Here is a 57,671-nt window from a genome sequence, read left to right as displayed (position 1 = left end):
CTCCGGGAAACACCGCCCGGGGCGACAACGGTGACGTCGCGACCGATCACTACCACCGGTTCCGCGAAGATGTCGCACTGATTCGCGGCCTCGGAGTGGGCTCCTACCGATTCTCGGTGGCATGGCCGAGGATTCAACCGGAAGGACACGGGCCGGCGAACCTCCGGGGGCTGGACTTCTACCAGCGCCTGGTCGACGAGCTCCTCGGCGCGGGAGTGGAACCCTGGCTGACGCTCTACCACTGGGACCTCCCCCAGGCTCTGGAGGAGCGCGGCGGATGGCGCAGCCGGGACACCGCCGAGCGCTTCGCCGACTACGCCGCGCTGGTGCACGACGCACTGAGTGACCGTGTCACCTGGTGGACGACCCTCAACGAGCCCTACTGCAGCGCGTTTCTCGGGCTGGCCACGGGCGAACACGCGCCTGGCGCCCGGGAGGGACACGGCGCGCTGGCGGCCGCACACCATCTGATGGTCGGACACGGTCTCGCCGTGCAGGCGATGCGGGCACAGCGACGGGGCGAGGAGAAGTTCGGCATCACCCTCAACCTCAGCGACGTCAGGCCGGCCTCGGCGGACCCGGCCGACCGGTCCGCCGCCGAGCGGCTCGACCTTCTCCAGAATCGCGCGTTCACCGACCCGATCCTGGGCGGAACCTGGCCGTCTCTGGAACGCCAGGTGTGGTCGGAGATCAGCGATTTCGGCTTTCGTGCTCCGGATGACCTCGCCCTCATCCGGCAACCCCTCGATTTTCTCGGTGTGAACTTCTACTGCCCCTCCTACACCAAGTTCGCGCCCACGGCGGAGCCGGACCCGGAATTCCGGTCGGCGGCCGACATCGACGCGCAGAACGTGCCGCCGGCAGAGCTGCCGCGCACCGCGATGGGCTGGCCGGTCGAGCCGTCCGCGTTGACCCGGTTGTTGTGCCGGCTCAAGGATGAGTATCGAGAACTCCCGCCGATCTACATCACCGAGAACGGCGCGGCATTTCGCGACGTGATCGATTCGACGGGCGCCGTACTCGACCCCGAACGCATCGAGTTCATCGATGCCCATGTGGGAGAGACGCAGGACGCCATGGCAAAGGGGGTGGATGTCCGCGGCTACTTCTGCTGGTCCCTGCTGGACAACTTCGAATGGTCCTACGGATACGCGAAGCGCTTCGGCCTCGTCTACGTCGACTACGACGATCTGCGGCGGATTCCGAAAGCCAGCTACTACTGGTACCGGGACATGATGCGGGCTCACCGACCAGACGCACCATGACTCACACCAGTTCGAGTTGCGGTTCCGGTCGCTGCGCCGGCACGGCCTTCGGATCCCACAGCTTGGTGGTCCGCACATAGCCGTAGACCACTGAGGCCGGCGCCAGAAGGAGAAGTGGTCCGAACACCCATGGATGTTCGGCCATCTCCATCGCCAGATAGCGATACGACACCAGGAGCGCGGCGAAGACCGTCGCACCGTAGGTGACCAGTTGGATTCCTGACCGCTCCCAGCCGCGGTCGAAGGAGCGCAGCGCCGCCTCGATCGTGATCGTGAACACCATGCCGGCGACGAGATCCACGCCGTAGTGGTAGCCGAACCCCAGCGTTGCGGCGAGCGTGGCGATCAGCCAGAACGTGCCGGCGTAGCGCAGAAGCCGTGGGCCCCTGCGGGAATGAATGAAGATGGTGGTGGCCCATGCCGTGTGCAGGCTGGGCATGCAGTTGCGTGGGGTGATCTCGTCGAACGACATCGGGTGCGGGGTGGTGAGCGGCGGCGGCGTGTGGGGCCACAGGTCGGCCAGCGCCCACTCCAGGCCGCCGGTGCCGGAGTCGCCGGGGCCGTAGGCGAAGACCGGTCCCACCACCGGGAAGAGCATGTAGATGCCCGGCCCGAGGAGGCCGATGACCAGAAAGGTGCGCACGAGATGGTGGCCCGGGAAGCGGCGCTCGGCCGCCACGTTGCGCAGCTGGTACAGCGCGACGACGACCGCGGCCACCGGAAGCAGTGTGTAGACGTAGTCGAGAACATGGACGATGATCGGGCCGGAGGCCGTGACGATCCGGCCCACCAGCCAGGACGGGTCGCCCAGCGCGTGATCGGCGGTTGCCACGTACTGGTCGAGCACCAGCGGGCGGGTCTTCGACGTGATGAGCAGCCAGGCATCGCCCGTCTTGCGGCCGGCCACCAGCAGCAGGCCCAGCCCGACGCCCTTCAGCAGCAGGACACGCTCCTGGCCGGTGCGGCGCGTGACGGCGATGACCGCATAGCCCAGAATCACCCACAACGCGCCGTTGCCGAAGGGGTGGCCGTCGGTCTTCTCGGCATCGACCGCCCACCGCACCAGCAAGAAGACGACGTCGATGCCGATCGCGACACCAGCCGCGATGACCCGCTGCCGCCAGGTCAGCACCACCATCATCAACGCCATACTGGCGTACAGCAGGAAACCCGATTTCGGGGGGAATATCGCCTCTTGCACCTGGGCGGTGATCGGCCCTGGCGCACCGTAGCCACGCGCGGCGATCTCCAGCGCTATGAGGAATCCGAGGGTCACCACGCCTGCCGTGGCCCACAACACCGCCCGTGGCTGACACCACGCGGCGACCTTGAGTCTGCTGCTGATGCGCGAAAAGACCCGCGATGCGATAGATATCAATTGTTTGACCGATTTGGTAGATGCCGGTTAAATAGGTCACTCTTTGTACCGGATAGCGTGATTTTCCGGTGAAGGGCTGGTGATGAGGGCACTCGTCGTGAGCCCGAACATGCTATCGGAGCGGTCCCGCGTCTCGGCGGTGGCCATGAAACTCCCGACGCCCGGCGGGCATCGGGGGCTGTCACGGGTCACCGGTTTCAGACGCTGTGGCGTTCGACGAGCCTCTTCATGGTGTCGAAGGCGGGCTTGGGAGCGTAGTCATCGGTGGTGAGCCCGAATTGGTGGAACAGTCCTGGCTCCGCGCTGTCGGCGTCACGCAGCGCGAAGTGCGTGTAGCCGCTCAGGTTGAGTCGCTTCGCCTGGGCGGCGACGACCCGTACGACGGTCTCGACGACGTCAGCCTGCCGGTGCGGGGGCCGGTCGGGTCCGGTGGGCCAGCCGTGCTCGGTGATGTGCAGCGGCAGGAGTCCCAGCCCGGCGGGGGTCAGCACCGCGTCACGGTGATGGCGGAGCAGTCCCTCCACCGCGTTTTCGAGGTCGGATACGGCAACGGGCCGGAAGACGTCGGGGAAGAAGTCCAGGCCCACGTAGTCGAGATCGGCGATGAAGCCTTCCCCACCGCGGTCGGTCAGGTCGGTGACGAAGGAGGCCGCCGGTCCGAAGAGGGGGGTGGTGTTGAATCCCACCCGCAGGTGACTGTGCCCGAGTTCGCGTGCTCGCGCTTTGACGGCGGACACCCCGCGGACGATCGCCTCCCGCACCGCCGGGTAGTAGCCGTCCAGCACGGGGTTCGACGTGTCGTTGGGCTCTTCCGTGACTTGTAAGGTGCTCGTGACCGGGCCGTACTGCTCGACCAGTTCGCGCAGGAAGTCGCAGTAGCCGTCGACGTCCCCGGCGGCGGACTGGTATTGCGCCACCAGATCCAGGCGGCGCCCCCGGACGGCGTACTGGGCTGCGGCGATCGGCGTCGCGGTCGCGTGTGGCTCGCCGAGCCTCGTGGTGTCGTCGAAGCCTGTGTAGGCGCGTACCAGAAACGGGCGATCCGGCCGGCCCTGGAGGCGGTCGAGTGCGCTCGACACGAGAGCCGGGTCATCGGGCAGGCCGCGGGCCAGTCCCCCGGCGTCATCACCGGTGACTCCGCCCGGGTAGATCCCGAAGAGCATGCCGTCCTGTGCTGTCGGCGTCATCCGCTCATTTCCTCTCTGTTCAGTGGTGCTGGGTTGCGGGATTTGTCGTGGCGGCGACCGGCCAGATCAGGGAGCCGGTGCGGATGTCATCGATGGCCGAAGCGATCCATGTCATCTCGGCGCGAGCGAGGCACAACGCGTATTCGGCCTCGATGACGTGCAGGCGAGGGACACCGGCCGCCAGGGCGTCCGAGAGGCGCTCCTCATCGGCGGACGTCCGCTGTCGCAGGCATCGGGCGCGCTCGGTCAGGGCTTCCACCGCGCCGCTCGGCCCGAGGGCACCGAGGTAGGTGACCGCGCCGAGGAACTGCGAGAACTCCCGCTCCGGGTTGCGGATCTGGGAATCCAGGCGTCGTACGAGTTCGGCGTGGCCGGCCTGCGTGAGGGCGTAGACCGTCCTCTCCGGTCGATTTCCCGAGCGCTGCCGGCCCTCCGAAACGACCCATCCCGCTTCGGCCAGGGCGGCCACCGTGTTGTAGAGCGTGCCTCGCGTGATCAAGGCCGCGTGATTGTCACTGCGCTTGCGCAGTTCGGCGAGCATCTGATGCGGGTGCGAGGACTGTTCCAGCAGGAGGCCCAGCACCGCCAGGACGATCGGGTTGTCGAGAGCGCGACGTGGCATAGTCGAACTCTATCAGTCCAAATAGACTATTGAGCAAGGGTGCCGGCCCAGGACGCCACGCCCTGTGTGTCTCAAGAACCGTCAACTGTGGTGTGCCGGGTACGAGTTGGCTGCGCGCCTCCTGGCGTTAATTGCGTTTCGCGCCGGGCCGCCGAGGGCTAGTGTCCGGGGGGAGCGAGACACCCACGAGGAGCGAAGACATGCCCGGTCGTCCGAGCGCGCGTTGACGTCGTAGGCCGTGATCGGCCTGTCATCGCGTGCTGCCCTTGTTGTTGCGGCACAGCGAGCCTTCCCGTCCGAACCGTAGGTGCGCCTTTCGGGCGCCGGGTGGCGGGGCCTCGTTTTTCGGCAACCCAAGGGATCCCCCGTGCCGTTCGCTTCCCGCGCTGAATCCGATTCCAGCCGTCCTGCTCCGCCGAGCCTGTGGCGGGACGACGACTTCCGCAGATTCTGGGTGGGGCAGACGGCCTCCCAACTCGGCGAACACGCAAGCCTGGTGATCCTTCCGCTCTTCGCCGTCCTGACCCTCGACGCCGGCGCCGGCCAGCTGGGCATCCTGCGCGCGGTGGGGCAGGCGCCGATCCTGTTGCTCTCGCTCTTCGTCGGCGCGTGGGTGGACAGGTGGCGGGCCCGCACCGTGATGGTGCTGACGGACATCGCCCGGACCCTGGCCCTCGGCGCGACCGCCGTGGCCGGCGTCCTCGGTTGGCTGGGTCTGCCCGGGCTGTTCGTGGTCGCCGTCGCCGTCGGGGCCCTGTCCTTGTTCTTCGACGTGGCGTACCAGACGTCTCTCGTACGGCTGGTGAGACGCGATCAGTTGGTGCGGGGCAACAGCGCGCTGGAGGGCAGCCGGTCCGCGGCCCAGATCGCCGGTCCCGCCCTCGGCGGCGCGTTGGTGTCCCTGCTGTCGGCGCCGGTCGCTGCCGCCTCCAGCGCACTGTTCTTCGCGCTGTCGTTCCTGTCGATCCGACGGATCCGCCGGGTCGAACCGCTCCCGAGACATGCGGAACGTCCCCCTCGGGTCTGGCGGCAGATCCATGAGGGTCTCCGCTTCGTCCTCGGTGACACCTCGCTGCGGACCGTGTGCCTCGCCTCGGCCGCCTTCCAGTTCTCGTTCGCGGCCACGATGACCGTCTATCTGCTCTTCCTGCCGCGCGAACTGCACCTGTCGGGCACCGCCGTCGGGCTGGCGCTCGCGGCGACGGGACCCGGCGCGCTTCTGGGCTCCATGCTGGCCGCCCGCCTACCGAAACGGTTCGGGTACGGTCCCGTACTCGTGTCCGCGGCGGCACTCGGCGACGGCGTGATGCTGTGCGTGCCCGCGCTGCACGGCTCCCCCGCGGTGACGATTCCCGTACTCCTCGCGGTCAACTTCGTGTTCGGGACCGGCGGTCAGACGGTGAACGTCACGATCATGACTGTCCGGCAGACACTCACTCCGGACGGGATGCAAGGCCGCGCGGCCGCGACGATCACGTTCGCCGGCATGGGGATGACCCCGCTCGGGTCCCTGCTCGGCGGATTCCTCGCGCAGGAGTGGGGGTTGCGCACCAGCCTCCTGGCAGCGGCCGCGGGCATGGTGCTGTCCCCGGTGCTGATGGCCTTGTCTCCCCTCGCCCGCCTGGGGACCAGGCTTCCGGCCCCGCAGGACGCGCCGCCGCCAGTGGGTCGAGTGCCCGAGGACTGAGGGGCGGCGCCCCCTCAGGGCGGGCCCCCAGGGCGGGCCCCCTCATGGCGGGCTCCAGAAGCCGCCGGGCGCGCCCAACCCCCTACGATCTACGGTCGTCCGTGACCTGCCTGATCGCTGCCATGATCCGGGTCCGTCCGCGGCCGGGTTCTCGCCGGGCTGGCAAGACCCAGACGGGTGAGGAACTGCTGCAGGGTGAAGGCCGCCATGCCCAGGGCCACCGCGTTGCCCGGGACGTGGGACGGCTCGACGGTGAGGCCCGGCAGCGAACCGGGCAGGACATGGTGCGGAAGTTCGTCGCGTACGGCGGGCACGAGCCATTCGGCCAGAGCCTTCGAGGTCCAGCCGGTGAGGGTGATCCTTGGGATGTTGAGCAGGTTGACCAGGTCGCCGAGCGCCGCGGCGAGGTAGCGCGAGGTACGCAGGGCCAGGCCGATCAGCGCCGGATCGCCCGCGGCGAGACCGTCGGCGACCGCCTCGACGAAGTCGCGCTGCCGTCGTTGCCGGAGCGCGGGGTGCAACAGGTCGATCTCGGCGAGCGTCGTCTGCAGACCGTGGACACCGAGATACGCCTCGACGCAGCCCCGCCGACCGCAACGGCACTGTCTGCCGTCCAACTGGAGCAGCGTGTGGCCCCATTCACCGGCGTTGTTGGTGGTACCGCGGATCAGTGAGCCGTCGACGGCGATGCCGGTGCCGACGCCGGTGCCGAGATTGACGACGGCCAGGGTGTCGACGCCGCGCCCCACACCGAACCACATCTCGGACAGGGTGAGCGCCTTGAGCGGATTGTCGACGTAGACGGGGATCTGGAGGCCCTTCTCCAGCATTCTCTCGATGTGGACGTCGTGCCAGTCCCAGTTCGGTGCGAAGACGGAGACGCCCGCGTCGGGATGGACGTGCCCCGGCATGCTGACGCCGACGCCGATGATGCGCTCGCGCTCGGTTCCGCCGGACCCGACGGCCGCCTCGATCGCGCGGACGATCCCGTCGACGACGTAGTCCGGGTCGTTCTCGTGCTCGTCGAGTGCGACCTCGCCCTGGCCGAGCACGCCGAGCGCGAGGTCGTACACCGTGGCGTCGACGTAGGTCTCGGCGACGTCGACGCCGACCATGCGGCCGCGGTCGGGGTTGATGGTGAGACGCTCTTGCGGCCGCCCTCCGGTGTTGCGCTCCACGGTCGCGATGTGCAGCACGTCCTCGGACAGGAACTCGGTGACCAGTGTCGCGACGGTCGCCGGACTGAGACCGGTGTGCCGGGCGAGTTCCTGACGGGTGGACGACCCCAGTTCGAACAAGGCGTGCAGAACCTCGAACCGGTTTTCGCTACGAAGATCACGGGCCGTGTGCCGCGACACCATTCTCCTTCAGCTGTCAGCAGACTCCAGCCACAGGGTACGAAGCTCCGCCTCGCCCTGCCCCACGGTGCCCTTCACCAACAGGGTCAACCCGGACCATCCCGGTGGAACCCACAATACGTTCGAGTCTCCGCCCGAGAAAGCCGGTCGGTCACCGACCCAGACGCGGCCCACACACTCCCCGGCGGCCCATCCGGTCGCGCGGATCCGTGATCCCTCCAGCCGTACCAGGAAACCGTCGTCGGACGGCGGCAGGTCGACGTCGAGCCACACCTCCTCTCCCGGTTCCAGGGCCAGCGGCAACCGCACACCCCGCGCGGGGCCCGCCCCGGCGGCGAACCCGGTCAGAAGGTCGTCGTCCTGAACCGAGCACGACCAGTCCGTCACCGGCTCAAGGCTGAGCACCTCGGCTCGAAGGCCACCGCCACTGGGGTGGTGCGGCATCGTGACCGAGATCTGATGATGTCCGGCAGGCAGCAGAACCCAGGGGTCCTCGGCGTGGACGGTGCGCGGCTCGCCGTCGTCCACACTCACGCGCACCGGCTCGACCATGCCCCGCAGGTGCAGCGCCGACGCGGTGGCCGACCGGATGTCGCGGGTGTAGGTGACCGGGAGGGCGACGCGGGTGCTGCTCCACCCACCGAGCTCGCGCAGGGGCGCCGGCCGACCGGCCCACTGGTCGCGCACCGACCACAGGGCCGACACATCCGCCACGTCCCGGACCGTCCACAGGGTGCCGAGTCCGCGCAGCGCGCCGAGGCGGAGCGCCGGCAGACGCGCGTCGTCGAAGTTCGCGTGCCCCCAGATCTCCACCATGGCCTCGACGGCGACGTGGCCGGTCGCCTCGCGGACGTCGATCCGCCGTGCCGCACCGAATCCGGCGATCGTCGGATGTACCCGGCCGGCGATCGAAAGGTCGACGATGTCCGCCGCGCCGACGAGCAGCAGTTCGTCGACACCCGTCAGATCCGCTGTGGTCCGGTAGGTTCCGCGCCCCCGGTACACGCCGAGCGACTCCAGCGGCGGCGGCACCTCATGGGAGCCCGCCGGCTCCTCCGGAGCGAGGGCCGGTCGCCGCCGCACATCCCGTACGGCGGTGGGTTTCGTCGTACTCCGCCGGGGTGGCGCGTCGGCCAGGTGCACCGTGCCGTCGCTGTCCGTCGTTCGCAGGCGCGCGGCGTCCGTCGGCGCCAGCGCGACAAGCGTCACTCCCCCGACGGCCGCCCGCTCGGGCGCACCGGCCGCCGGCGCCGGGATCTCGACCCGGGTGCCGCCCAGGACGACGGTGACCGGCGCCTCGGAGGAGAACGTCAGCACGCCGTCCGACGCCGCCACCAGATCCGCGGACGCCAGGGTGAGCGTGGCGTCGAAACCCCACGACTGGAGCGGTACGTCCACCAGCATCAGCGGACAGGAATCAGCGGCGACGGCGACCGGTACGCCGTTCACCACCGCCCTGCCCGGTGTCGTACCGAGATGCGGTACGGCGATGAGCCGGCCGCCTCCGTCGAGGTCCAGGGCCGACGGTGACGAGCTGGTCGGGAAGTCGGCGGTCACCGGTACCCGAGGCACGGACGAGGTGGCGAGCGCCAGTTGCGATCCGAGGGTGTCGATCACCCGCGCGAGCACCTGACCCTGGGCGTACTCGGGCCGTTCGGCACCGGTGGACGAGACGTATCCGCCGAAGTCGTAGCCATGGCTCATGAAGTTGCCGGGGCTGCCCCAGTTCCCCGTGGACGGCGTGTAGCCGAAGTTCCACCCGGACGACTGGAGATAGGGCGCGATCAACGAGGCGCCGCTGGCCAGGAGCCGCCGCAGCGTCCGGTGGCGCCGGTTCGTCTCCGTGATCAGCAGCGGCAGGTCGCGCTCCGCCAGCACCTCGGCATAGCGTCGTACCTCGGGTTCGATGTGCGGGGAGTCGTCGTCCGGGTAGAAGTTGCACGCCGGTACGACGCCGGGGACGTTCCCGGTGGCTCCTTCGATGTCGCCCTGTCCGGCGCAGGCGATGAGCGGCACGGTGATGCCGTGGCGGATCGTCTGGTCACGCAGGTCGGTCAGATATCCGGTGCGGTCCGCGCAGTCGAAGAAGTCCAGTTCGTTCTCCAACTGCACCATGATGACGGGGCCGTCCGCCGGGTACTGGCGTCGGGCCAGGAGCGGCAGCACCTGGTCGAACCATGCGGTGACCTGGGCGAGGAACCGCGGCTCGTGCTGGCGGACCCGCAGGTCGGGATCGAGGCCCAGCCAGGCCGGCAGCGCGCCGCCGTCCCACTCGGAACAGATGTACGGGCCCGGCCGCGCGATCACGTACAGCCCGGTCTCCTGCGCGAGGTCCAGGAACGCGGCGACGTCGCGTCTGCCCTCGAAGGACCAGCGGCCCGGTGCCGTCTCGTGGAAGTTCCACGGCAGGTAGACGTCCACGCAGGTGTATCCCGAGGCCCGCACCTGTTCGAGCCGCGCACGCCACTGCTCCCGCGGAAGGCGGAAGTAGAACAGTGACGCGCACAGCACGACACGCGGGCCGCCCTCGGTCCGGATGCCGCGGGCGTCGAGCTCGACGCCCCCGCTGACGACTGTCGGCTGACTCACTTGACCCCCGCGCTTCCGCCGCTGATGTCCATTTCGTACAGGTACCTCTGGCCGAGGTAGTAGACGGCGATCATCGGCAGGGTGAGCAGGATCGAGCCGACCATCACCAGGTTCCATGGCGGCGGCTGGCCTGCCACCGCCGTCGTGGTGATGTACTGCACGCCCAGCGCCAGCGGCATCTGCGACTCGTCGTTGAGGTAGATCAACGGCCCCATGAAGTCACCCCAGGAGTATGTCAGGGTGAAGATGCCGATCGCGATCAGCACCGGCCACAGCATCGGGAGCATGATGCGCCGGTAGATGCCGAAGAATCCGAGCCCGTCCACCATGGCGGCCTCGTCGAGCTGGTTGGGCAGGCGGGACACGAACTGGCGTACCAGGAAGACGTTGAAGGCGTTCGAGAAGAAGTTCGGCACGATCAGCGGCAGATAGGTGTTCACCCAGCCCAGGTCCTTGAACAGGATGAACTGCGGAATCATCGTGATCTGCGTCGGGATCATCATCGTCGCGATGACGACGAGGAACATCACGTTCTTCCCGGGGGCCCTCAGGCGTGCGAACGCGTAGCCGACCAGGCCGCTCGACACCATCTGGCCGATGACCGAACCCACCGAGATGATCAGCGAGTTGACCAGGAACCGGCCCATCGGCAGATCGGTGCCGAACACCCGGGTGAAGTTCCTCCACTCGAACTCGTGCGGGAAGATCGTGAACGTGTTGGTGGTCACCGTGTGGTCGCTCGACAGCGCGATCGACACGGCGAAGACCAGCGGCGTCGAGAGCAGCGCGGACACCACGATCAGGGTCGCGTAGGTGAACGGCGTCGCCCGGAACACCCCCAGGACGCGGGGCGCGTCGCCGGCGCGCCTCTTGTCGTCCTGGCGCTCCGTCCCCTGCTGCTGCGGCGCGACGGTGGATACCACGGTCGCCATCACTTCACCTCGGTCTCGTAGAACACCCAGCGGCGGGTGGTGCGGAAGGCCAGCAGGGTGAACACCATGATCACGGCGAACAGCAGCCACGAGATCGCCGACGCATAGCCCATGTGGTAGTAGGAGAACGCCTGGTCGAAGAGGTACGGCACCGTGGTCTGGCTCGCGTTGTAGGTGCCGGGCTGGGACGCCTTCGGGGTGAGGATGTACACCTGGGAGAAGATCTGGAACGCCGCGATCAGCCCCATCACCAGGTTGAAGAAGATGACCGGCGTCAGCTGCGGCACCGTGATGCTCCAGAACTGCCGCACCGGTCCCGCGCCGTCGATCTCGGCCGCCTCGTACAGCTCCCGCGGGATGCCCTTCATGGCGGCGAGCAGCAGGACGGTGGCGCTGCCGGCGCTCCACACCGACAGCAGGATCAGGGCGTACTTCACCCAGCTCGGGTCCAGCAGCCACTGCGGCCCGGAGATACCGACCCACCCGAGCACGTCGTTGAGCGGACCCGACGGGGCGAGCACCACCCGGAAGGCCATCGACGCGGCAACCAGGGGCACCAGCGTCGGCAGGTAGATCAGGGTGCGGAACAACTTGCGGGCACGGACCTGCTTGTTGAGGAGGTTCGCCAGCCACAGCCCGATCAGCAGTCCGAGCGGGACGGATATCGCCGCGTAGTGGAAGGTGTTCCCGAGGGCCTTCCAGAACACGGGATCCTCGGTCAGCAGCTTGACGTAGTTGTCCAGACCGACCCACTTGGGCGGGGTGAAGGAGTCCCAGTCCGTCATCGAGAGGTAGATCGACGAGATCATCGGTCCGAGCAGGAACGCGAGGAAGCCGATCACCCACGGCGAGACGAACAGGTAGAACGAGAGCGCCTCACGGCGCCGTAGCTTCGTCATGGCCATCGCAGGTCATCCCGCGGACTTGATGATGGACTCGAGGTTCTTCTGGAGCGCGGTGAGCGCGGTCTTGGCGCTCTTCTCCTTGCCGAGCCAGAAGTCGGCCGTCGCCGTGTCGATCGCCGCGAGCATCTCGTTCCACTCGGGGATGAACGGGGCCTTGAAGAGGAACTCGCTGGACTCGGCGAACACGCCCATGTCCACCGGGGTCTTCATCCACGCCGGCTTGAGGAACGCGTCGCTCTGCTGCACCTCGAGGTTGGCCGGTACGTCCTGACCGGTGGAGATGATCTGCTGCTGGGCCGTCGGTGAGGTGAGGAAGTCGATCGCCTTGAAGGCGTTGTTCGGGTTCTTCGCGGTACGGGAGATGGCGAGGCCGCTGCCGAAGGAGGCCACGGCCTGCTTCTTGCCACGCCACATCGGCGCGATGTCCCATTCGAACTTGGTGTCCGTGAGGCCGGCGATGGCCCAGAACCCGGTGGCGTTGACCGCGACCTTGCCGTTGGCGAAGGCCTGGTCGCCGCCGACGTCCGTACCCATGTCGGCGTACTGCGCCTTCGTCGGCACCACACCGTACTTGGAGACCAGGTCGCCCGCCCACTGCAACGCCTCGACGACCTCGTCGCTGTCCGCCGTCGGCCTGCCGTCCGCGTCGATGATGGCGCCGCCGTTCTGGTACGCGAAGCTCCACCACTGGGGCCACCAGCCCGCGCCGCCATAGCCCCAGGTCTTGCCCTTCTCCGTCAGCTCCTTGAACGCGTCGAGGGCGTCGTCCCAAGTCCACTCTGCCGTAGGCGCCTTGATGCCCTTCTTGTCGAACAGGGTCTTGTTGTAGTAGACGATCATCGCGCCGGAACGGTCCGGTATCGCGTAGACCTTGTCCTGGTACGAGTAGAGCGACCCGATCGTCCCGAACCGCTTCGCCAGGTCGAGCTTCGCGCTCTTGGCGAGGTCGTCGAGCGGCATGAGCTGGTTCTTGCTCGAGTAGACGTTGACGTTCTCCGCGACCTGCATGATGTCCGGGCCCTTGCCGCCCGCGATCATCGTCTGCACCTTCTGCGGGTACGAGTCCGACGGGATCAGCTGGAGCTTGACCTTCAGGTCGGGGTACTTCTTCACCAGCAGGTTGATGCGCTTCTGGTACGTGGCCCGGTCGGTCTCGCCGCCCCACACCGTCATCACCAGGGGGTCGTCGCTCGAACCCGCGCTGGAGCCGCACGCCGTGAGCGTGATGACACCCGCCGCGACTCCCAGGCCCAGAAAACCCCGTCGCGAAAACCGCGCTCTGTCAAGCGTCATGGCACTGCCTTTCCGTGAAGCACGCACACGCCCGGAAGCCGTCCGACGAGCACGCCGGACTTCGAATGGCGGTTAAACTAACCGTCGTTTTAAGCCAGCGACAAGACCTTGTTTCACACGGGTTTCAGCCGACACCCCGGTCGTACGCCATCGCAAAGCGGTCATCTTCGATGTCCTCGCAGGTGGGGTGCCGGTGCGGGAAGCGCCGTGGCGAGGAGCGGATGGTCGACAAGTGTGTCGGCCAGGAGTCTCCGCCACCGTTTCAACTCGGCGGCGAGCGGCGGGCGGCGTGCGCCTGGCGTCGCGGGGTGAGCCCGTGTGCGGCGGCTACGACGACGGGGGTGAGGCGGTTCGGCTACCGCCCTTGACACCGGTGCGACGCGTGGGGGACTTTGTGTCGCGAGCGAGCACGTCACGCTGGAGTACGGGTCGGTAGGCGGCTGCGTATGCGCCGTTTTCTGGCCGCCTGCTGGGCGGAAGGGCTTGGCTGATACCCGACGAGCGCGGTGACCGACTCGGCGCCGCACGTCCGCGACGCCGCTCTTGCACTCGCCGCCCAGGAGCGGCTGCCGCTGCCGGGACGTTTCAGGTACGTCCCCCGCAGGCGGCCCAGACCTCTTCCAGCAGTGCCGGATAGTCCTCGCCGTACGTGACCACGGCGGCGAACACCGCGTCGAGGGCCGCCTGCAGCGGGTCGGTTTCGGCGGCGCCGGTCACGGCGGGGACGGCCAGGTGCGGCTGCGAAAAGCGCGAGGAAAGGGCGGAGGCCCCGATGGTGGCACCCATACCGCGCCCCGTCGCTCCGGCGCGCTGCGGGGCAGGTGCCGTCCTCTGCGCGAAAGCGGCGGCGGGTCCCACGATCTGCGTCCCGTGCCCAGGTTCGGGCATGGGCACACGCGCGTGGGGCCGCTGGGGCGGGGTGGCCCGGGCGACCGTCCGGTCGGGGACCCGCGGGTCCGCTGCCAGGGCCTGTGACAGGTGCGCCGGTTCGTCGAAGGGCGGCGGCAGCTCACGGCGCTCGGCGAGAGCGGTCAGCGCCGCGGCGATCCAGTCGAGCCCCGCGAGACCGGCCACCTCACAGGCGCGTCGGGCCGCCAACAGGGCTACCGCGCGCTGCTGTTCGGGACCGGCCGCGTCCAGAGCGTGGACCAGGTCGGGGTCGAAGCGAAGCAGGCCGCGCACGTTGCCGCGGACCTCACGCAGCGCCTGGCTCGGCAACTGCCCGCCCCACCCCCACCGTTCGAGGGCGAGTCGCTGTTCCCGCTGGGCCTGTTCCTGCGCGAGGCGAGCGAGACGCTCGGCTTCGGCACGTTCCGCCGGCGTGGGAGGAGGGGGCTGCTTGCGGGCGAAGTCGTGCCAGTAGGCCGCGATCCCCGCGGTCTGCTTCAGTACCCGGTCCGGCGCGGGCCCGGCGGGCCAGAACTGCAGCAGGTAGGAATCCAGTTGAGGCTCCTCATCCAGCCGGGTGTCGTCCTTGCGCGCCTGGTCCATCCCCTTCGCGCAGAAGCGCACCCGGTAGTCCGCCTCGTCCAGGTCCAACTCCCAGTCGGTCTCGGCCGCCCACTGCACGAGTACGCTGCGCGCCGAGGCCGGGCGGAAGGACACCTCCACGACGTCCTCCCAACCCGGCTCCAACGGCGGGGCCTGGTCGTGCACTTCGACGGTGAAGCCGACGTGACCCGTGTGCAGCCCGGTGTTCAGCCACAGGGCGCCGGGGATCGCGGCTCCGCACAGGCCCCCCGTCTGGCCGGCGAACGACTCCGCGAAATAAGGGCCGAAGCTGTCCGCATCGCTCTCCACGTAGATCTGGCCGTAGTGCACATGCACTTCGCCCTCGACGGGTCTGCGCACCATCACGCCCTCCCTCGCGTCATCGTGCGACAAGCTCGGCCCTCACGCCGCGGCATCACGACGTCGACTTCCACGCGGATCAGGCTTCGGGCGTCCCAGGGTGTCTCGTGCGGCCCCGTCCAGAAACAATTCATGTCCGCCAGCCTAGGAAGCCCCACTGACAACCGGATGTCATCGGGGCTGCCCGAGCGGCGGGGGCATGAGAACCGCACAGATCACCGCATCGGGCCGGTGGGATCGATCAACCGGTCAGCCGAGGGTGAGGAGTTCCTCGTAGAAGCCGCCGAACTCCCGTTCCCGGTCGATGAGATGGATCTCCAGGATCCAGTGGCAGCGCCGCCCGGTCTTGTCGGTGCGCCGCAGTGGCGTGGTGTTGGCGGGGGCGATGTACGACTCCACGTCCGCGCCGTCGATCCACTCGTGCGGGAACTCGCCCACCAGGTGCCCCGCATGCCAGCCGCCCAGCTCCCACCCGGCCGCCACGGCCAGCCGCTCGACCTCGGCGTACAGCCGCGCGCCGGTGATGTCCGGGTCGGCCTCGAAGAAGCGCCGGCCCGCCGCGAAGACCTTCGCGAGGTCGTCGCGCAGCCGTTGCTTGACGGGATCGTCCCCGAGTACGAACGTCCGCCCGAAGTCGGCCTCGTACTCCTCGAAGATCGGCCCGAAGTCGGCGAACACGATGTCGTCCGCGCCAATGACCCGGTCCGGCGGGTTCTCCCGGTAGGGCTTCAGCGTGTTCGGACCCGAGCGCACGACCCGCTTGTGCCAGTGCCGGGTCGTACCGAACAGCTCGTTCGCCAGATCCCGGACCCGGTCGCTGACCGCCCGCTCCCCTTCTCCCGGCGCGAGCAGCCCGCGCGCCTCGACCTCCGCGAACAGCAGCTCGGCCTTCGCCTGGGCATCGAGCAGACGCGCGGCGCGCGTGGGTTCGTCATCCGCCATGCGGCCGACCGTAGGCATCCGAATCATCGTCCGGCAACCGAGTTCCTCAGGACTGCGGTCCCAGGGGGCGCGGCCGGCCCCGAAATATGCGTGGGGTCTGAGAATCTGTGCAGGAGCGTCACACAGACTGCACGTAGCCTTTCGAAAGCCTGGTTACCGTGACTGACCGTTCCATCCTTCGTACGAACGTGTCAGACCGTGGCCCGAGCGGGTCGCGGCGCAGTCAACCCAGGAAGACCAGATGGACTACTGCTCCTCGTGTCGCCGGCACCTCAACGGTGCCCTGATGTGTCCCGGGTGCGGCGCCTACGCCCCCGACATCGCTCCGCCCTTCCTGCACGGCCGCGACGGCCTGGCCCCGGGCGCGTGGGCGATGACCGGCGACGCAGCCGGCACAGCGCACGCAGCAGAGTCCGCGGCCTCCGACCGGTGGCACGACGAGACCGTGCGTGACGAGGCGGAGCTCGGGACCGGCGCGAACACGGCCCCGCACACCGACCCGTCCGCCGACGTCGACGGTGTGCCGCCCGAGGGGCAGGGGCGGGCGGCCCGCCGTCGCCAACGGGCTCGCTGGAAGAAGAACCAGCGTCGGGCCGTGGTCGCGACCGCGGTCGCACTCGTCGGAGGCGGCCTGACCATCACCACGATGAACCGGGGCTCCACCGACCAGGCCCAGGCGGCCACCGCGCCCGACAACCGGAGTATGGGCGCCGCGGAGGAGCAGGCACCCGAGCGCTCCCGTCCGGCGTCGGCACCGCCCACCATCCACCGGTCGTCACCCACCACCCCCGAGGCCGAGCCACCGGTCACCAACGACCCGCGGGAGCAGTCCCTCTCGACCCCGTCCCGCACGACCCGGTCGGTCGATCGGCCGGACGCCGGATCGCCCCGTCCGGCCGCCTCGTCGACCCCGCAGTCGCAGAGCACCACGCCGCCTCTCGACACCACGACCCCTGAGACCACGACCCCCGAGACCACCGATCCGGCGACGGAGCAGCCGTCGAAGACCGCACCCACCAACGGCAACGGCAACAGCTCGGACCACTCTCAGACCCAACCCGCCCCGGCATCCACATCGCCGACGCAGCTCTGCCTGCTCGTGGTGTGCCTCGGCTGACGGCGTTCCCCCGGCAACGCCGCCCTCGGGACGGTCCGGCGCCTCGGCGCGACGGACCGTCCCGGCGTTGTGGCCGACGTACTCTCCGCGTTCCGGCGGCTCAGGCCGCGGTGTATCCGAGCTGCCGCCTCATGTACGGAGTCAGCAGGGTCTTCGCCTTGGCGAGGGTGCTGGTGCGGGCGCCGAGGACCGCGGTTTCGCCGCCGGGCACGGGCATCATGGTCACTCCGTCCGAAGCGCCGAACGGCACGATGAGCGGGGTGCGGTGGATGGGCCGGTAGAAGCGGGGCTCCTTGCGGTGCCTGCCGGAACTCTGCAGGTGGGCGCGGATGTTCCAGGCAGCGAGGTCGGCCTGGGCGAGCGCGACGGGGGTGATCTTGAGCTCGGTGGCGTCGTTCACGTCACCGACCGCGAACACGTCCTGCCGTCCCTCGACCCGAAGGGTCCGGTCCACCTTCACGTGCCCGCTCGGGTTCAGCCAGTCGCCGTGCCCGGCCAGACGCAGCCAGAGCGTGTTGGGGGTGGTGCCCGTCGCCCAGAAGGAGAGGTCGGCCTCGACGACGTTTCCGCGGGCGTCGCGATACGTACCGAACACGTTGCCCGGGGACATGAAGGAGTCGAGCCGCACGTCCACGTCGTGGGACTCCAGCCAGGCACGGGCCTTGTTCCCGGCCCGCGGGCTGCCCGTGGCCTCGAGGAGCGCCGGCCCGGCGTGGGCGAGGGTGACCCGGACGTCCGGCCGGGCCAGCCGGATCTCGGCGCCGAGTTCGACGCCGGAGGGCCCACCGCCGACGACGAGGACGTGCTCGGCGCGGGCGATGTTCCGCTGATGTCCGGCGAACGACTTGGCCGCCTCCTCGGCGGTGGTTCCGGTGAAGCGGGCCGGTTCGGGGTAGTCGGCGCCGGTGGCGATCACCACCACGTCGTACGGGAGTCGCTCGCCCGTGGCCAGCACCACCTGCCGCACGGCGGTGTCGACACGGACCGCTTTGCCCGCGACCACCCGGCCGTCGCGCAGCAGCCGGTCGTACGGGATGAACGGGGTCATGGTCCACTCCGGGCGCACACCCGCGCGCAGGGAGGCGATGCGGTGGAAGAAGATCTCCTTGCGATCCACCAGCGTGACCCGCGCCGTCCCGTCCAGTCGTTTCGCCAAACGCACGCCGGCATAGCCGCCGCCTATCACCACTACGTCGCCGTCACGCACACCGAGCCTCCTGTGGAGCTGTGGGGGGATGGCGAGTGCCGCGATGGAGGCGCCGTCCTCGACCACTCGACTGCCGGTGAGCGTAACGCTTGAAACCTAAAGCTCTGGTAGGGGTTCGTGTGCCTTGTGTGAAGCGACCGTGCGGATGTCGGTGTTCGCCCGGGCCGACGCCCCGGGCTCCGTCGAGCGGAGCCCGGGGCGTGTACTGCCGCCGGAGTTAGGTGGTAACCGGCGGCCTCGGCCGGCTGCTCTTCGTTGTGCGGGTTATCCGAACTGGCCGGGCTGGTAGTCGCCGGCGGGCTGTTGGACGATGACGTTCAGGCGGTTGAAGGCGTTGATGAGGGCGATGAGCGACGCCAGGGCGACAAGCTGCTCCTCGTCGTAGTGCTTGGCGGCCTTCGCCCAGACCTCGTCCGGGACCCCGCCGGCCGCATCGGCGATGCGCGTGCCCTGTTCCGTCAGTTCCAGGGCGGCGCGCTCGGCGTCGGTGAAGACCGTGGCCTCCCGCCAGGCCGCGACCAGGTTGAGCCGCACCGAGGTCTCCCCGGCGTGCACGGCGTCCTTGGTGTGCATGTCGGTGCAGAAGCCGCAGCCGTTGATCTGACTGGCCCGGAGCAGCACCAGGTCCCGGGTCGCGGTCGGCAGCGTCGAGTCCGCGGCGATCACCTTGCCCGCTGAGGTCAGGTGCTTCAGGACCTTGGCCGCGAGGGGACTGCCGAAGACGTTCAAGCGGGCTTCCATGGTGCACTCCTTGCCGTTGTCGGTGGGTACACCTCCATGACGGGACAGCTCGGCAGGTTGTGACATGGAAGCCCGAACTGCTCAGCGGTAACAGGTCGTTACGCCCGGACGCCAGGGGCAGGCGATCCCGGCGAAGCCTCCGTTGGCGACGACATCGACGCTGAGGGTGTCGCCGCCGCGCACCACCCGCCGGTCCTGGACGAGACCGTCGGCGCCGTCCCGGATCGTCTCGACCAGCCACCGTCCGGCGCCGACGGACAGCGGCACCCCGGCTGTGTGGGCGGCGCCGGCGTACACCCCTCCCAGGAACCAGCGGTCGCCGCTGCGGCGGGCGAGGACGGACTCCTGGCCGGGGAGCCCGGCGAGCAGCCGGGTGTCGTCCCAGGCCGCGGGAACCTGGTCGAAGAAGTCCCGGGCGAGCGGCCGGTCGTCGTACGACTCGGGGGTGCCCGCGAACATCTGCAGACCCGACTCGTACACGACGGTGAGCCCGACCTCGGCCGCGTCGGAGTTGGGGCGCAGGCCGACGCGTTGGAAGGCGCCCGGGGTGAAGTCCATGGAGCCGATGACGTTGCGGGTGAACGGCAGGGTGGTGAGGTGGGCGGCCGTGTTCGTCCGCTTCTCCTCACCGCCGACGCCCTCCAGGGTCATCACGTGCGGCCAGGTGCGCTGGATGCCCTTGGGGATCGTGGAGCCGTGGAAGTCGACCAACAGGTGGTGGGCGGCGGTCTCCGGGAGGATGGTGTCGTACCACTGGAGCATGGACTGCGCCTCGGAGTTCATGAAGTCGATCTTGACGCCCTTGACGCCCCACCGCTCCAGGGTGGGCAGCCACTGGGCGCGTTCCTCGGGCGTGTCGAGGTCGCGTTGATGGATCCAGACGATGATCCCGACGCCCTTGGCGCGCGCGTAGTCGACGAGTTCCGGCATCCAGCTGTAGGTCTGCCAGTCGGGGTCGGTGACGTCCCACTCGTCCTTCTTGAAGTACCAGCCCGAGTCGACGGCCTCGTAGGGCCAGTTCCGTTCGGCGGCGTAGTCGACGTAGGCCTTCTGCGCCGCGAGGCTCTGTCCGGCCTCCTTCCCACCGGCGAGCCAGGTCCACAGCACGGTGCCGGGCCTGATCCACCCGGGGTGGGCGACCTTGGAGGCGGGGGCGAGGTCGTCGGTGAAGGTGGACCGGGTGACGGTGGCGAGGTCGCCGGTCACCATGGCCCGCCAGGAGGTGGAGAGAGGGCCGTCGGTGCGGACCCGTTCGTCGGCGAGTTGGATGCGGTAGGTGCCGCTGCCCTGGGTGTGGGCGAGCCGGGCCCCCGAGTAACCGCCGGTGAGGTCGGACTCGGCGAGCAGGGTGTAGCCGCCGGGGGTGGAGAAGAGCGCTTGCGGAGAGTAGGCGTTGGTGGGCGCGGTCGCCGCGGTGTACTGGGCGAACTGGCCCTCGTTGTCGACCCGGTAGGTGCTGAGCCATGCGCCCGCGTCCTGCGGCAGGTTGAACGCGGAGGTCTCGCCGAGTACGTCGCCCAACCCGGCGGGCAGGACGTACCGGTAGGCGACGCCGTCGGCGGAGGCGCGGACGACGAGGTCGAGCCGGGCGCCGGCCGAGGTGGCGAACGACAGCCGGGTCTCGTTCATACGGACCCGGCGGCCCAGCCGCTTGCCGGACTTCGTCCGGTACCGCTCGTCGACCAGCCGGTCCTTGCGGTGCAGGAAGCGCAGTCCTTGGGAGAGGTCGGCCTGTTCGGTGACGATGCCGACCGGCGACGGTTCGATGACCGTACGGCCGTCGCGGGACACCGCGAGGCTGAGCGTGCCGGTCGTGTCGTCCAGGGATATCCGCGCACGAGGTGCGTGGGCCGCCGCCGAGACGGCCCAGACGTGGTCGCGGGAGCCCAGGTCCTGTTCGGCCCGCGCGGGCACGGTCGTGAGGAGGGTGGCCACCAGCCCGGCGCAGAGTGCGGTGACCGCGGTTCTGATCGGAACAGCCATGAGTGTCTTCCCTGTTGTGGATCCGGGCGGGCGGTCGTTACGGAAGTCCCCAGGCCGGGCCCGGTTCACTGACGGCGACGGGCGCGATGGCGAGGTCGGGCCGGGAGCCGGAGTGGACGAGCACCTCATGGCCCCTGGGCAGGTCGATGGAGAGCACGCCGTCGCCCAGGTCGTGGGTGCGGGCCGGGGTGCCGTCGTCCAGCAGCACGGTGAGGGTCCCGCTGAGGCCGTGCCGGAGCTTGAGCGGCTCGCCCGCCAGGCTCCTGATCCGGACGAACCGGGTCGCCCCCTTCTTTCGGACGGCACTGACCAGGAAGGCGCCCTGGGTACGGAAGTCGTGCAGGGTGACATCGGCCCAGGCGGCCGGGACGGCCGGGAAGACGCGGATCACGCCGCCCCAGCTCTGGCAGAACATGTCGTGCAGGGACTGTGAGGCGGACAGCGGCGTCTCGATGACCGGGCCGGCCTCGGTGTAGTGCGTGTTGGCGCGGCAGGGGTAGCGGGTGCTGGGGTCGAAGAACTTCCGCAGGTACGTGATCGCGGTGTCGCCGTCGCCGGTCATGGCGTACAGCGAGGCGGCCCCGGTGTAGCTGTAGCCCCGGTGGGCGCCGGTCAGCGCCTGCCAGCGTTCCACCGACTTCGTGATCAGCTCGCGGCTGCCGGGCTGGTCCCAGTTGACGAGGTACAGCGGGTACACCATCAGCAGGTGCGAGTAGTGCCGGTGGGACTGCGCGTACGGGGTGTCGGCGCCGATCATGAAGCCGTTGTCGTCGACCGGGTACGGCGTGAGCTTGGCCAGCACCTCCTGCCAGCGCGGGGTCAACTCGTCGTCGATGCCGAGCAGTTCGGCGGACTCGATGAGCGTCTGGCAGCCCCAGCGGATCAGGGCCAGGTCGTAGTTGGTGTCCTGCGGCGGTACGACGGGGTATTCGGGCGAGAGCGTGCTCGGCAGGTGGAGTCTGCCGTCGCTGCCCGGGGTGAGGAAGTGCAGGTAGTAGTTGATCGCCCGGCGCAGCACCGGGAAGACCGTGTCACGCAGCAGTGCCTCGTCCATGGAGTGCCGGTAGGACAGCCACACGTTGTGCAGCGCCCAGGTGAGATCGCCGGTCTCGGCGCCGGTGCCCGGCCGCCCCACGCCGCGGTTGGCGAACATGTCGGAGCTGCGGCCGACGCCGGAGCTGTCCGCGCGGTAGGCGGCGGGCACGTTGGCGATCAGCTGTTCCTGGTTCTGCCGCAGCGTGGTGGCGAGCGAGTCGAGTTCCGGGTGGTTGAAGCCGTGGATGAGCCAGTACTCCAGCTGGACGTTGAGGTTCCACCAGACCGCGGGCCAGGGTGTGGGCTCCAGCCATGGCCCGGAGGTGGCCATGACGGGGCCGCCCGCGCGGCTGGCGGAGGCGACCTTGTAGAGCTGGATCCAGTGGAAGCTCTGCAGCCGCTGGTCGGGGAACGAGACGAAGCTCTTCTTGTAGAACGCGTGCCACCAGCGGGTGTGGCGTTGTCTGAGGGCGCTGTACGACGTCGCCCTCTTGAGGTTGCGCAGCGAGTCGGCCTCGGCGGCGGTGTCGGAGGGAAAGCTGTGTCCGACGCTGAGCAGGAGGTCGTTGCCGGCACGCCGGTACGAGGTGGCCGTCTGGCCGCCACCGGTGAGGGGCTGGAGCACCTGTTTCGTGCCGTCGGCGGCGGTCTTGGTGGTCCAGGGCGGGTTGGCGGTGTAGTCGGCGGGCGGGGCCTCGCTGACGCGGCGGGGGCTGAGGGCCTCCTCGGGGCGGAAGGTCCAGGTGACCTTCTCGCCGCCGGTGGCCGTCACCCGGGTGGCCAGGACCTCGTCGTGGATGAGGGCGGAGAGGGTGAGGGTGCCCGCGGTGGTGGTGACGGTGCCGGTGAGTTCGGCGTTCCACAGGCTCAGCCGCCAGTCGACGGCGGTGATGGTGCCGACCGGTTCGAGCGTGAGGTGCCCGACCGGCAGGCGACAGGTGCCCCAGCCGCTGCCGAACTCGGGCCGGTGGTCCTGGACGCGGCCGTGCTGGACGGTGAAGCGGATCTGGTTGGCGCCGGGCTCCTGGTAGACCATGCTGCCGAGCAGCCCGTCACCGAGGAACGGGCCCTCGTACCAGAGCGTGGGCAGCCTGCTCCACCGCAGGTCCTGGCCGCGCAGAAACGTGTTTCAGGCTGCGTCGGTGGTCATGGTGTCGCGCAGCTTCCAGGGGCGTCCGACGCCCACGTCCACCGGCCCGGCGCCAACTGTCCCCGCCGCCCGAACTGCCTGTTCGGCATGGGCCGTTCCGGGCAGAGCCGCCACTGCCGCACCGCTCAACGCGGTACCGAGTAAGGCTCTGCGGGCCACCGGCGAGGGCCTTCCCTGCTGAGAGGTCATCATCGTCCTCCAAGACCTGACAGATCCTCGATACATCGGGTGTATCGGCGAACCTAGGCACGCCCTGTGTGCCTGTCAATGACTTGGACGGCCGCGGTATTCGGCCATGACTTGGGGCGTTGAGGGGCCGTTCGAGCTTCGCACCTAAGCCAGTCACCGACCGGAGGCCTTGACCCCTCCGATGTATTGGGGTTGCCTTCGTTTGTTTTCAACTGGCCTGCGTGGCAGGTCCGTTGGGACGTACGTTATGCGGTGAGCATCCCCCATCGGCGAACACGGCGGCCTCGCCCGCAAACCCACCGCGCGTCGGTGACGGGTCCGGCGGGGGCCCGTCCGGCAGGCACGGCGGAGGTATCGGCGACGGGGATCGGTGTGCCGGTTCCGTCAGAGGGTGGTGGGAACTCCGGCCGGGCGGGCAAAGCGGGCCGGGACGCCGGGCGAGTACAGGACACTCACCGGCTCACCCGTCGGGCGGGGCAGGCCCGCCGCCGACACCAGGTCCTCCTCGCACGCCACCAGCCGGGCCCGGTGCAACGGCCAGCGCGGGTGGGCGTTGGGCACATACAGCCGACGGCCGAGGACAGTGCTGTGCAGGCCCCAGCGAGCGGTCAGGAAGTGCTCCAGTCCGGTCGGCTGTCCTATGGGCTCGCCGACCCGCACGGTGATACGGCTGCGGGCGCCACGCGGGCCGGGCCACCGCCGCGCACTGGTGTAGGTGACGGTGTCACCGCGGGCGCGTAGAGACATGCGCGACCACATGTACGGCATGCCGAAACCGACGCGGCCCACCGCCACGGGGACCAGCCGGGAAGCGTCCAGCGAGCAGAACACGACGCCGCGCCGTCCGTTCGCGTCCACCGTGTACAGGCGGACGTTGGTCTCGGGAAAACTGCCGAGACCAGGTACCGGGGGAAGACCGAACCAGCCGGAACGGTGCACCCGGAACGCCACCAGCCCCACATAGGTGACGCCGTCCATGGTGTCGGGACGGACGCCCGGCGGCAGCACACCGGCCACCTCGGCCGGATCCACGGCCCAGTGCAGGAACGTCACATCGAGCCACGACTGTGTGAGCAGCGGACGCCGGATCCTGAGCGGTGCGTCGACGGTGACGGGCTCACCGGGCAACGGCGAACGCGAAGACGGAGAAGACGGGGGCGGAGAAGACGGAGGCGGAGAAGACGGAGGCGGAGAAGACGGCGTCACCACGCCAGTATCACCGCACGGACCCCGTCGGCGGCACGGCAGCGTGCGAACGATCGGTCAGAGCAGCGCGGGTCGTCAACCGAAAAGAGCCGGCCGAGTCACCCGTCGAACTCGGTGAGGTCGATGACGTGAACACGCAGCGGAAAGCCGTACTCCGGATGTACGGTCTCGCGCTCCGGCACCATGCCGAGCTTGCGGATGACGTTCCCGGAGGCGTCGTCACCCACCCGGCTGATGCTGATGACGCGGTGGAGACCACGGTCCTGGAGGGCGAACTCCAGCGTGGCATGGGCCGCTTCGGACGCGTACCCCTGTCCCCAGAACGGTGAGCCGAGCCGCCAACTGATCGCCGCGTCGGCCGACACCTCCGGCAGGAAGTCGGGCACCGACAGGCCGGTGAAGCCGGCCAGTTCACCGGAGGCGAGCAGTTCCACGGCGAACAGTCCGAAGCCCTCCTCGTCCCATTCCTCCTCCCACCGCTCGATGGCCTCCGCCGTCTGCTCCACGTCGCGCACCGAGCCGTCGTCGATCCAGCGCATCACCCGCGGGTCCGCGTTGATGTCCGCCATGGGCACGAGGTCGTCGTCATGCCAGCGACGGAGAAGGAGACGGGGAGTGCGGATCTCGATCATGGCGCCCATCCTGCCGAAGGCGAGGGCCGCATCGGTAATCGGCACTCGCCCGTTCCCACCATGTTTGTCCTCCTACGTCCCGCCGGTCACGCGGCGCGAACCCGGTGCGGCGCCGTGCGCGCGGGCGTCGTACGCGCGGGTGCCATGCGAGCGGGCGCCGTACGGGCGGGCAAGGCCGCCGCGGCGCGCGCGGGCACAGCCGGAGTACGTACCGGCCGGACCCGGTGGGTGGCCTTGGTCGGATCGACGACGGCCTCGCCGAAGGTGATCCTGCCCGTGGAGTGCAGCGCGTCGCACTCGTTGGTGGGGAGTGCGGCGTAACAGCTGCCCCGTCCGGTGTCGGGGTCGAACGGCTGCCAATAGCTGTATCTACGGCGTCCGTCCGCGTGCACGGTGAGGAACACAGGCGTACAAGGATCGGAAATGACGCGCAGAACGTCACCGCCGGTGGAGCTGACCGGTATGCGGGATCGACCGAGGGCGAGGGTGGAGACGGGGCGCTGCGCGGGCTGGGGCGTGGACTGCATCTGCGGTGGCCTTCCTGCGGGGACTCAAGACCGGCTACCCAGTGCGGACGATCTTGATCTCGCTTTCTCGGCATTGTTCAGCACACCACTGACAACGTGGCTGCCCTCGCGGGTGCTGGCGCCGAGTCGTTCTCGGGACTGAGGACGGCCGAAACGGGGTGAGCAGTTCCGCAGGGGGTAGGTGAGTTGAGGCGAGGCAGGGAGAGGCGCCGTCGGCGCCCGAGGGAAGGAGCCCCATGCCAGGCATGCTGGAACGAATCAAGCGGTTCGCGCAGAGTCCTCAAGGGCGACGCACGGTCGAGCAGGCGCGGCGGGCCGCGGCCGACCCTCGACGTCGGGCCCAGGCACAGCGCCTGCTGGGCAAGCTCCGCGGCCGTCGCTGAGCGCGCCGGCCATCCGCTGTCCACCGTCCGCCCTCCATCCAACGAGCCGGCGGCCCGGCGCACAGACGCGGCCGGGCCGCTCAGTCGCGCCCCGGTTTCGCCTTGCGCCCGGCGCCGTCGACAAACCCGCCGTCGACAAACCCGCCGCCGGTAAACCCCCTGCCGACGAACCGGCCCTCGGTAAACATCGACACGCGGACGCCCTCGAGGCGTCGACCCGCTCCCCCTCGCCTACGGACCCGCGAGACGGTCGCCCCGCCCCCTGTGACGCGGCCGTCGTGTCACCCCGACCGCCGGGGCAGCCGGGGCAGCCGGACGTAGCTTGGTCTGCGGCGCGGAGACAGATACCCACGACGACGAATCCGATGGTGGCGTGATGTGCTGGAGTGCGACGGCCGACCTCGTGGCGGGCAGCGCTGTCGCGGGCGTGGGGGTGGCCTGTGTGGCGCGGGTGCGCAGCAGTCGGGAGCTGCCGCTCGCCGCACTGCCGCTGCTGCTCGGAGCCCATCAGATCGTCGAGTCGATCGTCTGGGAATCCGGCGGTGGCAGCGGACCCGCCACCACCGCGTGGGCCGTCATGGCCTTGCCCCTGCTGGCGGTGTGGGTGCCGGCCGGAGTGCTGTGCGCCTGCCCCGCGCGCGCTCGGCCCCGGGTGCGCGCCCTGCTCGCGGTCGGAGCCGCGACGGCCGCGCTGCTGGCGTACGGGCTCGCCACCGGGCCGGTGACTTCCGAGATCCGCGGTCACACGGTCGGCTACACGTTCGACCTTCCCGTCACGCCCCTGCTCATCGCGGGCTACCTCGTGGCGACCGTGGGCTCGTTGCTGCTGTCCGGTGACCGGTGGCTGCTGGTGCTGGGGACGCTGGGCGCCGTCGGGGCACTGGGCTGCTGGGTTCTGTGGCGACTGGAGTTCGTCTCCACCTGGTGCGCGCTCGCGGCCCTGTGCTCACTGGTGCTGTTCCGTTGGGTCGGCACACGACCGGCTTCCGTGCCGGCGGCGCGTGGTTCGGCCGCACGGTACTGACCCAGACCCCAGGCCCCAGACCCCAGACCTCAGGGCACCTGGCCCCCTCAAGCCATATTACTGAACCGTAACCTTCCTGACGCTACCGCCGGTAACACTATCGCCGCTACGGTCCTGACAGTCCGTCTAAGAGCGGTACGGGAAACCCCGGTTGGACGACCTGGCTGCCCGCGCCGCTGCATCCCCCCACCGGACAGTCAGCACCCGAGCCGCACGCGAAGCTCGGCCTCCCCCCACCTCGGAGGTCCGCCATGCCCGCAAACGCACGCATAGTGGCCGTAGCCGTCACCGCTGCCGCCTGCCTCGGCGCCACAGCCGTCCCGGCTGCCGCGACAACGGACACCGACGCCGTGATCTCACGCGGCGTCACCATCCCCACGTTCTACAACCCGCCCACCACCCTGCCGGTGGCCGACGGCGCCCTGGTCCGCAGCGAGCCTCTTCCGCTGGCGCTGAGCCTGCCCGGCATCAACGGACCACTGCCCGGCACGGCCACCCGTCTGATGTACAAGTCCACGGACTCCGGCGGCCGGCCCGTGGCGGTCACCGGCGCCTACATCGAGCCGACCGCCGCCTGGAAGGGCAACGGCGCACGACCGCTGGTGGCCGTCGCGCCCGGCACCATGGGCCAGGGCGACCAGTGCGCCACCTCCCTCGGCCTCGAACATCCTCTCCAGGTCAACGGGCAGACCGTTTCCGTCGGCTACGAAACCCTGGCCGTCTACCGTCTGCTCGCCGAGGGGATCGCCGTCGTGGTCGCCGACTACGCCGGGCTCGGCGCGACGGACCGTCTACACACGTACGTCAACCGCGTCGACGAGGCCCACGCGGTCCTGGACGCCGTCCGCGCGGCCCGGTCCCTGCCCGGGACGTCGGTCACCGCCAACTCTCGCGTGGCACTGTTCGGCTACAGCCAGGGGGGCGGCGCGACCGCGGCGGCCGCCGAGCTCCAGGCCTCCTACGCTCCCGACGTCACGCTCGCCGGCACCTACTCCGGAGCGCCGCCCGCCGACCTGACCGAGGTCACCAAAGCCATCGACGGGAGCGAACTCGCCGGTGCGCTGGGCTGGTCGGTCAACGGTTTCCTGCAGTCCGACCCCACCCTTCGGCCGATCGCCGAAGCCCACCTCAACGCGGCAGGCCACGCGGCACTCACCGACCTGTCGACCATGTGCGTCGGCGACGCACTGTTCGCCTACAACTCCACGCGCAGCACGGCCTGGACCACCGACGGCCGACCGATCAGCGACATCATCGCGGAGGAACCCGCCCTGCGCGCGTTCCTCGCCGACCAGCGCATCGGCACGATCAAGCCGACCGGCCCCATCCGGCTGGCGACCGGCACCAGCGACAACCTCGTACCGCACGCGCAGGCCCGTCAACTCGCCGTCGACTGGTGCCGCAAAGGCGCCGAGGTGACCTACAAGTACGTTGCCCTGCCGGATGTGGGCAGCTCGCTGATCAACCACTTCGCTCCCCTGCTCACCGACCAGGGCGAGGCCATCTCCTGGCTCACCGACCGCCTCGACGGCAAGCCCGCCACATCCAACTGCTCCAGCCTGCCCGTGCTGCCCTGAGCGGCCTCACCACAGAACCCCGGGCGGCTTCACCGACGTACGGGCCCTCGCCTTCCAAGTGGTGTTCGGACGGGCGCAGTTCACCGTGACAGCCACTGCATTGGCATGGACCTGATAGCCGCCTGGGGCTAGGCTCTGCCCAACGCCATGAGAGCGCTCTCAGATTGCGTTGTTCCGCCCCCACCCTGGAACGACGAAAGGCAGTTCCCATGAGACGCACCAGACTCCAGCACGTCACCCTGGCCGTCCTCCTCATGCTCGGCAGCTGGTCGGCGGCCGGGACCCTGCCGGCCGCGGCGAGCGACTCCTCCGACTCCGCCGCGCCCGAGACCGACTCCCCCGGTCTACTGGAGGCGATGCAGCGGGACTTCGGCCTGTCGAGGGCCGAGGCCGAGGCTCGGCTGACCGCCGAGCGTGGTGCCACCGCCCTGCTGCCCAGGGCGCGCCGAGCCGCCGGAGCCGGGTACGGCGGCTCGTGGTTCGACGCCACGAGCCGGCGGCTCACCGTGGCGGTCACCTCACAGACGGCGGCCACGACGGTCCAGGCGGTGCGGGCCACCGGCGCGCAGGTGCGGACCGTGGAGCACAGTGCGCGGCAACTGGACGCCGCCAAGGCACGCATCGACCGACTGGACGCACCATCGGGCGTCAGCAGTTGGTCCGTCGACCCGGCGGCCAACGCGGTGGTGGTGAACGTGGTCGCGGGCGAGCGCGCCGACAACGATGTCCTACGGTTCGTCGCCCGGGCCCGTGAGACCGGCCCGGTGACAGTACGGACGGTGCGGAACGAGCCCCGGACCTTCGCCGCCGGCACCGTGGGCGGTGACCCCTACTACACGGGCAACGTCCGCTGTTCCATCGGCTTCTCGGTCCACGGCGGGTTCGTCACCGCCGGCCACTGCAGTGGGGCGGGGGCCGGAGTCAGCGGCTGGGACGGCTCGTACATCGGCACCTTCCAGGGCTCCTCGTTCCCTGACAACGACTACGCGTGGGTCAGCGTGGGCAGCGGATGGTGGACGGTGCCGGTGGTCCTCGGCTGGGGCACGATCCCGGACCAACTCGTGCGCGGCTCGGCCGAGTCACCGGTCGGCGCCTCGATCTGCCGCTCCGGCTCCACCACGCACTGGCACTGCGGCACGGTGCTGGCCAAGAACGAGACGGTCAACTACAGCCAGGGCGCGGTGCACCAGATGACCAAGACCAGCGTCTGCGCCGAACCCGGAGACTCCGGCGGCTCCTTCCTCAGCGGTGACCAGGCGCAAGGGGTCACCTCCGGAGGCTGGGGCAACTGCACCGGCGGCGGCGAGACCTGGTTCCAGCCCATCAACGAGATTCTCGGCCGCTACGGGCTCACCCTGCACACAGCCTGAGCCGAAGGGCCGAAGGGCCGGAGGATCGCGGCGAAGGCCCGGCGGATCCTCCGGCCCCGTTGGCCACCGTTCGCCACCGTTGGCCACCGATCGAGGCGGTTGTACTCGCGTCGCGGAAAAACCCCGTTGTCGTGACCACAGAGCCGCCGGTAGCGTCGAGGACCGTGAAAGACACGTGATCACGGTGCGGCGAGGGAGGTTGATGAATATGGCTGCCATCGCCGTGTTCAGCATGCCCTTGTCCGGTCCGCGCGTCTTTGGCGCGTGGCCCGGGTCGTACGAACGATCAGGAGTGTCACGTGTCCTCTCTTCTCCCCTCATCCGCTGACGCGGATCTGCGTACCGACCGGCTCGTCCTGCGGCCATGGTCCTCCGACGAGATCGCGGCCGTCCTGCACGGTCCCCGACTCGCCCACTGGGCCGAGGACTTCCCCGCGGAGGGCGACCAGGTCATCGCCGGCCTCCTCAGCGGGAACGCCGACTGGCTCGGCACCTACGGTCACCGTCTCGTGGTCGAACGCGGCAGCGGCCTGGTGGTCGGCTCGATCGGCCTGTTCTGGCCGCCCACCGACGGTGCGCTGGAACTCGGCTACGGCATCGTGCCCTCCCGCCGCGGACGCGGCTACGCGCCCGAAGCCGCCCGAGCGCTGACGGAGTTCGCTTTCACCGCTCCCGATGTCCACACGGTTCGAGCCGACGTCGAAACCGCCAACCCGTCTTCGGTCCGCGTGCTGGAGAAGGCAGGCTTCCGGGAGATCGGCAGGCAGGACGGCGTAGCCCGGTTCCACGTCACGAAGACGCGCCCGAGCGGGCGCTGATCCGAGAACACGGGGGCGGAAGGCGATACGCCGACCGCCCCCGTGCGAACCGGGCCGCCGGCGACGGCCGCACCCACATCCCCACCCGCACCACGGACCCGCGCGAGGGGCGCGGGTCCGTGGTGTCATGAACCCTGCATGCGCCCCCTCCTGTGGGGGAAAGAATGCCCATGTCAGTGACCGTGTGGCCGAGGTGTGGTCCCCCTTCCTCCGCCATCAACTCGCCGGAAGGGCTGGTCGGTTCCCGTGTTGTTGCGTCTGCCAGTGTCCGTGTCCGAAGCACAGGAGTGCCTGGCTGAGGGGGCGGTGCCGATCGGTGGGGCGACGCTCGTGTGGGCCACCTGGCAACAGGACGGGTTCCCCGACCAGGCCATGTCGCTGCGTCGGCTGCCCGAGGCCAACGTGATCGAGCGCGAGGCGCTGGGCGGGGCCGTGGTGTTGAACCAGATCGACGACCGGGTACCCGAGGTCCTGCGTCAAGCGGCCTCGACGGTGGGGACCGGAGCCGTGCGTCGTACCGCCACGGTCGGTGGCAACCTCGTCGGCAGCACCCTGCGCTGTCTGCTGCCCGCGGCTCTCGTACTGAACGCCCGCGCCGTCGTGCTGGAGGCGGACCGGGTCCACGAGAGTGACCTCGCCGAGGTTCTGGCCAAGCGTCACCTGCTGCTCGGCCTTCGCTGGCGCGAGCCGGTCGTCAGCGGGTACCGCAAGCTGAGCGGTGAGGCCGGTGGGCCACCGCCCTTCATAGTCGCCGCCGCGGTGCATGCCGACGGCGGGCGACACCTCCTTCGTGTCGCCGTCCGCGACGGTTACGACGTCCTCAGCGACAGCACCGGATACGACATCGGCACCGACACCGAACAGATACTCAACGCCCTCCAGGGCACAACCCTCGGCGCGCTCCACGCCTCCGGCTGGGCCGTGGTCCGCCAACACGTCAGCGAGTTGCTGGCCGGGCTCGCCGACGACCGCTGAGGGCACGGCGGTCGGCGGCCTGACGCCCCTCGCAACCGCCACGCCCACTGCCGGCGTGCGTGTGCCGGCCCGCGGGTGGCTGACGGCATGCGGCTCCCCACGTGTGACTGAACGCGCGCGACGTGCTGCCCAACTGACACCGGTGTCACGCACGTTGACCGGACGCACGCGCGACAGCACAATGAGCGCGCACTCGTGAGAGCGCTCTCACAGGTGCCGTGTGCCTTCCCCTCCCCGCCTGACCCGCACCTTCGAGGAGACCCATGACCGGCAGCCAGGGTCCGGTATTCAGCCGTCGCGCCCTCATCGGGACCGGACTCGGTGTCGGCGTCTCGGTCCTCACCGTGGCAGGAGCGGGCGCGGCCCCGGCGGCGGAACGACCGTCCGCGGGCCAAGCCGCCGCACCGCGGCGGGCGTACGACTTCCTCGCCGCCGCCACGGACGCCTATCCGGACCATGGCACGATCCGGCTCGCCCAGAGCTACGCCGACCAGGCCGGCCTTCAGCACCGCGTTCACGTACGACAACGCCCTCGTGATCCTGGCCCATCTCGCGTCGGGCACCCGGGACAGCCGGTCCCGGGCCGTGGCGCTCGGTGACGCGCTCCTCTACGCCCAGGCCCACGACCCCGCCCACGACGACGGAAGGCTGCGTCAGGCGTACAACGTGGGGCCGTACACCTTCTACGACGGTTCACCGCAGCCGGACGGCTTCGTACGGGCGGACGGTACGGCCAACGTGGGAACCCAGTTCGGCTTCACCGGTACCGCCGTGGGCGACATGGCCTGGGCCGGCATCGCGCTCGGCACGCTGGCCCGCCGGACGGGGCAGCGCCGTTTCCTCAGGGGGGCGGTCCGGATCGGCGAGTGGATCGAGCGCGTCGGCCGCACCGACGAACCGCTCGGCGGCTACAAGTTCGGCGTCAACGGGGCCGACGAGAAACTGCCCTTCACCTCCACCGAGCACAACACCGATCTGATCGCCCTGTTCGGGCAGCTCGGCCGGCTCACCGGCGACAGGGTGTGGCGGGTGCGGCGGGCGCGGGTCGAGGCCTTCGTCACCACCATGTGGGAGCCGTCGGGGGGCTTCTTCTACACCGGCACCAACGACGGCGTGACGATCAACAGGTCGCCGGTCCCCGAGGACACCCAGACCTGGACCCACCTCGCCCTCGCCTCCCCCGCCCACTCCCGGTCGCTGGACTGGGCCGCGACCGGACTGGCCGTTCTGGACACGGCCGACCGGCGCAACAGCACGGTGCCGGCGGGACAGTCGTACGAGGGTGTCACCTTCAGCTCGGCCGGGCTGCTGGCGAACGAGGACGCCCCGATCGCCGAGGGCCGGCCGAGGCCCGACCGCAACGGCGTGTGCTTCGAGGGAACGGCCCACCTGGCGCTCGCCCTGCGCGACCGGCGCGCCGCCGGCGACGAGACACACGCTCGGCGGCTGCTCGCCTCGATCGAGCGCGCCCAGGAGCTGCTCGGCGGCCGGCAGACCGTCGGCGGCAGAGCACTTCCCGTGGCGTCCGGAGTCGTCTCCGCGAGCAGCCCGATCGACACCGGTTTCGGGTTCGGCTACTACCCGTACCGGCACGCGGGTGCCACCGCCTGGTACCTGTTGGCGGCGGCTCGCGCCAACCCGCTGCGGGTCTGAGCCAGGTCGACCTTCACGTCGGCCTTCATGCCGCCCACTGGGACACACATGAACATGACGGAACGCGGTCCCGCTCAGCCGTCCCAGTGGGCGACGGCGAGGACCGCGGCCGCCGCACCGGTGCCCAGGACCGCGCCCGCGACGACATCGCCCGGGTAGTGCACTCCGGTGTGGATCCGCGAGTAGCCCACCGCGCAGGCCAGCAGGCCGAGCGGGACCGTGGCGGCCGGGAACGCGGGGCCCACGGCAGCCGCGAAGGCGACGGCGGAGGCCGTGTGCCCGGACGGAAAGGACGCGGACGCCGGCATGGGCACGTGCCTGCCCGGGAACGGCGAGTCCTCGGCACGGTGCGGACGCGGCCGCCGGACCAGACGCTTCCCGAGCAGGTTGGCGGTAGTGGAGGCGACACCGATGGCCGCGACACCGAGAACGGCGGCGCGACGCGGCCGGCCGGGGCGCAGCGCCAGAAGTCCCGCGGCCACGAACGAGATCTTGGAGTGGTCCGCGGCCGCCGACAACCGCCGCAGAGCGGAGTCCAGGGCGGGTGTCCTGGTGACCGTGACGGCCTCGTAGAGCGCCTGGTCGAGGGCGGCGAGATCACGCATCAGGCCACGCTGCGCCCGATGGTCCCGCGAAAGGCGGTCAAGCATCGCTCTGCTCCTGGTTCTTCCGGAACGGGAGAGGGGTCCGGCCGAAGGCGAGACGGACGACACGTCGCCAGTCGACGGACGGTGCTACGTACGGGGCGCCCGGGCGGTGTCTGGGCACCCGCACCCTCAGGACGCCGGGCCGCACCGTGCACACGACGGGCGGGGGCAGGGTGAGGGCCTCGCCGTCGACGGCCACCGGGATGAGCTGCTCGTCGGCCTCGACGACCACGCGACGTGCCTTCAACGCCGTGATGCTGCTGGCCCGTTCACCGCGCAACGCCAGTTCCGCGGCCTGCGCGGCGCCCTCCACCCGGACCGCGATCACACCGAGCCTGCCCGCGTCGAGCCGGGGTCTTCGTCCACCGCCCAGGGGATCGGCTCTGGCGTAGGGGTTGTTGCTGACCAGCAGGGTCTGCGGGTCGTGCATTCGCTCGTCGTCCACCCGGACGTCGAGGGAGGTGGCGCCTTCGCCGACCAGCAGGTCCGGCAACTGGTCGAGCGCGGTGGCCGCCTTGGCGTCGCGGTACTCGGGGCTCTGCACGATCTCCGCGTACGCCCCGAACGAGACCGTGTTGACGAACGGCCGTCCTTCCACGTCCCCCAGGTCGACGCGCAGTTCCACACCGTCCGAGAGAGCGTCCAGGCAGTTGGCCGGGTCGTCGCGGTCCAGGCCGAGGTCCATGGCGAAGTGGTTGCGGGTGCCCGCGGACACGACCATGAACGGCAGCCGGTGCTCGGCGGCCACCCCTGCCACCAGGGCCTGGGTGCCGTCGCCACCGGCCACGCCGAGCAGGTCCGCGCCCTCTGCCACGGCCTGCCGTGCCAAAGCCACCGGATCCGGGTTGGTGTCCAGGTCGAGCAGCACCACCCGGGCACCCAACGCCTCCGCCCGTTCCACCAGGTTGTATTGGCCGACCTTGCCGCCTCCGGAGCGCGGGTTCATGATCAGCACCGGTCGGCGGGGCGGCCGGGCCGAACGGGTGTGCATGCCGTGCGGCTTGCGCAGGCGGCGCAGCGCGCTCCTGGCGCAGGCCAGCCCCGCCCCCCAGGACGCCAGCGCCGCCACCGCCACCACCCACAGTCCTGACACCGCGTAGAGCACCAGGACGCCCACGGGAGCGGCCAGCGCCAGCAGGGCGCCCAGAAGGCGGGCCGCTCCCCGGTGGGCCAGGGCCCACCAGATGCCCGCACCGGCCACGGCGAGTCCGGCGAGCCCCAGCATCAGGACCAGCCACCGGCCGGATCCGGCGCCTGCCACCACGGCCGCGACGGAACCGGCGACGCACAGCAGGGCGAGCCGGGCCAGGGCTCGCGCCGACAGCACATCCCGGCGGGTGCCGCCCGGCGTCGGCTCACTGCTCGTTCGGGTCGCCTTCATGATGCGTCGGGTGGTCCCCCGGGGCCCCGCGGTCCGCGTGCACGCGGCCATCGGTGTCCCCACCTGCTTCGGGTCCCTTCCCTGCCTCCCTCTCCATGGTCGGTTCGGGCCGCCGGCTCGGCACCCCGACATGCGCGGCTCCAGGGCCACGGGATCGGGCGGACCTGCGACGTCACGCTCGGAGAGCCAACGATCTCATGGGGCCGCGGCCCGTCGCGTCACGATGGGTGCGCGTCCATTCCTTGTGTACGCGTCCATTGTTTGTGTACGCGTCCATTCCTTGCGTACCGTTCCACTCCTTGCGCGCCCTACTCCGCGTGGCGCTTCCCGCCTCGCCGGGCGACGAGGGTGGTGCCCGCGACGACAAGACCGACGGCCACTACTTTGGCGGCACCGTAGTACTGGGCCCAGTGCTCCTCGACCCCACTCCCCCGCAGAACGAGCCACAGCAGCAGCACCCCGCCGCACGCGACGAGGACCCCTCCGGCCACCGGCCCCAGTCCGGCCCACCAGGGCCCGGGGCCCGCGGGCGGGGTGTCGGTCTCTGGGTCTCGCTGTGCGTCACTCACTGTGCGTCGGTCCCCTCTGCGGTCGTCAGGCTCTGATGGGCCGTCGGCCCTTGATCGGCCGTCATCTCTTGATCGCCGATCGTCCTTGATCGGCTGTCTGGAGTGACGTCGTTCGAGGCGGACGGGTTCCGGGAAGCACTCGGGCGTCCGCGAGCTCTGCCCGTTCGGGCAGGTCACTCTGCCTCCCCGCCTCGTGATGCCCGGGCGACGGCGCGCTACCGTCCGTCCGTGACCATCGAGACCCCTCCGGATTCGCCGTCGGCGCCGAACCCTCAGGGTGCGCCCGCTCCCTACGCCCCGGCCGCATCGCGGGAAGCGTCGTACGGCGTGGAGGGTCCACTGGCCACGGACGACCGGTTGAACGACGCGCAGGAAGCGCAGGAAGCGGCGGACGAGGCGGCCAGGACAGGCGGGGACCAAGCCCGCTCGGGCCAGGCCGTGAAACTCCGCCGACGCGGTCCGGGCCTCTTCACCGTCGTGGTTCTGCCGGGGCTGCTCACCCTGACGGGCATCGCCGGCTGGCTGGTGCTGACCGGTGGCCTGTCCTCCGATCCGGCGCAGGACTCCGCTGCCGGCCCGGTCGGCACGACCCGCGTCGACGCCTCCTACCTTCCGTGGCTCCGCAAGTCCGCCTCCGCCTGCCCGGTCCTCACCCCCGCCGTCCTCGCCGCCCAGATCGACCAGCTCTCCGGCTGGAGCAACGACACGGAACGCCTCTCGGGCGAGAAGGGGATCGCCGCGTTCACGGACGCCCGATGGCGCACCTGGGGCAAGGACGACGACGGCAACGGACGCTCCTCGCCCGGGGATCCGGCGGACGCGATGATGGCGCTCGGCCGACAGGACTGCTCGCTGGCCGAGAAGGTGACCGACCTCAGGACCGACGGCACCGTCACCGGCGATCTCGTGGACCTCACGCTGGCCGCCTACGCCGGGGGCACGGACGCGGTGGCGGAAGCGGGCCGCGTACCGACCGCGTCGCGCGGCTACGTAGCCGAGGTGAAGGCCCTGCTCCCGCGCTACGAGGCGTTCGACCAGGAGAACCCCGACGACACGGCGAACCGGGCGCCGGGCGCGGTCCTGGCAGCGCCGGTGAGCACCCTCACCGTCACCTCGCCCTACGGTTCCCGCGAGCACCCGCTGACCGGAGTGACCAAGCTCCACACGGGGGTCGACTTCGCCGCGCCGCAGGGAGCGCAGGTCTCCGCCGCCGCCGCGGGACGCGTCGTGTTCGCCGGGATGACCAAGGCGTACGGCAACCGCGTCGTGATCGACCACGGCACCATCAGCGGCAAGCCCCTGCAGACGACCTACAGTCACCTCTCGTCCCTCCAGGTCCCCGTCGGCCGGACGGTGGAAGCCGGCACGCCGATCGGGCTCGCCGGGTCCACCGGCCTGTCCACCGGCCCCCACCTGCACTTCGAAGTGATCTTCGACGGGGGCTACACCGATCCGATGCCCTGGCTCAGCCCCGGCACGTGACCCAACTAATCGGGACCGAATCCTCCATGAACCGAAGGTGAATTACTTCCGACCTGCACGTGTACAACCTTTCACCCCCTTGTCCCGTCGAACTGGCGAACAACGCGTCACCTGCCGCGCAGTCCCTGGGGGGAAGTCTTGTCCGTGATCGTCCGTTGGTTGTGTGCCGTCCTGCGTGTGCGCGGGAAGGCCGATCTCTTTCTGGTGTTCCTCTTCGGCGCCGGCTTCGCACTGCTCCCCGTCTTCGCACTGATGCCGTCCCTGTGGGGCTTCGCCGCGGCGTCCGCCGTGAGCTACCTCGCGGACGAGGCGTTGCACGTCCGAGCCCCCGGTTTCATCCGCCGACTGGCGACACTGCAGTTCAACCGCACCATGCGGTTCGCCGCCCGTACGGTCATGCTGCTCGCCCTGGCCCAGCGGATGAACGTGCCGGAGGTGGTGCTGGCCGCCGGCCTCGCCGCCTTCACCACCCACTACGCGATGGTGATGCTCTATACGGCGTTGCACCGGGGCATCCGCCTGCGGCGGGTCCTGCCGGTGGCCGTGCGCAATCTCGACATGAGCGAGGCGGGCATCCCGGCACACCCGCCCGCCTTCCTCTACCGGCGTTTCCTGCGCAAGCTGCTCCACCTCGACGTGGCGGCGCACGCGGCACTGCTCGCCGCGCTGGCCACCGGAACGTGGTACCCGGCGGGCATCGGCTACGCGGTGACGGCTGGGCTGCCCGTGGCGGCGGTGCTGGCCCTGCTGGCCCAGTTCCGCGCGGCCCGCCGGACGCCACCGCGCGACGAACTCATCCGCGAGGTCAACCGGCAACTGGCCGGCTACCGACCCGAGGTGGCGCTGTACTTCAGCTTCGCCGCGGTGTCACGGGACTTCATGTACCAGGTCAACATGTGGATCGAGACACTGGAGCAGCTCGACCGGCGGCCGTTGATCATCCTTCGGGAGCACGCCTCGTTCCGTCATCTCAGCCGTACCTCGCTCCCCGTGCTGTGCGTGCCCAAGGCGGACGACCTCGCGGAGCTGGACCTGTCCGGCGTGCGGGTGGTTCTGTATCCCGGCAACGCGGGCAAGAACGTGCACATGCTGCGGATCGCCGAGGCCAAGCACGTCTTCATCGGCCACGGCGACAGCGACAAGCTCGCCAGCAGCAACCGGGTCAGCAAGGTGTACGACGAGATCTGGGTGGCCGGCCGGGCCGGCCGCGACCGGTACCAGCGGGTGCGGCACGCCATCAGCGACGACGCCATCGTCGAGGTGGGCCGCCCGCAGCTGGCGCCCATCCGGCTGCACGCCGACCACACGCCGGGTCCGCTGCCCGTCGTGCTGTACGCCCCCACCTGGGAGGGCTGGAGCGACGACGACTGTCACACCTCCCTGATCCCGATGGGCGTGCCCCTGATCGAGAAGCTCCTCACGCAGAACGTGCGGGTCATCTACAAACCGCATCCGCTCACCGGCAAACGCTCACCCGAGGCCACAGCGGCGGACAGGTCCATCCGGGCCATGCTGACCGCCGACAACGAGCAGCGTGACGCCGCGCGGGCACAGGAGGCGCTCGCCGCCGTCCGGCCGCGGCTGACGGAGATCCGGGCCCGGCTCGACGAGTTGGCCGGTCGCCACGAGGGCGACTACGCCGAGCAGACCCGCGGCGCGCGGGTCCCCGGCCATGACGGCGCGGCCGAGTGGCACGAACTGCGCGCCGAGTGGCACCGGATCTACTGGGACAGCCGCGGTCCCGTCCGGCACGACGTGATCCTCAGCCAACTGCCGACCCTGTACGAGTGCTTCAACCAGGCGGACATCCTGATCAGCGACGTCTCCTCCGTGGTCGCCGACTTCGTGGCCGGGCTCAAACCATACGTCCTGACCAATGCCCACGACCTGCCCGATGAGGAGTTCCGGGCCGCCTACACCACCGCCGGGGGCGCCTACCTGCTCGACCGCGACTGCGCCCGGCTGCCGGAGATCCTGCGGTCGGTCCGCGAGCCGGGCCACGATCCGATGGCCCCGCACCGCCGTACGCTCAAGGAGTACGTCCTCGGCCCGGACACGCCCACCTCCATGGAGCGGTTCAACGCCGCCGTCAACGCGCTGGCCGCCCGGTCCGAGGCGGAGATGACCGAGCGTACGGCCGAGCGGGACCAGAGCCTGGTGTTCCCGTCGCAGCGGACCGACTCGGCTCCTCGCATCGACCTGACCGGTCCGTCCGATCGGCCGGCTCCGCTGAGCAACGTCTGAGCGGTGTCCGCGCGGGCCCGGTCGGCCCTGTCCCCCGCCCCGGCGGCGGGGGCTCGGCCGACGGCGCCCGCGTTGCCCGGTCAGCGCGGTGGGGCGTCGGTGTCCACCAGGCCGGCGATGTGGGCGGTGACCGTGTCGAGGATGTCGGTCCAGGCCGCGTCGTCGCCGAGCACCAGGTAGTTGAGGGTCAGGCCGTCCGTCATCGCGGCCAGGTAGCGGGCCAGGACGGCGACGGGCACGCCCAGTCGGAAGTCCATGCTCCGGCCGAGCTCGTCGATGAGTTCGGCGTACGCGTCGCCGTAGAGCTGGTACTGGCGTCGCGCCAGATGCTCGAACCCCGGCTGGCGCAGGGCGTACTGGGTCAGTTCGTAGGTGAGCATGTGTTCGTCGGGGTGGGCGCGGACGTGGTCCCAGTACGCATGGAATCCGGCCCGGACGGTCTCCTCCAGCGTGGCCCTGGGCCGTATCGCCTGCTTCACCACGGTCACGGAGTGGTCCGTGAGGGTCGTGATGACGGACTCGATCAGGGCCTGCTTGGAGTCGAAGCAGTAGTGGAAGACGCTCAGGGACACGTCCGCCTCGGCGGCGATGGACCGGGTCGTCGTCCTCGCGACACCGTCCCGGGTCATCGCCCTGATCGCCGCCTCCGTCAGCTGTCGGCGCCGTTCGGCCGACGGCATCCGTGCCATGTGCGTGCCTCTCTTGCTCGTGCCGGTCCGCCGTCAGCTGCTGTGGACGTCCACCTCGCGCAGCGAGTAGCCCCAGTCGGTGCCACGCTTCAGGCCCAGGACGCGGACGTAGCGGGCCGGTGTACCGGTGAAGCGGGCGGTGTCCAGGCCGCCGTCGCCCGAGGTGGTGGACCAGGCGGTCTGCCAGCTCGCGCCGTCGGTGGAGAGTTCGACGCGGTACGACGTCCCGTAGGCGCGCTCCCAGTCGAGCGTGACCCGCCCGACCAGATGCGTGGAGCCCAGGTCGATCCGCAGCGACTGGTCGTCGCTCCAGTCGCTCGCCCAGCGGGTGCCCGTGTCGCCGTCCACGGCACGGTCCGGCGCGTAGCTCGTGAAGGGGTTCGACTCCGACGAACTGGCCGTGGCCGACGCGCCCTTGGCGAGGTTGACGCCCGCCTGGTGCCGCTCCGTCCCGCCCCAGGTGCCGAGGTAGGACTCGGCGCCCCGGAAGAGGTCGTCCACCACGTCCTGCCCGCCGACGTTCCGGATGTCCTCGATCCAGTCCGGGACGAGACCGTAGTGCGCGGCGCCGTCGGTGTTCAGGTCCCAGGTGCGTTCGCCGGTGGTCTGCCTGTCGATGACGGAGCCGCCGTCGACGCTCTTGAAGGGGTACGTGACCTTGTTGGCGGCGTCCGCGCCGCGCGGGGCCGGCCAGCCGCCGACTCCGTTCATGTCCGTGCCGAAGCCGTAGCCCACGTCGTACTTGTCGCGCAGGGCGTCCGTGCGCTTCGCCTCGGTGCTGAACTCCTCGGAGCCGTGCATGTACTGGGCGACGAAGCCGCCGAGGCCGTAGACCCGCTCGGTCCAGTCGATGTCCATCCAGCTGTGCGAGGAGAGCACACCGGGGTACGACGCCGACTCGAAGATGTCGAGCACCCGGCCGGTGGCCTTGACGCTCATGTGGTCGATCTCCAGCATCATCTTGCGTTTCATCATGCCGCGCGCGGCGTACTCACCGAGGTCGGTCAGTCCGCGCGCGTTGCACTGGGCGTCATCGTCGTACGCGGGAACGTCCACGCCCGCCGGGAGGTCGTCCTCCGCCGTGGAGGCTGCGGTGCCGATCGGGTTGTCGTGCTGGGGGCCGGTGCACTTCTCCGTCTTCCAGAAGGTGCCGGTCGACAGGAACTGCCCTACGTTGATGGCCGTTCCGAGTCCGCCCTCGTCGAAGCGGACGCCGCACAGCGCGTTGTCGAACTTGTGGCACAGGAACATGCTGCGCACACCCAGCGCGTACAGCTCGTCCAGTCCCTTGTCGATGTCGGCCTTGCTGCACTGCGCGATGTCCAGGACCTGCTTGCAGCCGAACGGCTCCGACGTCTCGACGCCCAGGACGACCGCCAACTTGCCCTGCTCGACGACCTGTCGGGCCTGTGCGCTGTCGGTGACGATCCGGAACCAGCCCTTGCCGGGGCCGCCGTACATCGTGTCGACGTAGGCCTGGAGGTCGTACGTCAGCTTCGCCTGGAGGCGGATCGACGTCATCTCGTCGCAGCTTCGGTCCTTGAAGGGGTAGATCGAGCAGATCACGCCGTTGGTGACGAGGTCGTTGACGAGCACCCGCTGGCCACCGCGCCAGGCTCGCTCCACCCAGGCGTAGTAGTTCTGCTGGTGGGTCAGCGAGTCGTAGGCGGGCCAGTCCTTGAAGGTGGGCCAGCCGGTGGGATCGTGCTTGCCGTCACCGCCGTTGGTGATGTAGTCGAAGATCGCGAGGGAGCCGTCGGGGTAGTGCTCGGGACAGTCCTTGAGCGCGTCGGCGACGCCGGCCTCGGAGAACGTCTTTCCGCAGATGAGCCGCCCGCCGAAGCCCTGGTCGGCGAACAGGTGGTCGTGGGCGTCGACGAAGCCGCGCACCTCGCCCTGGGCGTTCGTGCCGGTGAACGGCTCACCGGTGACGTTGATCTGGGAGTCCGGTGCCGGGCGCGCGGTCGGCACCCACCAGTCGGCGTCGGCCGCCGAACTCGGCGTGGGACCAAGGGCCATGGCCAGCACGAGAAGCAGCAGCGACATCAAGGTGACGTCCTTGCGCCTGCGGTAGGGGCGTCCGGTCATGGTCACTGCCCACGTCCCTCGATCGGCGGGAGGGCACGGTCCACGAAGGCACGTCGACTGCCCCTCGAGTTGTCATGACCGCGCAACATATGCGATGAGGATCGCGGTGAGCGCATTCCGAGTCAAGGGTCCGGGACGCTTGACCTGATAAACGCGCGCCCGGCCCGCCCTGCGCTGTTCGGCTCGGCCGGCCGCCCCGGATCGCCCCCCGCCGCCGCCTGGCTCCTGCCCGACCAGGCGGCTTCGTCGCCGGCGCCACGCCGCCCGCCGACGGCGGCCGCCCGCTCGCCCGACCTCTCCGGCCGTGCGTGAGCGCCGGGACGATCGGCGCTTCGGTGCCGGCCGCGTGGTCAGCCGGCGGGGATGGCGCGGATAGCCGCGATGTCGAGTTGGAGGCGCACCTTCTCGCTCACCATGGCGCCGCCTTCGGCGAGTTTGGAGCTGTACGTCAGACCCCATTCGGAGCGGTTGATGGTGGTGGTCCCGTCGAAGCCGACGCGTTCGTAGCCGAAGGGGTCGGTGACGTGCCCTATGTAGGTGAGCTCCAGCACGACCGGCCGGGTGGTGGCCTTGATGGTGAGGTCGCCGGTCATGCGGTAGAGGTCGTTGCCGGACACCTCCACGGAGGTGCTGGTGAAGCGCAGGCGCGGGTGGGCAACGGCGTCCAGGAAGTCGCGGCCGACCAGGTGGGCGTCGCGCTGTTCCACTCCGGTGTCGACACCGGCGGTGGACACGATGATCTCCGCCTTCGAGCGGGCCGGGTCGCGCCCGTCGAAGTAGAGACGGCTCTGGTAATCGGTGAAGGCGCCGCGGACCGTGGTCACCATGGCATGCCGCACGGAAAAGCCGATCCGGCTGTGTGCCGGGTCGATGACCCATTCTCCGGTCAGTGCCGACAGACCGGGCTCCGCGAGGACGGCGGAGGCGGCGCCCGTCGACCGGGTGGGGGATTGGAGGGCGGCGGGCTCCGGGCGTCGGAACACGCTGCCACGACTGAACAAGTTCATGATTCACCTGATTACTGCACGAGAGATCTTGCCGCAAGTCCGCGTCGGACACGGGCGCTTTCCGAAGGCACACAGTACAAACCGCGCGCCTCCCCGGCATGAGCGAGAAACGAAAACTCCACACATCCGCCACCCGACTCCCAGGAAGCAGCGGGAAATCGGAGAGGCGGACGTGGGCCCGGTCGTCAATGACTTCTCGGGCCAAACAACCCGAATACCCCTAGTCGACTCCGACGAGGGTACGGGCCTCGAACTCCTCGTAGATTTCCGGGGCTTCGTTCCGGCTCAGTACCGAGCCGAGCCAGCCGAGGAGGAAACCGGCGGGAATGGAGACTATGCCGGGATTCTGCAAGGGGAACCAGGCGAAATCGGCGGACGGGTAGAGCGACTCGGGGGTGGAGGAGACGACGGGTGAGAAGACCACAAGCAGTACGGAGCACAGCAGGCCTCCGCAGAGACTGAGCAGGGCGCCCCGCGCGGTGAAGCGCCGCCAGAACAGCGTGTACACGAGCGTCGGCAGGATGGCGGACGCGGCGATGGCGAAGGCGAGGAACGCCAGCGTGGCCGTGTTGGCGCCCCAGGAGATCAGTGCGAGCAGTATGCCGAGGACACCGATGACGACCGCCGAGAGCCGGGCCACGGCCAGTTCCTCCGTCTGCTTCGCCTTGCCCTTGCGGATCACCTCACCGTAGACGTCATGGGCGAGGGAGGAGGCCGCGGCGAGGGTGAGGCCGGCCGCGACCGCCAGCAGCGTCACGAAGGCCAGACAGGACAGGAGGGCGGTGAGGACGCCACCTCCGAGGGCGTGCGCCAGCAGCAGGACGGCGGCGTCTCCCTTGCGGTCGGTCTGCGCGATGGTGTCCCGGCCCACGATGGCGGTGGCGCCCAGGCCGAGAATGCCCGCGGCCAGGCAGACGAGGCTGACCAGGCCCATGGCCCAAACCACCGAGGAGCGCAGGACGTTGCCCGACTTCGGGGCGAGCAGCCGCATCATCACGTGCGGCAGCGCGGCCAGCCCGAGCACGATGGCCAACTGCAGGCTGAGGAAGTCCAGTTTGCTGTTGGTGCTGGCGCCGTAGCGGAGCCCGGGCTCCAGGAACCGCGTTCCCGAACCGCTGTTGTCCGCGGCGGCGGTGAGCAGGGCACCGAGGTTCCAGTCGAAGTGCTGCAGGACCATCACGGCGGTCACGGTGACTCCCGAGACCAGCATCACGGCCTTGACGATCTGGATGAACGTGGCCCCGGGCATACCCCCGATGGCGGCGTACACGATGACGATGGTGCCGATGACGACGACGCACAAGGTGCGGGTGGCGGCGCTCGGTTCACCGGTGAACTGGGTCAACAGAGCCACACTGCCGACGAGTTGTGCCACCAGGTAGAGGGTTGTGATGGTCAGTGTGCAGACGGCCAGGGCGAGTCGTACCGGCCGCTGCATCCGCGGCAGACGCAGCGCCAGTGTGTCGCCCAGAGTGAACCCGTCGCTGTTGCGGAGGGGTTCGGCGATCAGCAGCAGGACCATCATCCAGGCGACGGCCGTGCCGCACAGGTACAGCAGTCCGTCGTATCCGGTCAGGGCGACCAGCCCGGTGCTGCCCAGCAGGGTCGCGGCCGACAGGTAGTCCCCGCACATCGCGAGCCCGTTGCGCAGCGGGGTCATGGCGCGGTCACCGAGGTAGAACTCGCTGATCTCGTCGCGTTGCGGTGCGGTCAGCAGGGCCGTGAACAGGGTGACGACGACCACGGACAGGAAGAGCACGAGCGTCAGTTGCAGGCTGAAGCGGTCGACGACCGCGGCGCCGGTCGTCACCACGGGCGGTACTCCCCCGCTCCGGGGGCCACCGGCGGCTCGGCCGCCGCACGCCCTTGTGCCGCGGCCCTCTCGTGGTGGCGGGCGAGTCCGCGCAGCCCGCGGGCCACCGGTGCGACACGGGTGCGCATATGGACGAGGTAGCGCCACACGATCAGGGCCATCAGCACGAACTGCCCAAGCCCCAGGGCCAGTCCGAGAGTGAGGTGGCCGCTCAGGGTCAGGTTCATCAGGTCGGGTGCGAAGCTGGACAGCAGGACGTACAAGAGGAATCCGCCGACGGCGACGGCCGTCGCTCTGACCGAGAATCGGCGGTGGTCGCGACGGAGTGACTGATAGGCGGGATCGTGGGACACGGATCGAAGCTCTGCATGCTCGGGGGCCGTGTCGGAATGTGGCGGCGGCCCGCCGAACTGCGTGGAGTGCCGTGACAAAATGCACCTTCTTCGCTGCTTGTCGCCGCACACCCGACTCTTTCGAGCTGTCGACCAACCAGCTCAAGGCGCGCTGGGCGCACCGAGTCATTTTCTGTGCGGATTTCGTGGGGGGTTCGTGAATCCGACATTCACGTGCTTCGAATTCCCGGTGGACTGGGCGCCTGGTTCGGCGACCGGCCGATACGTCGATGGGTGGCGACGCCGCCGGGAGGGGATTGTCGCAGCGCGACCATTGAATAATCAACCGGTGGAACCGATTCGGTTTTTGATGCTGACTCATTCACATGAGGAGGCATCCGCTCTCGACGCCGAACGGCCTGCGAAAAGGACGCCACCCGGAATAGGTCTGCACCTTTTATCGGGTCAGGTTGGCTCAAATGCAGCGCACAGCCGGGGTGTACGAAAGGCCCGGAATGAGGACCCGATCCACGGGAGGGGCGCCGGACATGCGGGAACCCCACCCCGCTGGGCGGGATGGGGTTCCTGTTCGAGCGCTGGGCAGGCCTTGCACCTGCATCTCCCCGCAGGAAGCGGGGCGTCTTTCCTTGGACCACCAACGCATCGTCGGACACCGGAAGTTCGGCGCCGCGTTCTGGATCAAGCTTACCGCAGTCCGGAGGCGCCGGCGCCCACCCTCGTACCGAGTCGGCCGTCGTGTCGCGGCGCGCGGGTGGCGGCCCATCGTGCACACCGGACGACGGATAACTCGTTGCGGCCGGCAGAACTCTCCGGGCAGCCTGACCACATGGCCTACGCCCTGCGCCCCGCCACGCTCGCCGACGCGCCGGCCATCACGGACCTGCTCAACGAGATCGACCGGATCGAGATCGGCCAGGACGAGACCGACCTGCGGACGGTCGAAGCCGATCTGAAGAATCCCGAAACCAATCTGGACCAGGACTCCTGGCTGGCGTTCTACGGGCGCCGGTTGGTGGCGTACGGCCTGCTGTGGGACGAGTCCCGGGGTGAACGCGTCGACGTCGACCACTACGTCCTGCCCGATCACCAGCGAGCCGGGGAACTCATCCTCGAGGCGATGGAGACCAGGGCTCTGCGCAGGGCCCTCGACAACGGCGCCACCCGGGCCGTGGTGCATCTGCACCTCAACGCACGGCCCGCCCTCGACACCGCGCTGCTGCGGGGTCGGGGTTGGTCCGTCGTACGGCGTTATCACGTGCTGCGGCGGGAACTGCGGCCCGCCGCGGACCCGGTGCCGAGGGTGCCTGCCGGGGTGCGGGTGCGTCCCTGTGCCGTCGAGGCGGACCGGGCGCGGGTCCACGAGCTGTACCAGGCGAGCTTCGCCGAACACTTCGACTTCCAGCCGCGCACCTACCAGCAGTGGTCGCACGACATCGACGCCGAGGGGCTCGACTGGTCGCTGGTGTGGATCGCCGCCACCGAGGATCTCGGGGATGTCGGGTTCCTGATCGCCCGGGACGACCGCGCGGCGATGGGGTGGATCCGAAGCCTCGGGGTCGTCCCTGCCGCGCGGGGCCGGGGTCTGGGCGGCCTCCTGCTGCGGCACGCCTTCGCGGCCTTCGCCGCGCGGGGACGGGACACGGCCGGACTGGGCGTGGACACCTCGAACGCCACCGGGGCGCCCGAGCTGTACGCCCGCCACGGGATGGGTGTGCACTACGCCGTGGACACCTGGGAGACGACCCTCCACCGAAGTGCCGGCTCAGCGGACTCCGGTGTCTTGGCGTGACACCTGGTACAGCTCCGTGGAGGTGCTGATCAGTTCCCGCTGTTCCTCCCGTGAACCGACCATCGGCTGCGAGCCGTTCAGCGGTACCTGGGCGCTCTCCGGCAGGAACTTCACCGTCACCAGGCCGATGACCCCGGCCAGCATCAGGTAGTAGGCGGGCATCAGGTCGTCGCCGGTGATGCTGATCAGCGCCTCGGTCACCAGTGGGGTGGTGCCGCCGAAGATCGCGACGGCGAAGTTGAAGCCGATGCCCATGGCCGCGTAGCGGACGGCGGTCGGGAACAGGGCGGGCAGGGTGGCGGCGCTCGGTGCGGCGAAGCAGGCCAGCAGGGTGGAGAGGATGAGCACGCCGAAGATGGGCGCCCAGGTCCCTTCCGCCTTGATCAGCAGGAACGACGGGACGGCCAGGACGATCATCGCGGCCGCCGCCACACCGTAGAGGGGCCGTCGGCCGACCCGGTCACTGAACCGGCCCAGGAAGGTGATCAGCAGCACGATCCACACCATGCCGATCAGCACCAGGACGTCGGCGGAGCCGCTCGAACGGTGCAATGTCTCCGTCTGATACGTGGGCAGGAAACCGGTGACCATGTAGTTGGTCACGTTGTAGAGCAGCACAAGGCCCATACAGATCAGCAGCGGCCGCCAGTGGTCCTTGACGATGCCCCGCAGTTCACCGCCCGTCGACTCCTGGGCGAGGCTCTTCTCGTGTTCGTCCAACTGCTGCTGGAACGCCGGGGATTCCTCCAGCTTGAGCCGCATGTACAGACCGATGACCCCGAGCGGCCCGGCGATCAGGAACGGGATCCGCCAGCCCCAGGAGAGCATCTCGGCGTCGGAGAGCAGCAGGTTCAGCACGGTGACCAGGGCGGAGCCGAGGGCGTAGCCGGTGAAGGTGCCGAAGTCGAGCCAGCTGGAGAGGAAGCCCCGGCGACGGTCCGGGGAGTACTCGGCGACGAAGGTGGTGGCGCCGCCGTACTCGCCGCCGGTGGAGAAGCCCTGGAGCATGCGGGCGAGCAGCAGCAGGATGGGGGCGGCGATGCCGATGGTGCCGTAACTCGGGATCAGGCCGATGGCGAAGGTACCGACCGCCATCATGATCATGGTGGTGGCGAGCACCTTCTGCCTGCCGACCCGGTCGCCCAACGGGCCGAAGATGAGGCCGCCGAGGGGGCGGACCACGAACGCCGCGGCGAAGGTCGCGAAGGAGGAGATGACCTGGGCGGCCGGCGAGGCGCCCGGGAAGAACACCTTGCCGAGGGTGGCGGCGAGGTAGCTGTAGACGCCGAAGTCGAACCATTCCATGCAGTTGCCGAGCGCCGAGGCACCGACCGCGCGCCTCAGCAGCGGCGGTTCGACGACCTGGACGTCCTCCTCGCGGAAGGCACGCTTGTTCCGTCGCAGCCGTCGGGTCAGTTCCTCCCGTACCTGGTGGGGCAGCTTGGCGACGGACTTCGGAAGGTTTCCCCTGCCTGGCGGTTCTGGCTGTTCCTCAATATTCACGTGTGTCACCATTACCGCCTTTCTCCCGATATCTTCCGTGCTACGCCGATCGTCCGGCGCCGTCAGTGCTGCTGCCCGGGTTTGCGCGTGGCACACAGCAAACGCACCCGTCGATGGCGGGCCACGTCGTTCGATATCCGGGGGCAGTCGCCATTGGCCGGCGCGACCGGGTTCGCCGGAACCGTGGAGACCGGATGTTCGGATCCTGTCGGGGACGGCGCGTTCCCGAAGAACAAGTGGTGGAGAACGGCCTGTTGGGCCTCCCCGGAAAGCCGGCGGGGCCTTTAGAATTTTCGATGACTATCACGGGGGAAGTGTGTAATGGACACCGTTATCGTGCAGTTACCCGACGAAACAACGGCACATCACAGGGGAATTCACCGGAAGCCGCGGCTGCTCCACATGGGGCCCGGTGAGACGAAGGACTTCGGCCGGGGGGCTCCCGGCGACGCGCCGGCCATCGTGCTGGCCGATCCGGGTGTGTCGCGCCAGGCGGGACGCGTCGAGGCCGCCGGGGACTTCTGGCGCCTGTCGAACTTCAGCGCCACGTCCACCTATGTGGTGGAGAACCTCGAAGGAGCCGGCGAGTACATCAAGGTCGCGCCGGGACGGCTCGGCGCCCCCATCCCGTTCGAGTTCTCCAGAGTGGTGCTGCCCGCGCTGGACGGCACCGCGACGTTCAAGGTCTTCGCGCCGCAGCACGCCTACGCGCCGGACGGGGCGGGTCCCGACCACGGGGAGCGGACCGTCAGCCCCTTCTCCCTCGACCCGACGTCGAAGTACTTCCTGGTCCTGGTCGCACTGTGCGAACCGAGGCTGCGCAGTTCCTCCGGTGCGGCCCTGCCCGGCGCCGGGGAGATCGTCGAGCGGCTGCGTCCCCTGAAGTCGTGCCGTGACCTGACCCGCTCGGCGGTGAACTACCACATCGACTATCTGACGTCCGCGAAGCTCCGGCTGCGGAGCGTCCACGAGGACGACCTGACGACGTCCGGCCCGAAGGACGGCGGGCGGGTGGGCGCCAAGCGCGAGGACCTGGTGACGCTGGCCCTGCGGTTCAACCTGGTGCACGAGGAGCACCTCGCGCTGCTGCCCGGGCGCGCCTCCGCGCGGTGCCCGGCGACGACACCAGAGCCGGCGGCACCAGAGGCGGGGGCACCCAAGGCGGCGGCCCCCACCGGCTCCCGCACACCGCTGACCGCCCGCACACCAATACCGCTGCCCTCCCGCGGTCCCTGACATCTGTCAGGGACCGCGGGGCCTCACCTCTCCCTATCGTGCTGAGTGCCGGCCAAGTGCCGCGCAGGACCACATGACCACAGGGGGAAACACGTCATGCCCACTCACACCATCGCCAGGGCCGCACTCGTCGGCGCCGGCGCGCTCGCCCTGCTCGGCCCGATCGCGGCCACGTCCGCCGTCGCCGCCCCCGACCGGGGCTCCGCCACCGCACTGGCAGCGCCGTACGCGGTCGAGCCGTACGAGACGGTCAACGTCCGCTCGGGCCCGGCCACCTGGTACGACAAGGTCGGCAGTGTCGCGGCCGGCCAACCGCGCGGCGCCTACTGCTGGAAGCACGGCGAGACCATCCGCGACAACGGCTACGTCAACGACGTCTGGGTGCAGCTCGTCGAGGGCTACGTCAGCGCCGTCTACCTCAAGGGCGACCAGTACGGCGGTCTGCCCGCCTCCGCGACCTGCTGAACCGTAAGTCATTCACCTCATGGGGGACCCACACATGAAGAGTCTGGTACGTCGTTCCGCCACCGCCCTGGCCGTCGCCGCGCTCGCCACCGGCGCCCTCGCCACCACGGCACAGGCCGCTCCGGCCACCGCCGACGGGGGCGACCCGACCCTCACCGACGTCTACGTCTGGGCGACCGACGTCAACCTGCGTGAGCAGCCGAACACCTCGTCCAACGTGCTCGCGGTCCGCTCCACGTACTGGCTGGACGCCGTGTGCCAGAAGCAGGGCCAGACCGTCACCGACCCCGCCGTCGGGACGAACAACTGGTGGACCGCTGTCATGGAGCTCTCCGGCAGCGACATCGCCTGGGTGAACAACCTGTACCTGCGGGGAGGCCAGAAGATCGCGGGAGTCCCGGACTGCTGACGGGGATCCGCCCGCACCCGCGCCACGTGCCGTGCGGTGCGTGCGCCCGCCCGACCCCGGCTCGCCGTCCCGGCGCGGCCGGGGTCTTCGGCGCGTGATAGGACGATCAGCGAGAGATCGCGATCAAGGAGCGCACGTGACAGATACGGCACCGGCGACCACCGGCAGACGGGTCTTCGTCGACAAGCAGAGTCCCGAGGCGTACCAGGCCCTCACCGCCACGGCCGAGACCGTGCGGGGCGTCGCCGCCGCCGCGGGACTGGACCGGCTCCTCGTCGAGCTGGTCAACATCCGGGTGTCGCAGATCAACGCCTGCGCGTACTGCCTCAACCTGCACACCAGGGCCGCGCTGCGGGCCGGCGAGACCACCCAGCGTCTGGGCGTTCTTCCGGCCTGGCGGGACACCCAGCTGTTCACGCCCCACGAGCGGGCCGCGCTCGCACTGGCCGAGGCCACCACGTGTCCGGCGGACAGCGCGGTGCAGGAGAGCGCCTGGGCTCAGGCGCGGCTGGTGCTGTCCGACGACGAGATATCGGCGGTGATCTGGGTGGCGATCACGATCAACGCCTTCAACCGGGTGTCCGTCATGAGCAAGCATCCCGTGCGCGGTGTTCCCGTGCCGCCGCCGTCAGGGGCCTGACGGCGATCTGACGTCGGCCTGACCTCGACCTGACCTCGACCTGCGGCGTGGAGCGTCGGGTGTGGCGCAGATGGATCGGGCGCGCGTCGTCGGTTCGTCGCGGCGGTCGGCCCGGCCGCCGCTGGGTGCGGGGCCGAGCCGACCGGGTGGACGCGCGGTGTCAGCCCTGGCGGGCCTTGAAACGCGGGTCCTTCTTGTTGATCACGAATGTCACGCCCCGGCGGCGCACTACCTGCGCCCCCGGCCTGGACTTCAGCGAGCGCAGCGAATTGCGCACCTTCATGTCCGTGTCCTCCTCCTGCTCGAACGCTGTCGCGTGGTCAGCGGCGGACGGTGGTCGCCATGTCTCCGTAGCGCCGCTGGAACCGCTCCACCCGGCCCGCGGTGTCCACGACCCGCGAGGCGCCGGTGTAGAAGGGGTGGCCGGCCGACGAGATCTCGACGTCGACCAGCGGGTAGGTGGAGCCGTCCGTCCACTCGATCGTCCGCGACGTCCGCGCGGTCGAGCGGGTGAGGAACGTGGCTCCCGCCGCGCGGTCGCGGAAGACGACCGGGCGGTAGGCGGGATGGATGTCGGTCCTCATGGTGTTTTCCTTTCCCACGGCCGTCCGGCGCGGTGCGGTGACCGAGGTCATCGCTCCTCGCGGAAGGGGACGTGCTCCCCGGCCACCGAGTCGTACTTGCGCAGGACCAGCCGGTCGGGGTCGTTGAGACGGTTCTTGCGGGTCACGTAGGTGACGCCGGTCCCGGCCGTCGACCTCAGCGTGACGACGGGACGCGCGGTGTTGCGTGCCATGAGGTCCTCCTTCCGCCCACACCACGGGCTTCTTGGCCCGTGCATGTCAGCTACGTGGGCTGTAACGCCGACCCCCGCCGGCGCATTCCCGGCACCTCCCTCTTGTTGTTCTTCTTGTTGTTCTTCTTGTTGTTCTTCTTGTTGTTCTTCCTGTTGTTCTTCCTGTTGTTCTTCCTGTTGTTCTTCCTGGCGCGGGTGGTCGGTCCGCGGTGTGATGGATGGCGCCGCACGATCGGCGGTCGCGTCGGGATCCACCAAGGAGTCGTCATGAGCATCAACCTGTCGACCTCTTCGCTGTCCCCGTCCGACCGCGCGGAGTTCTGGCGTCAGGCCGTGTCCCACACGTTCATTCCGCTGGACGTCGAGCTGTACGAGGCGCGGCCGTCCGCAGCGACGATCACCAGTCATCAGCTGGGGCCGCTCCAGGTCTCGGCCGTCTCGGCGGGGCCGCAGAAGGTCGTACGGGATCGCCGGATGATCGCGCGGGGCGGCGAGAGCCACCTCACGCTCACCATCCAGCACCACGGCACCGCCCGGCTGGAACAGGACCGGCGTGAGGCGTTCCTGGAGCCTGGGCAGTTCGCCCTGTCCGACTCCGCGCGGCCCTTCCTGAAGGAGCTGCCGGCGAAGTTCGGTTTCACGGCGTTCCACCTGCCCCGCACCGCGCTCAACGTGACCGACGGGGATCTACGGGCCCTCACCGCCACGGTGTTCTTCCCCACCGGCGGCTGCGCCGGCGTCGTGGCGGCCTATCTGGGAGCGCTGGCCCGCGACGCGACCGGGATCCCGTCCGAGTCCGGACACCAACTGGGGCTCACCGCCTGCGACTTGCTGGCCACCCTGGTCCGGGAACGTCGGGATCGGCACGCTCCACAGGCCCCCGAGGCGACCCGGGCCATGCTGGTCCGCGTGAAGGACCACGTGCTGAGGCATCTGACCGATCCCGAGCTGTCGCCCCAGTCGATCGCGGACGCGCACCACGTCTCGGTCCGGTACCTGCACAAGCTCTTCGAGTCCGAGGACACCACACTGGCCAAGTGGATCCAGACGCGCCGGCTGGCCATGTGCCGTCGGGACCTGGCGCGCCACTCGTTGCGCGGACCCGGCGTGGCGTCCGTGGCCCGGCGGTGGGGTTTCGTCAGTCCCGCGCACTTCAGCCGCGTCTTCCGGGCCGCGTACGGTATGTCGCCCCGCGACTGGCAGGCGACGACGTCGCGAGGGAGCGAGCCCACGCGGACTCCGGCGGACGGGGCCGCGTCCGGCACAGGCGGACGCTGACCAGGGACGCGCGGATGCCGACCGGGCCCGCACGAACGCAGACACGCCACCAGGCCGACACGCACGCCCTGCCCGAGCGCAGGCCCGCGCCCCCTCAGTCCGTGCTCCCGCCCTGCTCCAGCCACCTCTCCCGCAGGCTGTTCGCCTCGTCCAGCCACCGTTCGGATCCGGCCTCGGTGAAGCAGCGGACGGCGTCCTCGATCATCTTCGTCGCCTCGTCCCGCCGGTCCAGTGCCCACAGGGCCCGCGCCTTGCGCATCGTCGGCACGCCGCGGGTGAGCGGAACACCGACCCGGGCGTCCCGCTCCAGCGCGCGGTCGCAGGCCTCGATCGCCGCCTCCCAGCGTTCGAGGTCCAGCAGGACCTGGGCCTTGCCGCTCAGGGCGTTCATGACCGTGGCGTCGGCGATGTGCGGCGCCGGGGCGGTGGCCGGGTCGTTCACGCATGCCACGGCGGTGTCGAAGGTGTCGGCGGCTTCCTGGAGGCGGCCCGCCGCGCGCAGGTTGAGGGCGAGGCCCATGAGGGCCTGCGGGTGTCCCTCCTTGTCCCCCGCGGCGGCGAACAGGGCGACCGCGCGCCGGGCCTGGTCGACGGCCGCACCGAACTTCCCCGAGGCCGTGGCCGCGTAGGCGGCGTACGTCAGTGACCACGCCTCCTGCACGGGGTCCTGGGCCTGCCGGGCGAGCTCGGCGGCCTCCAGGGCGAGGGCCATGCCGTCGGCGGGTCTGCCGAGGCAGTTGTCGAACGCCCAGGCGAGGTAGTTGGCATGGGTGGCTTCGAGACCGGGATCGCCGAGGGCGTGGGCGGCGGCTCGCGAGAGCGCGAAGACGGTGTGCCAGAGCCCCCAGTGGGCCCAGCGGTCGGAGAACCAGTGCATGGACTCCGCGACCTCGACGACCCTGCGGTGTTCACCGGCCGCCGCCGCGGTGCGCAGGGCGGCGAACCAGTTGGCGCTCTCCGTCCGCAGCCAGTCCTGGGCGGACGGTGCGTCGCGCAGGTCGACGAGCGGATCGTCGACGGTGACCGGGCCGACGCCCGGTTCGAACCACTGCCCGGCGGTGCGGGCCGTGTCCAGGAGCCAGGTGTGCAGGGCCGTGTGGGCCGCCTCCCGTTCCTCGGGGGTCTCCTCGTCGCTCAGTCGCTGGTGCGCGTACAGCCGGACCAGGTCGTGGAAGGCGGCCCGGTCACCGTCGGCGGCGTTCAGCAGACCGAGTTCGATGAGCTCGTCCGTCAGCTGTTCCACCTGCGCGGGCCCGAACGAGGTGAGTGCCGCTCCGAGGGCGGGAGCGAAGTCGGGGCCCGGTACCAGAGAAAGGCGCCGGAACAACTTCCTGGCGGGCTCGGCCAGTTGCTCGTAGGAGAGGGTGAAGGCCGACTTGATACGGAGGTCTCCGGCGGTCAGCCGGTCCAGGCGCAGGTCCTCGGCGGCCAGCCGGGCGGCCAGGCTGGTCGCGGTCCACGCCGGACGGCTCACCAGGCGGTTGCCCGCGATACGCAGGGCCAGCGGCAGGCCTCCGCAGAGGTCGGCGATGCGCTGCAGGGAGGCGGTGTCCCGCTCGTCCGTCCCGGCGCCCGGCCGGTCCGCGGTGATCGTCTCCAGCAGGGCGGTGGCCGCGTCGGCCGCGAGAGGGGACGGTACGAGCCGCCGGGCGTGCTCGATGCCTGTCAGCGCGCGGCGGCTGGTTATCCAGAAGGTGCAAGTGCCTTCGCCCGGCAGCAGCGGGCGCAGTTGTGCCTCGTCGGCGGCGTTGTCGAGGATGACGAGCACGTTCTTGTCGCGGACCAGACGGCGGTGCAGCACCTGGCGTTCCTCGACGTCCGCCGGCAGGTCGCGTTCCCGTACACCCAATGCCTTCAGCAGGCGGGCCAGCGCCTCATGGGGGGCGACGGGCTGGGCGTCCAGGCCGCGCAGATTGAGGAACAGGCATCCGTCGTCGTACCGCTTCGCCTGCCGGTGGGCGGCCTGGACGACAAGTGTCGTCTTGCCGAGTCCCGGAGCTCCGCTGACGATGACGACGTGCGTGCCCGCTCCCGGTCCCCCGGCCGCGTCGAGCCGGCGGATCTCCTCGTCGCGGCCGGCGAAGTCGGGGATGGGCGGAGGGAGGTCGCACAGCCCGGACGGCGTGCGTCCGGTGCGGCGACGGCCGTAGCGGGCGGCGGCGAGCAGGGCGTCGGCGTCTTCCTGCCGGAGGCCGAGGGCCGTGGCCAGGGCCTGGACGGTGCGCGCCTGCGGTCCTCTGCTGTGGCCCCGCTCCATGTCACCGATGGCGCGATCACTCACGTCCGAGGCCTCGGCGAGTTCCTCGAGCGTCATTCCCGCCGCGTGTCTGAAGCCGCGAAGCAACGGACCCAGGGCGTCCGGTTGCGGATCGACCACGACAGCGCTTTCCTCTCATCGGCGGCGTCCCAGCCTAGAGGACGGCCGACGGTGCTCAGTCCCCGCAGCAGCGGCCCGCCCCGCCCGATCCGGAGCGGGGGCCGATGTCCGTACCGGTATCGGTATCGGTGTCGGTGCCGAGGCGGCAGTAGCACGACGACTCGACCGGTACGTCGGCCAACGCGGCGGCGATACGCAGTTGCTGGGCGACGATGTGCGCTTCGCCCACCCTGCCCAGGCGTACCAGGCACTCGTGGAGGCCGTGCAGGGCCCAGACGTTGCCCGGGTGCTGGAGGGCCCTCGGGAGCGTGTCGTCGAGGCCGAGGTCTGCCCGGTAGACCGCCTCGGCCTCGGCGACGCGCCCCTGTTCGAGGAGCAGGGCGCCGTAGGCGTGGCGGGTGGGCTGCATCCAGCCCCAGGGCTCGTCGTAGGGGAGGTTGTCGTCCAGTTCGATCGACCGTTCGAGCGCGACGAAGGCGGCGTCGTGGTGGCCCTTGCGGTACTCCAGTTCGCCGTCGAGCATCGCGGAGGCGATCGCGAGGATGTCGGCGCATGTGTTGTTGAACAGCATGCGGGTCTCGGGGACCCGGGAGACCGCCTCGTGGAACAGCCGGCGTTCGGCCTCCGCCTCGGAGAGCCGGTGGGTCGCGGAGAGGGCGACGCCCCGGGCGTAGTGGAGCATCGCGGTCGTCACGCAGTACAGGTCCGGGTCGGCGGGCAGGGGCCGCGCCAGGATGTCGTCCCAGCGGCCGAAGCGGATCAGGACGTGCACCCGCATGGCGAGGAAGGCCTCCAGCCAGTCGGCCATCGGCGGGCTCTGGACGCGCAGCAGGTCCTCCGGAATGGACGCCTCCAGTTGCGCGGCGGTCTCCAGGGCGACCTCGGACTGGCCGAGGAACATCGCGCCGTAGATCTTGAAGTGGTAGTTGTGCGACCGGTACAGCGTGTAGAAGTTCATCGCCCCGGCGCGTGCGTGGACCTTCTCGTCGGCGATGATCGCGGCGCTGTTGTCCGACACCACGCGCCGGTAGTCGCCGCAGAGCACCTCCAGATGCGAGGGCATGTGGCGGAGGTGACCGGCGTCGGGCACCAGGCCGCGCAGCCGGTCGGCGACGGGCAGGGCCAGCTCGGGGGTCGGGGACATCTCCATCAGGTGGATGTACATGTGCACGACGCCCGGGTGCCGCCGTCCGGCGTCGGTGGCGAGCGCGCGGTCCAGGACGGCCTTGGCCTCCGAGGTGCGGGCCCCGTCGGCCGGCTCGCCGGTGCGCAGGTCCCACAGCTGCCAGGGGGTGAGGTTCATCAGCGC

Annotated in this window: 48 protein-coding genes and 2 pseudogenes (2 of these 50 only partly in view); 18 read left to right on the top strand and 32 right to left on the bottom strand. The window is 70.0% G+C overall.

Going from position 1 to position 57,671, the window contains the following annotated elements; genetic code table 11:
* Positions 1-1,265: the 3' portion of a GH1 family beta-glucosidase gene (locus AB0H86_RS32560; protein ID WP_362446936.1), read on the top strand. Its footprint begins 133 nt before the window's first position; the window shows 1,265 of its 1,398 coding nt (coding positions 134-1,398); its start codon lies off the left edge, out of view; its stop codon occupies positions 1,263-1,265.
* Between the two features lies 1 nt (position 1,266).
* Here the strand turns inward: AB0H86_RS32560 and AB0H86_RS32555 are convergent, their stop codons facing one another.
* From AB0H86_RS32555 to AB0H86_RS32545, 3 genes are all read right to left on the bottom strand, one after another.
* Entirely contained in the window at positions 1,267-2,565 is a 1,299-nt protein-coding gene (locus AB0H86_RS32555) for a phosphatase PAP2 family protein (RefSeq protein ID WP_362446934.1), read from the bottom strand.
* A gap of 275 nt (positions 2,566-2,840) precedes the next feature.
* Positions 2,841-3,830 carry a hypothetical protein gene (locus AB0H86_RS32550; RefSeq protein ID WP_362446931.1) on the bottom strand — a complete coding sequence of 330 codons (990 nt, stop codon included), beginning with the start codon at positions 3,828-3,830 and terminating at the stop codon, positions 2,841-2,843.
* Between the two features lie 19 nt (positions 3,831-3,849).
* A complete protein-coding gene (locus tag AB0H86_RS32545; protein WP_362446928.1) occupies positions 3,850-4,452 on the bottom strand; it encodes a helix-turn-helix transcriptional regulator in 603 nt (200 codons plus the stop codon).
* Positions 4,453-4,819: 367 nt separating this feature from the next.
* Here AB0H86_RS32545 and AB0H86_RS32540 point away from each other — a divergent pair, with 367 nt between their 5' ends.
* Complete coding sequence (locus AB0H86_RS32540; protein ID WP_362446925.1) at positions 4,820-6,139, top strand: MFS transporter; 1,320 nt, start codon at positions 4,820-4,822, stop codon at positions 6,137-6,139.
* Positions 6,140-6,228: 89 nt separating this feature from the next.
* Here the strand turns inward: AB0H86_RS32540 and AB0H86_RS32535 are convergent, their stop codons facing one another.
* From AB0H86_RS32535 to AB0H86_RS32505, 7 genes are all read right to left on the bottom strand, one after another.
* Positions 6,229-7,437, bottom strand: coding sequence for an ROK family transcriptional regulator (locus AB0H86_RS32535; RefSeq protein WP_362446922.1), 1,209 nt, complete (start codon positions 7,435-7,437; stop codon positions 6,229-6,231).
* Between the two features lie 69 nt (positions 7,438-7,506).
* On the bottom strand, positions 7,507-10,086 hold the full coding sequence (locus tag AB0H86_RS32530) for a beta-galactosidase (RefSeq protein ID WP_362446919.1): 2,580 nt from the start codon (positions 10,084-10,086) through the stop codon (positions 7,507-7,509).
* On the bottom strand, positions 10,083-11,018 hold the full coding sequence (locus AB0H86_RS32525; RefSeq protein WP_362446916.1) for a carbohydrate ABC transporter permease: 936 nt from the start codon (positions 11,016-11,018) through the stop codon (positions 10,083-10,085). The genes AB0H86_RS32530 and AB0H86_RS32525 overlap by 4 nt, the downstream gene beginning before the upstream one ends.
* Positions 11,018-11,923, bottom strand: a complete 906-nt coding sequence (locus AB0H86_RS32520; protein ID WP_362446913.1) for a sugar ABC transporter permease — start codon at positions 11,921-11,923, stop codon at positions 11,018-11,020. The genes AB0H86_RS32525 and AB0H86_RS32520 overlap by 1 nt, the downstream gene beginning before the upstream one ends.
* Positions 11,924-11,929: 6 nt before the next feature.
* Entirely contained in the window at positions 11,930-13,216 is a 1,287-nt protein-coding gene (locus AB0H86_RS32515; RefSeq protein WP_362446910.1) for a sugar ABC transporter substrate-binding protein, read from the bottom strand.
* Between the two features lie 585 nt (positions 13,217-13,801).
* Positions 13,802-15,070 (bottom strand): hypothetical protein, encoded by a 1,269-nt coding sequence (locus AB0H86_RS32510; RefSeq protein ID WP_362446907.1) that lies wholly within the window; start codon positions 15,068-15,070, stop codon positions 13,802-13,804.
* Positions 15,071-15,316: 246 nt separating this feature from the next.
* Positions 15,317-16,009 (bottom strand): M24 family metallopeptidase, encoded by a 693-nt coding sequence (locus AB0H86_RS32505; RefSeq protein ID WP_362446904.1) that lies wholly within the window; start codon positions 16,007-16,009, stop codon positions 15,317-15,319.
* 286 nt (positions 16,010-16,295) lie between these two features.
* On the opposite strand from AB0H86_RS32505, the gene AB0H86_RS32500 reads away from it, so the two are divergent.
* On the top strand, positions 16,296-17,126 hold the full coding sequence (locus AB0H86_RS32500; protein WP_362446901.1) for a hypothetical protein: 831 nt from the start codon (positions 16,296-16,298) through the stop codon (positions 17,124-17,126).
* Between the two features lie 100 nt (positions 17,127-17,226).
* Here AB0H86_RS32500 and AB0H86_RS32495 read toward each other — a convergent pair whose 3' ends face one another.
* The 7 genes from AB0H86_RS32495 to AB0H86_RS32465 all read right to left on the bottom strand — a co-directional run bounded on the left by AB0H86_RS32495 (position 17,227) and on the right by AB0H86_RS32465 (position 25,796).
* Positions 17,227-18,333, bottom strand: a complete 1,107-nt coding sequence (locus tag AB0H86_RS32495; RefSeq protein ID WP_362446898.1) for an FAD-dependent oxidoreductase — start codon at positions 18,331-18,333, stop codon at positions 17,227-17,229.
* Positions 18,334-18,597: 264 nt separating this feature from the next.
* Entirely contained in the window at positions 18,598-19,074 is a 477-nt protein-coding gene (locus AB0H86_RS32490; RefSeq protein WP_362446895.1) for a carboxymuconolactone decarboxylase family protein, read from the bottom strand.
* Between the two features lie 81 nt (positions 19,075-19,155).
* Positions 19,156-21,057 (bottom strand): glycoside hydrolase family 97 catalytic domain-containing protein, encoded by a 1,902-nt coding sequence (locus tag AB0H86_RS32485; protein ID WP_362446892.1) that lies wholly within the window; start codon positions 21,055-21,057, stop codon positions 19,156-19,158.
* A 37-nt stretch (positions 21,058-21,094) separates the two neighbouring features.
* Positions 21,095-23,212: a Tat pathway signal sequence domain protein gene (locus tag AB0H86_RS32480; RefSeq protein ID WP_362447125.1), complete on the bottom strand. Its 2,118-nt coding sequence runs from the start codon at positions 23,210-23,212 to the stop codon at positions 21,095-21,097.
* 603 nt (positions 23,213-23,815) lie between these two features.
* The gene (locus tag AB0H86_RS32475) at positions 23,816-24,559 is read right to left on the bottom strand and encodes a DUF2071 domain-containing protein (protein WP_362446889.1); all 744 of its coding nucleotides are present in this window, start codon (positions 24,557-24,559) and stop codon (positions 23,816-23,818) included.
* A 176-nt stretch (positions 24,560-24,735) separates the two neighbouring features.
* Positions 24,736-25,269 carry a GNAT family N-acetyltransferase gene (locus AB0H86_RS32470; protein WP_362447122.1) on the bottom strand — a complete coding sequence of 178 codons (534 nt, stop codon included), beginning with the start codon at positions 25,267-25,269 and terminating at the stop codon, positions 24,736-24,738.
* Between the two features lie 86 nt (positions 25,270-25,355).
* Complete coding sequence (locus tag AB0H86_RS32465; RefSeq protein WP_362446886.1) at positions 25,356-25,796, bottom strand: hypothetical protein; 441 nt, start codon at positions 25,794-25,796, stop codon at positions 25,356-25,358.
* 245 nt (positions 25,797-26,041) lie between these two features.
* Here AB0H86_RS32465 and AB0H86_RS32460 point away from each other — a divergent pair, with 245 nt between their 5' ends.
* The 7 genes and pseudogenes from AB0H86_RS32460 (at position 26,042) to AB0H86_RS32430 (ending at position 33,596) form a co-directional block, all read left to right on the top strand.
* The gene (locus tag AB0H86_RS32460) at positions 26,042-26,179 is read left to right on the top strand and encodes a hypothetical protein (RefSeq protein WP_362447144.1); all 138 of its coding nucleotides are present in this window, start codon (positions 26,042-26,044) and stop codon (positions 26,177-26,179) included.
* A 376-nt stretch (positions 26,180-26,555) separates the two neighbouring features.
* Positions 26,556-27,203 (top strand): DUF6629 family protein, encoded by a 648-nt coding sequence (locus AB0H86_RS32455; RefSeq protein WP_362446883.1) that lies wholly within the window; start codon positions 26,556-26,558, stop codon positions 27,201-27,203.
* 251 nt (positions 27,204-27,454) lie between these two features.
* Positions 27,455-28,780 (top strand): alpha/beta fold hydrolase, encoded by a 1,326-nt coding sequence (locus AB0H86_RS32450; RefSeq protein WP_362446880.1) that lies wholly within the window; start codon positions 27,455-27,457, stop codon positions 28,778-28,780.
* A gap of 209 nt (positions 28,781-28,989) precedes the next feature.
* Complete coding sequence (locus AB0H86_RS32445; protein WP_362446877.1) at positions 28,990-30,150, top strand: alpha-lytic protease prodomain-containing protein; 1,161 nt, start codon at positions 28,990-28,992, stop codon at positions 30,148-30,150.
* Between the two features lie 299 nt (positions 30,151-30,449).
* Positions 30,450-30,968 (top strand): GNAT family N-acetyltransferase, encoded by a 519-nt coding sequence (locus tag AB0H86_RS32440; RefSeq protein ID WP_362446874.1) that lies wholly within the window; start codon positions 30,450-30,452, stop codon positions 30,966-30,968.
* 246 nt (positions 30,969-31,214) lie between these two features.
* Entirely contained in the window at positions 31,215-31,943 is a 729-nt protein-coding gene (locus AB0H86_RS32435) for an FAD binding domain-containing protein (RefSeq protein WP_362446871.1), read from the top strand.
* 263 nt (positions 31,944-32,206) lie between these two features.
* Positions 32,207-33,596 (top strand): annotated as a pseudogene (locus tag AB0H86_RS32430) (Tat pathway signal sequence domain protein).
* A gap of 74 nt (positions 33,597-33,670) precedes the next feature.
* Here AB0H86_RS32430 and AB0H86_RS32425 read toward each other — a convergent pair.
* The 3 genes from AB0H86_RS32425 to AB0H86_RS32415 all read right to left on the bottom strand — a co-directional run bounded on the left by AB0H86_RS32425 (position 33,671) and on the right by AB0H86_RS32415 (position 36,193).
* On the bottom strand, positions 33,671-34,246 hold the full coding sequence (locus AB0H86_RS32425; RefSeq protein WP_362446868.1) for a phosphatase PAP2 family protein: 576 nt from the start codon (positions 34,244-34,246) through the stop codon (positions 33,671-33,673).
* Positions 34,239-35,624, bottom strand: coding sequence for a diacylglycerol kinase family protein (locus tag AB0H86_RS32420; RefSeq protein WP_362446865.1), 1,386 nt, complete (start codon positions 35,622-35,624; stop codon positions 34,239-34,241). The genes AB0H86_RS32425 and AB0H86_RS32420 overlap by 8 nt, the downstream gene beginning before the upstream one ends.
* A gap of 308 nt (positions 35,625-35,932) precedes the next feature.
* Positions 35,933-36,193, bottom strand: a complete 261-nt coding sequence (locus AB0H86_RS32415; protein ID WP_362446862.1) for a hypothetical protein — start codon at positions 36,191-36,193, stop codon at positions 35,933-35,935.
* 228 nt (positions 36,194-36,421) lie between these two features.
* Here AB0H86_RS32415 and AB0H86_RS32410 point away from each other — a divergent pair, with 228 nt between their 5' ends.
* Positions 36,422-37,675 (top strand): M23 family metallopeptidase, encoded by a 1,254-nt coding sequence (locus tag AB0H86_RS32410; protein WP_362446859.1) that lies wholly within the window; start codon positions 36,422-36,424, stop codon positions 37,673-37,675.
* 177 nt (positions 37,676-37,852) lie between these two features.
* On the top strand, positions 37,853-39,919 hold the full coding sequence (locus AB0H86_RS32405) for a hypothetical protein (protein WP_362446856.1): 2,067 nt from the start codon (positions 37,853-37,855) through the stop codon (positions 39,917-39,919).
* Between the two features lie 80 nt (positions 39,920-39,999).
* Here AB0H86_RS32405 and AB0H86_RS32400 read toward each other — a convergent pair whose 3' ends face one another.
* The 5 genes from AB0H86_RS32400 to AB0H86_RS32380 all read right to left on the bottom strand — a co-directional run bounded on the left by AB0H86_RS32400 (position 40,000) and on the right by AB0H86_RS32380 (position 45,869).
* Positions 40,000-40,608 (bottom strand): TetR/AcrR family transcriptional regulator, encoded by a 609-nt coding sequence (locus tag AB0H86_RS32400; protein ID WP_362446854.1) that lies wholly within the window; start codon positions 40,606-40,608, stop codon positions 40,000-40,002.
* Between the two features lie 33 nt (positions 40,609-40,641).
* The gene (locus tag AB0H86_RS32395) at positions 40,642-42,696 is read right to left on the bottom strand and encodes a discoidin domain-containing protein (protein ID WP_362447120.1); all 2,055 of its coding nucleotides are present in this window, start codon (positions 42,694-42,696) and stop codon (positions 40,642-40,644) included.
* Between the two features lie 350 nt (positions 42,697-43,046).
* Positions 43,047-43,703: a YceI family protein gene (locus AB0H86_RS32390; protein ID WP_362446851.1), complete on the bottom strand. Its 657-nt coding sequence runs from the start codon at positions 43,701-43,703 to the stop codon at positions 43,047-43,049.
* 220 nt (positions 43,704-43,923) lie between these two features.
* Positions 43,924-45,516, bottom strand: coding sequence for a cation acetate symporter (locus AB0H86_RS32385; RefSeq protein WP_362446848.1), 1,593 nt, complete (start codon positions 45,514-45,516; stop codon positions 43,924-43,926).
* Complete coding sequence (locus AB0H86_RS32380; protein ID WP_362446845.1) at positions 45,510-45,869, bottom strand: DUF485 domain-containing protein; 360 nt, start codon at positions 45,867-45,869, stop codon at positions 45,510-45,512. Before AB0H86_RS32380 ends, AB0H86_RS32385 begins: the two co-directional genes overlap by 7 nt.
* 826 nt (positions 45,870-46,695) lie before the next feature.
* On the opposite strand from AB0H86_RS32380, the gene AB0H86_RS32375 reads away from it, so the two are divergent.
* Positions 46,696-47,658 carry a GNAT family N-acetyltransferase gene (locus AB0H86_RS32375; RefSeq protein ID WP_362446842.1) on the top strand — a complete coding sequence of 321 codons (963 nt, stop codon included), beginning with the start codon at positions 46,696-46,698 and terminating at the stop codon, positions 47,656-47,658.
* Here the strand turns inward: AB0H86_RS32375 and AB0H86_RS32370 are convergent.
* Positions 47,632-49,173, bottom strand: a complete 1,542-nt coding sequence (locus AB0H86_RS32370) for an MFS transporter (RefSeq protein ID WP_362446839.1) — start codon at positions 49,171-49,173, stop codon at positions 47,632-47,634. The genes AB0H86_RS32375 and AB0H86_RS32370 overlap by 27 nt on opposite strands.
* Before the next feature lie 309 nt (positions 49,174-49,482).
* Here AB0H86_RS32370 and AB0H86_RS32365 point away from each other — a divergent pair.
* The 4 genes and pseudogenes from AB0H86_RS32365 to AB0H86_RS32350 form a co-directional block, all read left to right on the top strand.
* Positions 49,483-50,259: pseudogene (locus tag AB0H86_RS32365) on the top strand (serine/threonine protein kinase); the annotation flags it as partial.
* 234 nt (positions 50,260-50,493) lie between these two features.
* A complete protein-coding gene (locus AB0H86_RS32360) occupies positions 50,494-50,862 on the top strand; it encodes an SH3 domain-containing protein (RefSeq protein ID WP_362446836.1) in 369 nt (122 codons plus the stop codon).
* Positions 50,863-50,896: 34 nt separating this feature from the next.
* Entirely contained in the window at positions 50,897-51,271 is a 375-nt protein-coding gene (locus AB0H86_RS32355) for a peptidase M23 (RefSeq protein ID WP_362446834.1), read from the top strand.
* 136 nt (positions 51,272-51,407) lie between these two features.
* Positions 51,408-51,911, top strand: a complete 504-nt coding sequence (locus AB0H86_RS32350; RefSeq protein WP_362446831.1) for a carboxymuconolactone decarboxylase family protein — start codon at positions 51,408-51,410, stop codon at positions 51,909-51,911.
* Positions 51,912-52,071: 160 nt separating this feature from the next.
* Here AB0H86_RS32350 and ykgO read toward each other — a convergent pair whose 3' ends face one another.
* From ykgO to AB0H86_RS32330, 4 genes are read right to left on the bottom strand one after another with little or no spacing between them, the layout of a single operon-like run.
* Entirely contained in the window at positions 52,072-52,194 is a 123-nt protein-coding gene (gene ykgO, locus AB0H86_RS32345; RefSeq protein WP_361503306.1) for a type B 50S ribosomal protein L36, read from the bottom strand.
* 37 nt (positions 52,195-52,231) lie between these two features.
* The gene (locus AB0H86_RS32340) at positions 52,232-52,495 is read right to left on the bottom strand and encodes a type B 50S ribosomal protein L31 (RefSeq protein WP_362446828.1); all 264 of its coding nucleotides are present in this window, start codon (positions 52,493-52,495) and stop codon (positions 52,232-52,234) included.
* Between the two features lie 47 nt (positions 52,496-52,542).
* A complete protein-coding gene (gene rpmG, locus AB0H86_RS32335) occupies positions 52,543-52,707 on the bottom strand; it encodes a 50S ribosomal protein L33 (RefSeq protein ID WP_362446825.1) in 165 nt (54 codons plus the stop codon).
* Between the two features lie 50 nt (positions 52,708-52,757).
* Positions 52,758-52,976 carry a hypothetical protein gene (locus AB0H86_RS32330; RefSeq protein ID WP_362446822.1) on the bottom strand — a complete coding sequence of 73 codons (219 nt, stop codon included), beginning with the start codon at positions 52,974-52,976 and terminating at the stop codon, positions 52,758-52,760.
* Here AB0H86_RS32330 and AB0H86_RS32325 point away from each other — a divergent pair.
* The gene (locus tag AB0H86_RS32325; protein WP_362446819.1) at positions 52,975-53,985 is read left to right on the top strand and encodes a helix-turn-helix domain-containing protein; all 1,011 of its coding nucleotides are present in this window, start codon (positions 52,975-52,977) and stop codon (positions 53,983-53,985) included. The genes AB0H86_RS32330 and AB0H86_RS32325 overlap by 2 nt on opposite strands.
* Before the next feature lie 94 nt (positions 53,986-54,079).
* Here the strand turns inward: AB0H86_RS32325 and AB0H86_RS32320 are convergent, their stop codons facing one another.
* Entirely contained in the window at positions 54,080-56,362 is a 2,283-nt protein-coding gene (locus tag AB0H86_RS32320; RefSeq protein ID WP_362446816.1) for an NB-ARC domain-containing protein, read from the bottom strand.
* Positions 56,363-56,417: 55 nt separating this feature from the next.
* Positions 56,418-57,671 carry the 3' portion of a hypothetical protein gene (locus AB0H86_RS32315; RefSeq protein WP_362446813.1) on the bottom strand. Its footprint extends 465 nt past the window's final position, so 1,254 of the gene's 1,719 nt are visible here — the last part of the coding sequence; its start codon lies off the right edge, out of view; it ends in the stop codon at positions 56,418-56,420.

This window comes from Streptomyces sp. NPDC050997, assembly GCF_040660135.1.
In the GTDB taxonomy this organism is placed as follows: Bacteria; Actinomycetota; Actinomycetes; order Streptomycetales; family Streptomycetaceae; genus Streptomyces.
Note: the sequence above shows the minus strand (reverse complement) of the source record. Positions and strands in the feature narration are given on the sequence as shown.

Bases quoted from the DNA above. Each gene is read 5' to 3' on its own strand.
- AB0H86_RS32550 (WP_362446931.1), bottom strand. From the start codon at position 3,830: ATGACGCCGACAGCACAGGACGGCATGCTCTTCGGGATCTACCCGGGC.
- AB0H86_RS32545 (WP_362446928.1), bottom strand. From the start codon at position 4,452: ATGCCACGTCGCGCTCTCGACAACCCGATCGTCCTGGCGGTGCTGGGC.
- AB0H86_RS32525 (WP_362446916.1), bottom strand. From the start codon at position 11,018: ATGGCGACCGTGGTATCCACCGTCGCGCCGCAGCAGCAGGGGACGGAG.
- AB0H86_RS32520 (WP_362446913.1), bottom strand. From the start codon at position 11,923: ATGGCCATGACGAAGCTACGGCGCCGTGAGGCGCTCTCGTTCTACCTG.
- AB0H86_RS32515 (WP_362446910.1), bottom strand. From the start codon at position 13,216: ATGACGCTTGACAGAGCGCGGTTTTCGCGACGGGGTTTTCTGGGCCTG.
- AB0H86_RS32510 (WP_362446907.1), bottom strand. From the start codon at position 15,070: ATGGTGCGCAGACCCGTCGAGGGCGAAGTGCATGTGCACTACGGCCAG.
- AB0H86_RS32505 (WP_362446904.1), bottom strand. From the start codon at position 16,009: ATGGCGGATGACGAACCCACGCGCGCCGCGCGTCTGCTCGATGCCCAG.
- AB0H86_RS32500 (WP_362446901.1), top strand. From the start codon at position 16,296: ATGTGTCCCGGGTGCGGCGCCTACGCCCCCGACATCGCTCCGCCCTTC.
- AB0H86_RS32490 (WP_362446895.1), bottom strand. From the start codon at position 19,074: ATGGAAGCCCGCTTGAACGTCTTCGGCAGTCCCCTCGCGGCCAAGGTC.
- AB0H86_RS32485 (WP_362446892.1), bottom strand. From the start codon at position 21,057: ATGGCTGTTCCGATCAGAACCGCGGTCACCGCACTCTGCGCCGGGCTG.
- AB0H86_RS32470 (WP_362447122.1), bottom strand. From the start codon at position 25,269: ATGATCGAGATCCGCACTCCCCGTCTCCTTCTCCGTCGCTGGCATGAC.
- AB0H86_RS32465 (WP_362446886.1), bottom strand. From the start codon at position 25,796: ATGCAGTCCACGCCCCAGCCCGCGCAGCGCCCCGTCTCCACCCTCGCC.
- AB0H86_RS32460 (WP_362447144.1), top strand. From the start codon at position 26,042: ATGCTGGAACGAATCAAGCGGTTCGCGCAGAGTCCTCAAGGGCGACGC.
- AB0H86_RS32455 (WP_362446883.1), top strand. From the start codon at position 26,556: ATGTGCTGGAGTGCGACGGCCGACCTCGTGGCGGGCAGCGCTGTCGCG.
- AB0H86_RS32450 (WP_362446880.1), top strand. From the start codon at position 27,455: ATGCCCGCAAACGCACGCATAGTGGCCGTAGCCGTCACCGCTGCCGCC.
- AB0H86_RS32445 (WP_362446877.1), top strand. From the start codon at position 28,990: ATGAGACGCACCAGACTCCAGCACGTCACCCTGGCCGTCCTCCTCATG.
- AB0H86_RS32425 (WP_362446868.1), bottom strand. From the start codon at position 34,246: ATGCTTGACCGCCTTTCGCGGGACCATCGGGCGCAGCGTGGCCTGATG.
- AB0H86_RS32420 (WP_362446865.1), bottom strand. From the start codon at position 35,624: ATGAAGGCGACCCGAACGAGCAGTGAGCCGACGCCGGGCGGCACCCGC.
- AB0H86_RS32400 (WP_362446854.1), bottom strand. From the start codon at position 40,608: ATGGCACGGATGCCGTCGGCCGAACGGCGCCGACAGCTGACGGAGGCG.
- AB0H86_RS32395 (WP_362447120.1), bottom strand. From the start codon at position 42,696: ATGACCGGACGCCCCTACCGCAGGCGCAAGGACGTCACCTTGATGTCG.
- AB0H86_RS32390 (WP_362446851.1), bottom strand. From the start codon at position 43,703: ATGAACTTGTTCAGTCGTGGCAGCGTGTTCCGACGCCCGGAGCCCGCC.
- AB0H86_RS32375 (WP_362446842.1), top strand. From the start codon at position 46,696: ATGGCCTACGCCCTGCGCCCCGCCACGCTCGCCGACGCGCCGGCCATC.
- AB0H86_RS32370 (WP_362446839.1), bottom strand. From the start codon at position 49,173: ATGGTGACACACGTGAATATTGAGGAACAGCCAGAACCGCCAGGCAGG.
- AB0H86_RS32360 (WP_362446836.1), top strand. From the start codon at position 50,494: ATGCCCACTCACACCATCGCCAGGGCCGCACTCGTCGGCGCCGGCGCG.
- AB0H86_RS32355 (WP_362446834.1), top strand. From the start codon at position 50,897: ATGAAGAGTCTGGTACGTCGTTCCGCCACCGCCCTGGCCGTCGCCGCG.
- ykgO (WP_361503306.1), bottom strand. From the start codon at position 52,194: ATGAAGGTGCGCAATTCGCTGCGCTCGCTGAAGTCCAGGCCGGGGGCG.
- AB0H86_RS32340 (WP_362446828.1), bottom strand. From the start codon at position 52,495: ATGAGGACCGACATCCATCCCGCCTACCGCCCGGTCGTCTTCCGCGAC.
- rpmG (WP_362446825.1), bottom strand. From the start codon at position 52,707: ATGGCACGCAACACCGCGCGTCCCGTCGTCACGCTGAGGTCGACGGCC.
- AB0H86_RS32325 (WP_362446819.1), top strand. From the start codon at position 52,975: ATGAGCATCAACCTGTCGACCTCTTCGCTGTCCCCGTCCGACCGCGCG.
- AB0H86_RS32330 (WP_362446822.1), bottom strand. From the start codon at position 52,976: ATGACGACTCCTTGGTGGATCCCGACGCGACCGCCGATCGTGCGGCGC.